This is a genomic window from Clostridium sp. UMB9555A (assembly GCF_030222355.1).
Lineage (GTDB): Bacteria > Bacillota > Clostridia > Clostridiales > Clostridiaceae > Sarcina > Sarcina perfringens.
Window position 1 is genome coordinate 519,045 of record NZ_JASORQ010000002.1, and the last position, 57,671, is coordinate 576,715.

Below are 57,671 nucleotides of genomic sequence, written 5' to 3' on the forward strand. Positions count from 1 at the left end.
ATCTAAAATATAAGAAAGATTAAAATCAGATTAAAATTTAACCTCTTTTATTAATTTCATCTGTTATTAATGATTTTGAGTTTAATATATGGTAATGTTTTAATTTCCATCAAATAATAATTTTTATATCTAAAGTTTTATTATATAGATGAATTTAATAAATTATTAAATTCATCATTGTCCTTTAAAAAATCTAATTCTTCACTCTTATCATTTTTTAGTATGTTTACAAAGTTAGAAAGAAGTTGCTCATTAAATCCCTCTTCGTCTCCTTTACTTTTTATATGCTTATATAATTTAGATTTTGATGGCTCCCACTTTTTGCCCATTACATCTAATATTTTCTTTAATACAAGTAAAAAGTTTTCTACATCTTTTTCTGCTTTGTATACTTCAAAATACCCACTATATGAATTATACTCCCATAAATCATATAATTTTGTTGTCTTATCTATAACTTCTGCAAAATACTTAGCATCCTCATTGCGCCCTTCTTTTAAGGCTATTTCAAGCATAGAAATTAAACTTATAAATATATCAGTAGTGGCTGAAAGTAACTTCTGTTCAAAAATTTCAGCAGCCTTTTGAAATTCACCAGATTTATTATAAATATTTCCTTGTAATACTTTTTTATCGTAAGTAATATCAGGTAATTTATCCACACACTCCTGTGCTTTCTCATACTCTTTTCTTCCTAAATATATGTTTATAAGCATAGAAACTGCTTGATTTCTAATCTCTATATCATCACTTCTTGTTAATTTAATATAAAACTCTTCTATCTGCTCTTCATACTTCTCCTTACTTTCAACTCCAAACATATACAGGCTTCCTTGCATTACTGTAGAAACTGTTAAAATCAATTTATCACAGGTAGGATACTCATAGATTTTGTCCATGGCTTTTTCAAAAGCTACATGAAATCCATCATTATTAGCTATCTTTACTAACTCATTAACAAAAACTCCTATTTCTTGCTCTGATAAATCTTCCTTAAATGAAAGTAAGGTATTTAAATCAACCTTTAAAAGCCTTGCTAAAGCTGGTAGTAATGTAATATCTGGATAGCAAGTTCCTTTTTCCCACTTATTCACTGCTGGTGTTGATAATCCAAGATACATGGCAACTTGTTCCTGAGTTAATCCTTGGGCATTTCTTTTTTCTTTTATAATCTCATTTATTCTCATATAATCTCTACTCCTTGATAAAATAATAATAACAAAAGCTTTTGATAGTATTATTTTATCAAGTGATATACTAAGCTACAATTGAATAGTAGTTAATTTAAAATTAAATAACTTAACTATAGGTTAAACTGTTAAAAGTTAGACTCAAATCTTTATTAAATTCAATTAATTTTTAATAATAAAAATATCCTTAGGCAACTTATCTAAATGCCTAAGGATATAAAGTTTATTAAAACGAACTTTTTTAAATAAATATTTAAAGTTATCTTTTTAAATAAACTATACTTTATACACCTTTAAAAATTTATGCTACTTTTTTCTTTCTAAAACATAATGAATAAATAAGAACAACTGCAAAACAAACTACAGGTATAAAGAATGCTGAACGAACTGCAGCTTCTGCACCTTGATATGAAGTAACTAAACTTGATAATTTTCCACTATCAATAAATAATCCCATTATAGGTGTTATAACTGCACCACCTAATATTGCCATTATAAGACCTGCTGCACCAACCTTTACTTCTTTTCCTAATCCTTCAAGCGCTATACCATAAATTGTTGGGAACATTAATGACATACATGATGAAATTAAAACTAAAGACCAAACTGATAAATTTGTAGGTAAATAAATTGCTCCTAAGCTACATAATATTCCAAGTACCGCAAACACTGCCATCATAATACCTGGTTCTATATATTTCATAAGTGCTGTACAAATCCAACGACATGCTATAAATCCAAACATAGCTATAAGATAATATTTAGCAGCAGATGCTTCATCTATACCTACAGTAACCATTACATATTTTATAGTCCAAGTCCAAACAGCTATTTGAACTCCAACATAGAAAAACTGTGTGATTACTCCAAAGGCATAACGTGGAATTTTTACTAACTTCTTTATTGATTCAATTATATTAAGTTCTCCCGAATCATCTTTTTCTGAACCTTTGCTTCGCTTAAAGAAACACCAGATTATTATGGCTATAACAACTAAACTAACATATGGTACACATACCCATATTAATTCATTGTTTTGTATTTTACTTAAGGCCTCTGATCCCATAGCAACTCTCTCTTCATAAGTTGCTGGATGTAAATTCCCTAATATTATATATTTAGCCATTATAATACCAGCTAGTGAACCAATAGGATTAAAGGCTTGTGCTAAGTTTAAACGACGAACACTTGTCTCTTCACTTCCTAAAGAGATTACATAGGGATTACAAGTAGTTTCTAATATTGAAAGTCCACCAGCTAAAACAAAAACTGATACTAAGAATAAATTAAAGTTTTGTAGCATTGCAGCTGGGATATATCCCATTGCTCCAATTATATATAATCCAAGTCCTACTAATACTCCATTTCTATAAGAATATTTTTTAATAAGTATTGCTGCCGGTAAGGCAAGTACTGCATATGATCCATAGAAAGCTACTTGTACTAAAGATGAGTCAGCAGCTTCTAACATAAATATCTTTCCAAAAGCAGGAACAAGATTATCAGTCATATTATTTAAAAGACCCCAAAGTACAAAACATGATATAAGCATTATAAAATGCATTCTATATTTTTTAGGTACAATAGCTGTTTTCTCAATAGTACTCATTTTTTCCACAATAAACACTCCCCCAATATCTAAACTTAATATTATTCTTCTGTTCTATAACGTTTAAATCCTGGATGTCTTCCACTTACTCCATAGTCTTTTCTCATGTTTATTAATCTATCAATATTTTTTCTTGATATTTCCTTTTCTCCCCCTAAAAGATGAGCTGTTAAACTTATTTTTGCATATAATTCTAATGTTTCCATTCTATAATAAGCTGTTATTAAATCTGCTCCAACTGTTAATGCTCCATGATTTTCTAATAATATAACATCATGTTCTTGAAGATATGGCGCTATTGAATCTGGAACTTCATAAGTTGAAGGAGTTCCATAAGGAGCTATTGGAATTGATCCAATTGCAATTACAGTTTCTATCATTGTATATCTATCTAAAGCAAGATGAGCAACTGCAAATCCTGTAGCAGTTGGTGGATGTGCATGAACAACTGATCCAACATCTTCTCTTTCCTTATAGCATCTTAAATGCATTTTTATTTCTGATGAAGGCTTTGCTCCTTCTGGTCCATCAAGTACTTCTCCATTTTCATCAATATGAACTAATTTTTCTGGTGTTATAAAACTTTTACTAATTCCAGTTGGTGTAGCTAAAAATGTACCATCCTCTAATTTCACTGATACATTTCCATCATTTGCTGCCACCCATCCTAATTGCCACATTTTATGACACACATCACATATCTGTTCTCTTATTTCCATGTATTTTAATTTATTTGTATTCTCCATAATAATTTCCTCCACTCTATATCTTTTACTAAATTACTACACCTTTTTGTAATATAACGTTTGCATATAATGCTTTTTCTCCTGTTGCAATTATTGCATAAGCCTTTTTTGCTTCTTCATAAAACTTAAATCTTTCTATAGTTGAAATAACATTACTTCCACGATTATCATGCTTTCCTATAATATTTTTATATTCATCCCAAATAGGTGTCTTAACATTGTCACCTTTCATAACTTCCATTAAATTCACTGGATTTTCAACATAAGTGTCAAGTGGAAATACTTCTAGTATTGCATCTAATAACTCTGGTATTCCATGACCATCACATCTAACTACTATACAGTCCTTTCCCATACTTTCTGTTGGAAAATTACCATCTGCAATTACTATTTTGTCACTATGTCCCATCTCACATAATACTTTAAGCAATTCTGGTGATAATATTTGTGGTACTCCTTTTAACATTTAATTACCTCCTCAGATTTAATTACATTTTTAAATCTTTCATATTCCTTATCCCATAATTCATAATTTTGAGGCTCATAATAACTCATATCATTAGAGTTCCTTATAATTTCACGTGCTTTATATAAATTCTCTATTTTATTTGTTGCCATAAGCTGTATTGCTATATTCCCATAAACTGTAGCTTCAATAGGTCCTGCTAAAACTTTAATATTACATGCATTTGCAGTCATCTGGCATAATAATTTACTTTGAGTTCCTCCACCAACCATGTAAATAACATCATAATTTTTATTAGTACAATCCTTTATTTCTCCTAAAGAATATCTATACTTCATAGCTAAGCTTTCATTTATACATCTAACAATTTCTCCACAATTTTCTGGCACTTCTTGATTAGTTTTTAAACAATACTCTCTTATTCTACTAGGAATATCTCCAGCTTGTACAAATATAGGATCATCTGGATCTATAAAGCATTTAAAAGGCTTCGCCTCTCTTGCCAATTCTTCTAAAGTTGAGAAATTATACTCTTTTCCTTCTCTTTCCCATTGCCTTTTACTTTCTTGAATTAACCATAACCCAATAATATTTTTAAGGAATGATGCTTTATTTTCATATCCACCTTCATTTGTAATATTATACTTACTTGATTTTTCGTTAATAATTGGTTCATCAATCTCTGTCCCAAGTAAAGACCATGTTCCACAACTTAAAAATACAAAATCTTTTTCTGTAGTTGGAACAGATACTAATGCACTTTGAGTATCATGTCCTGCAACCGCAATCACTTTACACTTTTCTATTTTAAGTTCATCACATATTTTTTCTGATATATCTCCTATTATTGTTCCACTTGGAACTATTTTAGTAAATATCTTTCTTGGAAGACCTAAAGCATTTATTACTTTATCTGACCAAGTTCTCTCTTTTGCGTCAAATAGCTGTGTTGTTGATGCTATAGAATTTTCGGTAACCATTTTTCCTGTTAGTAAATAATTAAATAAATCTGGCATTAAGAGCATCACATCTGCTCTTTCAAGCAGATGCGATCTCTTTTCTTTTAATGCTAATAGTTGAAATACAGTATTTATTTCCATAAATTGATTACCGGTTATACTATAAAATTCATCCTTTGATATTTTTTCAAAACTCTTTTCTACCATTCCAAGAGTTCTTTCATCCCTATAATGAACTGGATTTTCAATTAATTGTCCATCATTATCTAAAAGGGCAAAATCAACTCCCCAGGTATCTATTCCAATACTATCTATTTCACCAAATTGTTTTGCTTTTATAAGACTTTGCTTTATTTCAAAAAACAATCTTAAAACATCCCAATACATGGTTCCATTTATAAATACAGGATCATTAGAAAACCTATGAATTTCTTTTATATTAATTTTTTCTCCATCAAAACTCCCAAGAATGGCTCTACCACTTGATCCACCAAAATCAAAAGCTAATACTTTACTTTTTAAATTTATATCTTTCATAGTATCACCTACTAAGTTTTTTATTTATACATTGGTCCATAAGCCTTACAAGCTCTATAATCTTGTCCCTCTTTATCCATTCCAAAGGCATTCCAAGCTGCTGGTCTAAATATTTTTTCCTCTGGAACATTATGCATACTTACAGGTATTCTTAAGATAGAACATAAAGTAATTATATCTGCCCCTATATGTCCATGACTTATAGCTCCATGGTTAGCACCCCAATTATTCATTACATCATAAGCAGATTTAAATGCTCCTTTTCCTGTAAGTCTTGGTGCAAACCAAGTACAAGGCCAAGTATAATCTGTTCTTTTCCATAATTTATCTGATACTTCATCTGGAAGTTTTACTGAATATCCTTCAACTAATTGAACAACTGGACCAAGGCCTTTCACAAGATTTAAACGTATCATTGTTACTGGCATTTCAGCTTCTGTTAAGAATCTTGATGAATATCCACCACCTCTAAAGTATCCATTATCGGCAGCATTCCATGTAGTTGCAGCAAGGATTGCTTCTTGGTCTTCTTCTGTAACATCATACCAAGCTTTCATTGTTCCATTTCCATTTTCATCTTTAGCTTGTCCACATGCATCAAGACAAGCTGCGCCTGAATTTATTAAATGTATAAATCCATCTGATTCCTTTGCTACCCCTTCTAATTCATATCCTGTAGCTTTCTTAACGGCATCAGGACTCCAATAAGTTCTAACATCTGCAAATATTTGTGCTTTATTTGTAAGTAGCTTTCCAAAAAGCATACCTAATCCATTTAAAACATCATTTTCAGTAGCTAATATATAGGGCTCTCTAGCTCCATTCCAGTCAAATGAAGTATTAAGTAGTGCTTCTGGGAAATCACAATTTGGATAAAAATCAGTCCATTGTCTTTGTCCTTGGAAACCTGCCGCTATTGCATTATGTCCTAATTTTTCTTCTTCAAATCCATCTGGTAAATTTTCATTTCCATTCATTAAATCCTTTATAATGCACATCATTTTAACTACAAATTCCCAATCCTTATCCTTTTCTTCTCTTGTTTTTTGAACATTCTCAGGATTTTTATCAAAACCTTCCTTACATTTTTCCTTAGTCCATTTTAAAGCTCTTTCAAATTCATCTTTATCATATATTTCTTCTGTCATTCTTCTTATAATTTCTACTTCATCAACAGATTCTACTCTCATACCTAAATATTCTTCTATAAAGTTTGGATCTATAATAGATCCACCTATTCCCATACATATTGAACCAATTTGAAGATAAGATTTTCCCCTCATAGATGCTGCTGCAATTGCACTTCTTCCAAATCTTAATATCTTTTCTTTTACGTCTTCTGGTATTTCAGTATCATCTGCATTTTGAACATCATGTCCATATATTCCAAAGGCAGGAAGTCCCTTTTGAGCATGAGTTGCTAAAACTGATGCTAAATAAACAGCTCCTGGTCTTTCAGTTCCATTAAATCCCCATACCCCTTTTATAGTCATTGGATCCATATCCATTGTTTCTGCACCATAGCACCAACATGGAGTAACTGTAAGTGTTATATCTACACCTTCTCTTCTAAATTTATCTGCACAAGCTGCAGCTTCTGGAACTCTTCCAATTGTAGTGTCAGCTATTATAACCTTTACTTTTTCTCCATTTGAATATTTTAAATTTTCCTCTAAAAGCTTTGCTGCTGACTTTGCCATATTCATTGTTTGTTCTTCAAGAGAACCTCTTACATCTATTATTCCTCTTCTTCCATCAATAGTTGGTCTTATTCCTATTACAGGATACTTTCCTACTAATCTACTTTTTGCCATAATGATTACCTCCCAAACCAAATTCAAATTTATAACTTTTTTGTTTGATTGTTACTATATTTTGATTATATATATTTATATAAACGTTTTCTTGTGTTATAATAGTCAAAAAATATAATAATATTCACTTTTTTATATAGGAGGGAGTTTATGAAATATTTTGATTATAAAGAGAATAAACAACATGGAACTTTCGATTTTCCAATAGAGTTTTATCACGTTACTCCTAATCATTCTAGATACAACATGCCTTATCATTGGCATACTGAATGTGAAATAATTAGAATTTTAGAAGGAGAATTTATACTATTTATAGATAAAGAAAAGATACTAGCCAAAAAGAATGATATTATTTTTGTTCATAGTGGAATATTTCATGGTGGGTTACCTAATGATTGTATTTATGAATGTATAGTTTTTGATATGAAATTACTTTTAAAGGACAATAATGCTTGTACAAAGCAAATATATGATATTGTAAATCATAATAAAGTTATAGCCCATAAACTTCCTTCTAATGTACAAGCTTTAAATAATTGTTGTACATCATTGTTCGAAGCAATGAGAGTTAAAAGTACAGGCTATGAGTTTATAGCTCAAGGGGCTTTATATTATTTAATAGGAACTATATTAGAGAATCAATTATATGTAAAAAATAATAAATATACTAAAAAGACTAAAGAAAGGTTTCTTCAATTAAAAAATGTTATAACCTTAATAGAAAATGAATATCAAAACCCTTTAACTCTTGAGGATTTATCCAAAGCTTCTGGTATGTCTCCAAAATATTTTTGTAGATTTTTTCATGAAATGATTAATAAAACTCCCATAGAATATTTAAATTACTACCGTATTGAAATTTCTTGTGAAAAACTTCTTGCAACAGAGCTTTCCATTACTGAGATTGCTTTAAATTGTGGATTTAATGATGTAAGTTACTTTATTAAAACCTTTAAAAAACATAAAGGAGTAACACCAAAACAATATTTAAAATCCTTAAAAGCTTAGTAAATAAAAAATACCCTCTTAGTGAAATTGATTCACTAAGAGGGTATTTTTATTTTTACATTAAAGATTCATATAAAGCTATTATATCTTCAACAGATGTTTCCTTTGGATTACCTGGTCTACAAGCATCATTATAAGCAGACTCAGCTAGAAATCTTATATCTTCTTTTTTAACTATGTCTTTAAGATTAGCTGGTATTCCCACATCTTCTGAAAGCTTTTTAACTGCATCTACTGCTGCTTTTCTATATTCTTCAACTGTCATATTTTCTGTATTTTCAACGCCCATGGCAGCTGCAATATATTTATATTTATCTCCAGTTTCCTCTGCATTATATTCCATAACAGTTGGAAGAATAATTGCATTTGCAACCCCATGAGGTGTGTCATAAACAGCCCCTAAAGAATGTGCCATAGAGTGAACTATACCAAGTCCTACATTTGAGAATCCCATTCCTGCAATGTATTGTCCTAATGCCATTCCTTCTCTTCCTTCTGGTGTATTTTCTACTGCTCCTCTTAAATGTTTTGAAATTAATTCAATAGCTTTTAAGTGGAACATATCTGTCATTTCCCATGCAGCCCCTGTTATATAACCTTCTATGGCATGAGTTAATGCATCCATACCAGTTGCTGCAGTAAGTCCCTTTGGCATACTTTGCATCATTTCAGGATCTATAATTGCTACTACTGGAATGTCATGAGTATCTACACATACAAATTTTCTATTCTTTTCAACATCAGTGATAACATAATTTATAGTTACCTCTGCTGCCGTACCAGCTGTTGTTGGAACAGCAATAATAGGAACTGATTTGTTCTTAGTTGGTGCAACCCCTTCTAAGCTTACTACATCTTCAAATTCTTTATTATTTATTATAATTCCTATAGCTTTTGCAGTATCCATTGATGATCCACCACCAACTGCAATGATATAATCTGCACCTGATTTTTTATAAGCCTCTACACCACTTTTTACATTCTCTATAGTTGGATTTGCTTTAATATTTGTATATAATTCATAACTAAGATTAGCCTCATGTAATATAGAAGTAACCTTTCCTGTAACTCCAAACTTAACTAAATCTGGATCAGAACATAAGAAGGCTTTCTTAAAACCTCTTCCTTTTACTTCTGTAACAATTTCCTTGATAGCGCCTGCTCCATGATAAGAAGTTTCATTTAATACAATCCTATTGACCATGCTTGTACTCCCCCTTTTATTAATAAATATATTTATCTATATATTTATTTTAAGTTTATAAAACATACTATTCTATAAATATAATGTCTTAAAATATAATAATATTCACATTTATAAAGATTGTATTTAATTAATATTTTCTAATTCTAATACCTTTTTAATACAATAATCATTTTCAAAGTTACCAGTCTTTCCAGCATACTCAATTAAATAATCTGGCTCTGTTTTAAATTCTTCACTAGATGTTCCATCAGCAGTTGTTCCCATATCCTTAGAAAATCTGAATACATAACCACTATTAGGTAACATGTGAAGAAGTGGATCAGAACCTATACCATCGCCCCCAGTTCTTTCACCTATAAGTGTTGCAAATCCTGTTTGTTTTGCAAAAGAGGCAAATGCTTCTGATGATGAATATACTAATTTGTCAACTAACATATATATATTCCCCTTAAATTTTATGGAATCTTCACTTGGGCTTATTTCCATAGTATTTTTACTATAGTACTTGAAATCCTCCTTAACCTCTACTGGTAAGTTTACAAGTTTTGTAGTATCTAAATCTTTCACCTCTCCAAATCCTGTAGAATATTTTACTTTTGACTTTTTCAAATAATTATTTATAATTTCTCCATCTTTCCAAAAGCTATAATTTGTGTTTTCATATACTTTATCTATCAGCTTTGGAACTAAGTATGAAATCCAATAATAACTATCTCCTCCTCCATTGCCTCTTATGTCTATAATTAGAGCTTGATACTCCTTAATATTGTTTAAATACTCATCAATAAGTTCAATGTCATTTCCCATGTTGTAATAACTTATCATCTGAGGTATATAAATATATCCTATTTTCCCTTCAACTATATCTTTAGTGGAAGCATTCCTAATCCCTTCCGTATTTTCATTTTTCCCTTGATTCAAAACTTGTACTTTTTCATTTTTATCAATATTGTATCTTGCTAAAGCTTTTTTGTTATTCAATACAGGTAACTGTACCTTCTTTTGCCACCCTTTATTCATTGAATAAATTTCTCTAAAATCTCTGAATTGGCTAGAATTTGTAATCATATGAGTATGTCCATTATTTAACTCACTTAATATAGAATTTAAAGTCATCAAAAATTCAATATCACTCTTGGTATTTTTTACTCTTTGTAAATACTCTTCCTTTTTACTTAACCAATCTACATTATTCAGTCTTTTATTTGTCTCTAAAAAAGGATAGTTTTCTTCAATTGTATTATATAAGTAATTAAAATCCTCTATCTTTTGCTCTTCTGTTAATGGTGTACTTATATCTACCTTATTACCACAGGCAACCAAAGTACTTATAAGTATAAATAACATTGCTAATAAGAATCTTTTTAAACCTATAACTTTCTCCCCCTTTTAAATCTTATTTCATGGTTATATTTTTCATTAAACACTTTATAATTATATGAATTTATGGGAATTATTACACATAATTATATTTCACACAAACCCTTTGGTAAATAATTCAAATAAAAATATCCTTAGGCAAGCTATACTAATACCTAAGGATATAAAATTTATTATGTATTTTTTAATTATAAAACCTAATTATTAATACTAGAGTCCTCTATTAAAGAGAGTTTATTCTTTTTAAAACCTATTATTTTTATGATAACTTATAAACTTTAAAGTTGATTTAAATTCAAAAATAACATTTATTATCCTAATAAAATAAATAACTATTCAATCTTCATTATTTCCATCTGTGATTTTGTAATACCATTTCTTTTGCCATAGTTAATCCAATAATTTGTAGAGGCCTTAAGATACATGTTTTTTGATATAGGCATGGTAACCCTTAAGTTTTCAGGGGTGTTATTATAAATAGCCTTTGCTAACTTTTTTATTTTCCATTTTACAAAGATTTTAAAAGGTGTTCCTAAAATAGCTTCACCACCACCAATTGATAATACTGAATTAAACTCATATGTATTTTGTTTGCAAAATAATTTAACCATATCAATACAAACATTGTTTTGTTCAGGCTCTATAAACCCACAATTTATTATTACATTTACTTTAGGTTTGTTTTTTGGTGGATTTTCTTCAAGAACCTTTAAGAAGTTAAGCATTGTAACTGGAAGTCCATCTGCATAAAGTGGAAAAACAAGAAGCATATCTTTGTATTCTCCAATCTTACTACAAATCTCTTTATGATTATTCTTTGTAATATTAAAAGTATCAGCTTGTCCTTTGTAATAACTGCTAAAGATTTCTCCATACTCTTTAGAGTTAGATCTTGGTGCTCTTGGACTCCCATTTATAATAATTACTCTTCCCATTTTCTAACCTCCTTATCTACTACCTCTTCTAAATTCTCTTCATCTACAAAAATAACATTAAAACTTTTGAAATTCATATTGTGAGAATTACGCTCTATTAACCTTTTAAATATTTCTTTTTCCTCATCTTCTATATTTCCATATGCAATAATAATAGCATCCTTCATTGCAACATCACGCTGAACATGATGGGCCTCCCCATTTAAAAGACGAATAAAAGCTTGCTGAATTGGAATAGCTCTCTCAAGCGTAGTTTTCATCACTGTATCATAAGAACCATATTTAACTTTGCTTACATAAATCACCTTATCACTCTTTGCAATAATAGGATAAACCTTTACTGCATCATCACGAATAACACACTTTCCAGGAGTTTTAGTCCAACAACCAAAACATCCTATACAATTTGAAATTCTAAGCTTAGACAAATCAATATATTTATTTTCATCACTCTCTAAAAAATTAATATTTAACTCTTTATCACTTAGTAATAATCTCATTTTCTATTCCTCCTATAACACCTAAATAAACTGCTTCAAAGATTTAATTAACTTCTGCCTAATCTTTTTCTACAGTTTCTATAGCAATCATAGTTAAAATACTATGAAAATAATCTCTATTAAATTAATTACTCTTGTAACTTCACAGTTATCTTATAAACTTTGGTACAAGTATTTATATTTTTATTATATATCCTTCATGGATTATAAATTGAATAAAATGTAAAAAATACTAGAAATATTTTTTTATAAGGAATAAACTAATCTTAAAGTATAATTTTGAGAGGTTTAATATTATGGAATATGATTGTGGTTTTGTAAAGGAAAGTAACTGGTTTCGTTATCGTGCTGGTGCAATTATTATTGAAGATGGAGCTGTTCTTTTTGCTAGTAATGAAAGGGAAAATTACTACTATTCTATTGGTGGTGGAGTACATATGGGAGAATCAGCTGAGGAAGCTGTAAAGCGTGAAGTCCTTGAAGAAACAGGAGTGGAATATGAAGTTGATAGATTGGTATTTATACATGAAAACTTCTTTAAAGGTGATGGAAGTTTGGAAGGTAAAAACTGTCATGAAATATGTTTTTATTTTTTAATGAAACCTAGAGGAATACGTAATTTAAATAGTAATAGCTATACTGGTGGAGTTAAGGAAATAATGTATTGGATTCCAATAGAAGAACTAAGTAATTATCGAGCTTATCCTACATTCTTTAGAGAAAAGTTAACTAATCTTAAGAATGAAATTGAACACATAGTAACTTATGAATATTAATGTAAAAAATAAAACTGATAAAATACTATTTTAATATTTTATCAGTTTATTTTTGTATTATAAACTTTTGATTTTAAGATTATATTTTTTAAATTATATTGATTTGCTTTTGATTATATTACTAGCTTTTAACTCTATCATAATTCTTTAGTATATAAACAACTAATATAATAATAGAAAAAAATACTGAAATATTTTGAAATATATAAAATGTACTTCCTTTTACTTTATCCTTTTCATCAAATAAATATGAAACTGGCCAAAAAGACATGAAGCATAAAACTCCATAAATACTTATAAATAATCTTAATATAATATTCAAGCTTTCTCCATACATCCATGCTAAGAGACAAAAACTTAAAAATAAAGCCATTCCAAGATTCATAACCCTTATAAAAATATTAGAATTTTCTATATCTTGCCACCACCAGAATTTCAAAATATTTTTTATAATAAAAGCTAATCTTTTCATATTATACTCCATACTTAATTATAAAATCTATATTAAGATGCGTTAAGTAATTATACTTAAATACTTATAATGTTACGATCCACTCTACTTTGTAGTATATGTTAATAAACTGCAACTGAATTTAAATACATACCATGTTAAAGTTCAATGCTTGTAAAGTAGCCATTTCTTTTTCTTGATATTTATCTTTAAGTTAGTTATTTCAATTTCTCTCTTATTATTTTACCAGTATCTTACTTTAATTTAAAGTACTAATATAAAATCAACTTTTAATCTAGTTGTTTCAAGGTCTAAAGGGTAATTTCATATAATTTTAGGCTGGTAAAATTTTATTTGTGTATTTATAAAGTATTTCTAAGAATGCATTAATTAAATACTAAGATTTACCTATTCAGTAAGCTTCAAATTTTTATCAGTGAATTGATTTAGCACTTATACTATGCTAAAATTAACTTATAATTTTGAATTTGTTAATTAAAGTTTAATAATATAAAGTTTTCTAGGGTTCCGTAGCTTTTTAGTTAGTCTGGTCCAAGAGAAAACGCACAGATAAACTGTGAACACGGAAGGATAAAAGCCTGGGAGATATTTTTATAATATTTCTTTGGCTTTTTTATTTTAAAGGAGGTATATTGTTATGAAAAAGTTTATTATTGAGGATGATTTTTGGGAGCTATTCCCTAATGCAAAGATAGGTATTATCACTTGCAATGGCATAGATAATACTATAAAAGATGAGAACCAATACCAGGATATGCTTTCTCAAGTAGAAAAGGAAGCTTTAACTCACTTGCCTAATGAAGAATTTAGTAGCAATGAAGTTATTAAGGTATGGAGAGATGCATTTAAGAGATTTAAAACTAAAAAAGGGGCAAGGTCATCAATTGAAGCTTTGTTAAAAAGGGTTTCTACTGGTAAAGGATTAGGAACAATTAACCCTCTAGTTGATATTTACAACTCTATATCATTAAAGTATGCCATGCCTTGTGGTGGAGAGGATATGGATAAGTTTATTGGAGATATAAGATTAAGTAAGGCAACAGGAGATGAAAGTTTTATTACCTTAGGATCAGATAAAAGTGAGCCACCATATGAGGGAGAAATAGTTTATAAAGATGATGAAGGAGCTATTTGCAGATGTTGGAATTGGCGTGAGTCAGTAAGAACTATGTTAACAGAAGATACAAAAAATGCTTTCTTATGCATTGAGTTAGTTGATGAAAATAGAGAAAAAGAATTTGAAAATGCCTTAAAAGAGTTATCTCAATTAGTAGAGGAAAACTTAGGTGGAAAATCTGAGATTTCAATACTTCATATTAATAATAAGGAAGCTATAATCTAAGTATTTACGGAGGATAAGTTTATGAATAATTTTACCTATAAAGAGGTTTATATTGAGGATGGAAAGAGAGTTTTAGAGATTAATGTACTTCCAGAAAAGTACTGTAATTTTGATTGTATATTTTGTCCTATAGGAAGATCAAAGAATAAAATAGATACTCAAAAATCCTTTGATAATGTGGATGAGTCATTAATTGAACTAGAAAATATGATTAATGATACAAACCCCGATCTAATCTTTATTAATTCAAAAGGAGAAGCCTTAATAAATGATAAAATTGAGGATATTATAGATTTTATAAAATCAAAGGGAGTTCCTGTAAGACTACTTTCTAATGGGTATATCCTAGGAAAGGATGATTATATAAAGATTGCTAATAAATGTGATGAAGTTATTGGAGAAATAAAGGTAATAACAGAGGAAGATTTTAAGAAGGTTCAAAGACCAATTGAAGGCTATACCCTTCATGAATACATATCAAATATGGCTTCCTTTAATAAACAATATAATGGCAAATTCATATTTGAAATAACCATAGTTAAGGGATATAATGATGACCCTGAATCAGTTAATAAACTGAAGGAAGTTATAAAAACAATCTCACCTAATGAGGTTATTGTTGCTAGAATTGATGATGATATATTTAAGAAAAAACTTGGTATATCTGATGAAAGATTTGAGGAAATTTCAAGGGAGCTATTAGCTGTAAACTGCTAAATGCATAGATTATTAGATTTAAAGTTCTAAATTAAATTTAATAAGTATCTATTAATAATTAAGTAAAAATGGACAGATATCATGTCCATTTTTACTTTTAAATTCTTATTATAAAACTAAAATTACTCATCTTGTTTATTTTGTTGAGGTTTAAATTTAAGTACCTTATAACTTAATAAGCTTAGTGTTACCATATATGTTGGAAGTATTAAGTATGACAAACTCTCTATGTTATAGCCTACTAAAAGATTTATTACACTTTGAAATGGCAATGTTGTATATAAAGCAAGCAAAAACATTGTTGGAAATATATCTGCATTAGGTTCACTTGCTATTGAAACAAAAAATTCTAAGTTTAAAAGTATAAATAAAAGTAAAAACATAATTATTCCTAAAAAAATTAATACGGATTTAAATTTTACTCTAAATAATTTTATTAGCACTAAAAATAATAATGTAAATATAATTAACAAATCCATCCTCCTTTTATTTGCTATTTGTTTAAATCTTAGTAAAATATACATATAAATTACGGTAATAAAAGGTGGGATATTTATGATAATAATACATAGAGATAACTTACTTGATGTGATGAGATCTTATAAGATAATTATAGATGATACCTATTATGGAAAGATAAAATGTGGGGAAACAAAACAAATAAATTTAGAGAAAGGTGATCACACAATTTACCTAAAAATAGATTGGTGTAGAAGCCCTAAATTGAACTTTTCTATTTCAGATAATGAAACCATATTTTTTGATTGTGGTAATTATATAAATGGTTGGAAACAACTTTTATTCCCACTTTATTTAACTTTCCTTAAGAATAAATATTTATTTTTAAAGGAAACTAATAAAAAAATCTCCTAGTGTGAAGTTAATTTATAAAATAAAAAAATGATACCTATGTTGGTATCATTTTTATTATCTTTGTGCATTGATATTTTTAGAACTCTTATAACTTTATATTTAATTATTACCCTTAAATCTATTTTAGATTTAATAAGTTTACTATTTATAAATGCATTCCTAGGTTATTTACATTAATCCACATCTAAAATTTTGGAGAAATACTTCTTACTTCTTTTTGCTGCAATGGTTATTTTGAAGGGACTTTTGTCGTAGCCTTCTACAATGATGTTTCCTGATTTATCTCTGTATGATACTTGTATATTTTTAAAATAGAAAATGTAGTAGCCAAGTATAATTCCATCTTTAAAGGAGCCTGTTGATCTATTTAGTGCTTCATTTCCAAGGCCTACAGTGTTTTCACTAAGGTCAAAGAATTTTCTTCCTTTGCTAGTGGATTCTGTTACAATTGCTCCTGATAAATTAGTTATAAAGGCCCAAAGGCAAATTATTAAAAGTATGATAGATAGGAGTATATTGTTGGTTTGTCCACTCTCTCCAAGGGTTTTGGATATATCTATGATTCCAAGAGAATCTAAAAATAGGCTTGTATATGTAACTATTGAAAATAAAATCCCTAAAAGCACCATTGAAATATCCTTAAATTTTGGAAAATCCACATCTTCTAGTTTTCTTAGTTTTCTTAAAAGGTCTAAGGAATATTTTGCTCTATTTAAAAGGGCAATATTTAAAGCTCCTATTAAAATTAAATTCAAGAAAAATATTATACTAGTTCTATGCATTAAGATACTGATTACTAAAATAATTCCTATGATTATTAGATTTGCCACAATATATGAATTTAACTTCTTTGAACTATGCATTTAAGCACTCTTCCTTACATACTGAACTATTTCCTTAGCTAGCTCATCATTTAACCCATTGATACAGTTTAGTCCTACTTTGTGTCTTTTCTTGGTCATTGTAATGTGATACACATCCTTATTCTTTGTTTCATTAATGTTGAAATCATCTAAATCCTCAAAGCCTATTTCACTTAAGGTTTCAATGTGTTCTCCCTTTTCAAAATCATTTAACTTTACTTTTAAGTAAATCTTTCTATTTTCTATTTCAAAGATAACCTTTCCAGCAGGTATTCCACAGACTGGTAAAGTGTAATATGTAAAGGGAGCAATGTTGGTATAGAAAAATTGCTTTACTAACTCCTTGTTATCTAAATACACTATAAACTTAAATTTTTTATTGTTATTCATAATATTTACCTCTTTAATTTATACTTTATTAACATTATATAGCAATTTTGTTAATAAGTTAAGTTTATTCCTCTTTATAAACAAATATAGATTTTAAAATAGCACCTTATTATGTTTTATATACTTATTATAAAATTCTACTGAGCTTTATGTTTTTTTAATGAAGTTTACCTAAAGGTTTAAATAATATTTTTCAATGAATTTAGATAATATTCTTTGCTGAGTTTTATTGATACTTTTAACTAAATTTTGATAATACTCTTCACTTATCATAGAAAATTCTCCTTTTATAAAAGTAAAATTCCTTTGAATCACTTCTTTTAATAATATAAAAAAGAGGTCATATGAAAATAGTTATAAAACCTTTCATATGACCTGGAATTTTTAAATATTATTTTTTGTTTTTTATATAAGCTTTATTTTCTTCATATATACTATAAATTTAGTTTTCAGAGTGATTTTTTATCCTCTACTTATTTTTTCATTGATGTCTTCTAGGGAATCTTCCTCATATTCTCCAAACCAATCTCTTAGTTTGTTCTTGGCTTGTTCTTTTACTTCTTCATCAATGTAAAATGCTACTGCTCCAAGGGCAGGTATTAAAAGTCCTAAGTCATCTGTGTATCCCACAATTGGTGCAATATCTGGAAGGAAATCTATGGGAAAGATAAAGTATCCTAAGGCACCTATGATTATGCTTTTGGCCCACTTAGGGGTTGTATCCTTTTTCAAAGTGTAATATAGCAATAGGCATGTGTAAACTACCTTGATACCAGCCTTTTTAGCAAATTTTCTTAATTTATCAAAGAAGTCCTTATCAGAAAAGAATTTTGAGTATTTTTCTAAATTTATTTTACGCTTTTTACCCTTAATCTCAACTTCTTCAATAATTAGTTCCTTGTTCTCTTCACTCATACTAAATCCCTCCTTTGCAATATATAATACTCCTAATATTATGTTTATTTCAACATATAATAGATAATATTTTCTTAGCTACTATTTCTTATATCCTTGCAAGAAACTTAGTAAATATAAGATTAAAATTTACGTATTGGTCAACTGCTATTTCTTTTACTTTTGCAAGTAAAGATATTTCAACATACAATACTTATAATATCGAGTTCTAAAATTATAATCCTTGTCTATTTATCCTAACTTTATTCTTCTATATAATATATTTCTAGTTCTTATAATTTAATTCTTCTGCCTAGACTCCTGTAACTTTCTTTAAAACCTATTCCTTTATATAATATAATTCCCAAGTTAAATAAATCTTATTAAACTTACTTTAGTTAGCAAGTTTCTAAATTTATACTACTTTCTTTATCTTTGATTTTGAAATAGCATAACATAATAGTCCAAATAAAGTTCCACCAATTGGCCAAACAATTACTTGTTTTAATCCCACATTAAAATAGTTTTATAATATAATAAAAATTGTATAAAAAATATTATGGTATAAATTTAATTTTTAAGAGGTGTATTATGGACAAACGTTTTACCTTTAATGAGGATGTTATGAATTATGAGAAATGGAGACCTACCTATTGTGAGGAATTATTTCATGATATTATGGAATATTCAAAATTAGATATGCATAAAAAGGCTTTGGAAATTGGAATTGGTACTGGCCAAGCTACTCTTCCCTTTCTTAAAACTGGATGTGACTTAAAAGCTATTGAACTTGGAGAGAATCTTGCAGAGTTTTCTAAAAATAAGTTTAAAGCCTATAAAAACTTTAATATATTAAATGTTCCCTTTGAGGATTTTAATGGTGATGAAAATACCTTTGATCTTATATATTCTGCAACTGCCTTTCATTGGATTGATGAAAATATAGGATACCCCAAGGCCTTGAAACTCCTAAAACCTGGTGGAACCTTAGCATTATTTTGGAATAAACCCTTCATAGGTCGTAAGGATGACTTATTGCACCAAAAAATTCAAAGTATATATGAGAAGTATAAGCCCTCAAAGGCTAAACCTATAGAAAATAATGAAGAGCATTATAAAGAACTTTTAGAAAAGTTAAAGAAGTATGGATTTAAAGATGTTGAACTTAAACTATATCACAAAACTAGAATCTTTAATGCCTGTGATTATATATCATTATTAAACACCTATTCAGATCATAGAACCATGAACCTAGCCATAAAAGCAAAATTTGAAGAAGAAATTAAGGAAGCTATTTTAGAACATAATAATTTGCTAAAAATATATGACACCATGGAACTATATTTAGCTAGAAAATAAGTTCTAGGATAATCTAATATTAAATTATTTATCCAAATATAACCAACAAATTATTTATAAATTAATCTAAAGTTTGATCTCAATTGTAATTATGATAAAATAATCTTCGAGGTGAGAAAAAATCATGAAAAAAACAGTAAAAGTAGTTGGTGCTATAATTGAAAATGAAAAGAAAGAAATTCTTTGTGCCTTAAGATCAAAGGATATGACTCTTCCTAAGCAATGGGAATTCCCAGGTGGAAAGATTGAGGAAGGGGAAACTGTAGGACAAGCAATTGTTAGGGAAATTAAAGAAGAATTAGATTGTGATATAGAATACATATCTACATTTAATGATAATACTCATGAATATGAGAAAGTTATAGTTAACTTAATAACATTAAGATGTAAACTTGTTAATGGGACTCCAAAGGCTAGTGAACATGCAAAACTTATATGGCTTCCAGTAGATTACCTTGAAACTCTTTCATGGGCTCCTGCTGATGTTCCAGCCGTAAAGCAATTAGTAAGTGAGAAATAAAAAAACAGGAGAAATCTCCTGTTTTTCTTTTTTATATCTATAATATGGACTCATCTATTATTCCTCCAAAATAACTAAACTGCTCGTCTAATTTTAAGTTTCTATTTAGTCTTTCATTAACTCTTATATATTTTAAAACATTATGATTGAAATCGTACCATTTTTCTTCATTTAATATGTATTTCTTTTCGCTGTGTATTGCTATTTTTGCAAACTTATTATGAAAATCCTTAAATAAAAGGAAAGTTAAATGTATATTGGCACATTTAAGAAATTCAAAAATAATTTCTCAAATGTTCTATAAAATCCCTTAAGTGTTTCATCAAATTCCTGGGCTTATCCTTTGGTATTGTTGAAAGAGAAACAAAAGTTTAATATAATGTTCTTAATGAACCAAGGGATGGGAGGACAGACCATGAACAAAGAGGAACAGGTTATAAGTGGTTTTAGGGACTTGTTTAACAAGATGGCTTGGCTTAATAAGTCTAAGATGGAAAAGTGTCTTAAGGGGTATAAGCCTTCTGAAATACACTGTATTGAATATATTGCTAAGAATGTAGATTGTAATGTAACAAAACTTGCAGAGTCCTTTTATATGACTAGGGGTGCAATAAGTAAGTTAAGTAAGAAACTTATGGAAAAGGGCCTTATTGAAAGTTACCAAAAGCAAGACAACAAAAAGGAAATCTATTTTAGACTTACTGAGCAAGGAAAGGCAATTAATAAGATTCATGATGATCTCCATAAAGAGTTTCAAGAGCGTGATAAAGCTGTTTTTGAGCAGATAACTGAGGAACAATTTGATTATATGATTAACTTTGCCAAAAAATATAGTGATCATTTAGATGAAGAAATAAAGAAGATTGGGTTAAATATTAAGTCAGAATAAATTAAAATGGTTCATATCTAGCGTCTAATTCTGTGATAACATGGGTAAATATTAAGTCTGAATAATTTAAAATGAGTTTTACCTAAGGCAAACAAAACAAATATTAAAATAAATTTAAATAATAAAAATACAAGCAGTCCAACTCTATTGAGAAGGAACTGCTTTTTTGTTTTTGAAATTTTGTTGACAAAGAAACAAAATTAATTTATTATTGTTGACAAGGAAACAATACAAATTTTTGAAAGGAGATTTTAAATGACTAAATTAAAATCATATAATAAAGAAAAAAATGAAGAAACAGTGGATAAGAAGGCTTTCCTCTTTGGTCTTATGTCTGTATTCCTTTGTGGAATGGGCTTTAGTATTATCTCACCTGTTGTTCCATTTTTAGTGGAGCCTTATGTAAGCAATGCTGGTGAACAAGCTTTCTTCGTTACTCTACTAACCTCAGTTTATGCAATTTGTGTATTTTTTGTAGCTCCTGGACTTGGGGCTTTAAGTGATAGATATGGACGTCGCCCCATACTTTTAATATGCCTTTTAGGTTCCTCAATTGGGTACTTAATCTTTGGTATAGGTGGCTCTATATGGGTACTATTTCTTGGACGTATAATAGATGGTGTAACAGGTGGGAGCATAAGCACAATTTTTGCATATTTTGCAGATATAACTCCTAAGGAAGAAAGGACTAAATACTTTGGATGGATAAGTGCAAGTGCAGGTATAGGTGCTGCCATTGGCCCTACTCTAGGTGGAGCGCTTGCCAAATTTGGCTATGCTGTGCCAATGTATTTTGGAGCAATAATAACCTTATTAAACTTTATTTATGGAATCTTATATATGCCTGAAAGTCTTCATGAAAATAATAGACTTAAGAAAATCTCCCTTGTAAGACTTAATCCCTTTACACAGCTTATAAGTGTACTTTCTATGAAAAATTTAAAAAGACTACTTATTTCAGCTTTCTTAATTTGGATACCTAATGGATCTTTACAATCAATTTTTTCACTATTTACAATGGATACTTTCAATTGGACACCTACATTAATTGGACTTATGTTTTCAATTATGGGTATTCAAGATATTATTTCACAGGGCTTAATAATGCCAAAGCTTTTAATGAAACTTAGTGATGTAAAGATAGCAATCCTTGGAATGGTCTCTGAAATTATAGGATATGCTCTTATTGCAGCATCAGCTATTTTCACATTCTATCCTTTTTTCATAGTTGGAATGTTTATATTTGGTTTTGGAGATTCAATTTTTGGACCTTCATTTAATGGAATGCTATCTAAGTCTACTGATTCTAGTGAACAAGGAAGGATTCAAGGAGGGAGCCAAGCTCTTCAATCTCTAGCAAGAATAATTGGCCCTATTTTAGGAGGGCAAATATATGTATCTCTTGGTCATTCCTCCCCTACTTTTATGGGTATGATATTAATAGCATTGGCAATACCAATTCTTTATAAGAGTGTTAGTATAGATGTGTAGCATATTAATAATGGCTCAGAACTAAAGGTCAAGTTCTGAACCACTATTTTTCTATGCTCTAAGCCAATTCTCTCTATTTTTATGCAAAAGACTTTAATATTTTCTAAATTTTTGATTATTATTCTTCAACTTTATGCCAAAAGTTTTTTTAATATTACTCATAACAAAAATATCTTTTATGGGAATTCTAATAACCTTAATTATATTTAAGTTATCTCCCTTATAATCTGTTCTTTCAGTTTCTCCACTCTCTATCTTTAACATGTTAAACTGTGTAGAATCATCATAATAAAGAGAATATTGTCTTTTTACTGTGGTTGATTTAGGAAATATTCTAGTAAAATTATCTGGCTCATTAAGTTCTCCATTTATTAGTATGGCCTTGTCTGTCATTATAATCTCACCATTAGAATTTATATTAGTGAAGTAGAAAAACATTGTTTTTATAAAGTTGTAAATCAATACTACTATAGTTACTAAAAAACCTACTGCTATAAGCTTAATTATAACTGGCTTGGCAGTGTCAATAAATATATTTCCTTCTATAGCATCTAGTATTATTGGCTCCAAAATAATTAGAGCGTACACTATATACATTATATAAACATACTTCAATCCATTACCTAAGCATTTTAATCTTTCCTTTGTTTCATTATTTATATATCTTCTCCACTCTTCATTAGTAAAAGACCATCTTATTATTTTTTCATTTTGCAGATTCTTTCTCACTCTAATAAACTTTAAAATATTTATACATATAATAATAAAGGTAAACATAATTATACCTAAAAATAGCATTGTAACAAATATATTTCCTAACGCCCCATCTATTTGGGATATACTTTTCATTACTCCCATTGCTACAGCGAAAATTGCAATTGAAGTTATAATATATCTATAATATTTCATTTTACTTCTCCTTAATAAAATACCAGTAAATTACTTTTTAATATTATAGCATGGAAAGTAACTGAAATATGTAAATCTTCTATTACTAAATCTTAGTTTAAATGCAAATTAAGTTATAAAAATAGAAAGCTAAATTTATATATTATTGGGAAATAATTGAAAAATAATCTGTAATTCGTTACAATAAAGATATATAGAACATTTTGATAAGTATAATTTTTTAAGAAGGTGATTTTATGTTTGAGTTTATTATAGGAGCTGTAGGAATACTTTTCTCTGTTTTTGGATATTTAATAATGGTTAAGAAAAAAACAAGCTTAATACACGATTATCATCTAAGAGGAGTAAAGGACATTAAAAATTATTGTAGCTTTATAGGAGGATGCTTATTCCTTTTAGGCGTAGTATTTATAGGCTTTTCTATTTTAGGATTTACTGAAATTTTAACTTTTGCACAAATGCAACTTAGTATATTTATTCTTTGTATTTTAGATGTTGTAGCACTTTTTGTTATACAGAAAAAATTTGCAGGGCATATACTTTAGGAAGTATAAAATTACTTTCTCTAAAGTTATTGAAATTCTCACATTGTTATATGAGATAATAACCCCTTATTATATAATGTAGGAAAATCAAAAATAAAAATATTCATGAAAAGTATAATAAAGCTTCTTATGCTTGTTTAAGATAAAAGAACCTTATGATTTTAGCATAAATGATAAAGTTCTTTACTAAATGAATATATTAAAAAAACAAATAAACCTTATCATTTGTAAGTAAATGATAAGGTTTTTTATTATTTTCTATTAATATTATTTTATGATTATATTAAAATTTCTTTGCTCTATCTAAGAACTCTTGTTAAATTATTTTGAAAACTTGTAAAAAAGTTATAAATTATGTAGATTTCCTATAAGAACTCCTGTGAGGCTATTTTTTGATATAACAAATTTTATTAGCTCTTTTCATAATAAGCTTAGTGAAATGGTTATTCACTATTTAAATGTTTATTATCTCTTCCTAATTTATTATACACAATCTAAATTGTCTATGTATAATGGAAGTGGTAGCCAGCTATTTAAAAAACTTGGAGTATCTTTATTGAAATTAAAGTAGGATTTTATTGGTGAAAATAGAAATTCCATTACTTCTAGCTCATTTAATTCAATATGAAATTCCTCTTCACTGCTATTTAAAGCTTCCTTATCTTTATAGATTTCTTCTCCACTACTATGGAAATATTCCTTTTCTTCATAAATTACATCTTCACTATTGTTGAAATTTCCTTTAGCTTTATAGGTTTTCTCTTCAACTTTTTTCACTTCCACATTGTTTTATGAACTTTAATCTTTAAAACTCCATAGTTTATTATTTTTATATTACACTCCCCATCTTCTAGATTTGAGTAAGTGACTTTTAGTTTTAGCATTATTCTCACTATCTTTTCATAGTTAAATATTCTAAAATTATTATTTTTAGTAATTGAATAATTTTCACATATCTTTAAAAGCTGTGATATTTTCTCTCTTTCATATACTGGAACCCTTACATTTACTTCATTATGATTAAAAGTTTTTATGTATGAAGCTATGACAAAATTTAAATCATTGCTATTCTCTATAACTATTTCTTCAATAAACCCATTGTTTGAGGAAATATATCCAATAAATTCGCCATTTTTAAACACAGAGTAAATTCTGCAATTCCATGATTTTAATATATCTAAGAATTCTTCTTTTTTTCTTTCTATTTTTACATTTTTCTTACAATGAAGCTTATATGCCTTTTCTACTATATTAGGATCATTTTCATCTAATAAATGAATGCTTATTCCCTTATTAATTAATTCATCACGCTTATAGTTTATATTTACATGTAGAATATTAAAGTTTATATGTTGTCCACAAGGCTCATATCCAAAGTGTTCATACCTCTGCCTATACCCATTAAGAACACTCATATCCACATTCTTATTTTTCATCTCACAAAGGGCTTTATTCATAAGTTCTTTCATATAACCTTGTCCCTTTGAATAGGGATGAGCTGATACACTTCCAATTCCTACAACATTTACTTTTTCATCTAATAAGCTTAAGGTTAATGGAAAAGCCCCTACTACACCCTTTATCCTGTTATCTACTTTTATTATATGATGGTACTTAATTTTATCCTTATTCTTATATACCTTAGGCAATAAGGATGGAAAATCCGTTTTTCCACCTGAATGACTAAATACATAATTTATAAAGTCAACTAACTCCTCATAATCCTTTTCATCTGCTTTTAAATAATCTTTCCCCATAATTCTCTCTCCCTTATTATTAAAAATCTAAGTACTTCTCTTAATCCTATGTTTAATTATAAAAATAGTCTATACCATGGTTATTATAAAAATCAATGCTCCTATGAATTAAATTATAAAAAAATAGATAGACCTAAAAATGTAATCTACCTATTTTTCTTTTATTTTAAATTTATAATGTGCTAAAACTATGAAGATAAATTTTAGCAACTTTTTAATATAACTTTTTATTTGGAAATTTTTTAATATGCCTCTTTATTTTAATATGCTTCATACAAAAACTCTGTTTAATATGCATTTTTTATCTTAAGATAAATTAATCTTAGTCTATTTCCCTACAACTTAAAACCCAGCAGTTAAGCAGTCTAACAGTCTGATATGTCTTTTTAATCTCATATTTTCTTCCATCAATCATGGCAATTACAGGTGAAGTTCTTTTAATAAACTCAAAGGCCAAGCCATCTTTTCCACAGTATTTTGCAACTTCTAAGCAAATATCATCATCTGTTTTAGGTTCAACATCTAAATCAATTAAAAAGCCTTTTTTAAACATAAATTCTAATCCCCCTTAATAAAGTTAATTTTTAAGTTTATTATATTGGATAAATTGATTTTAAAATTAACTATTTTACACCATTTGAAAGTAGCTAGTACATGTGCTATTTTAAATTAGCTGTTTTACACTATTTAAAAGTAGCTATTTTCTATGCTATATAGTTATTATAAGTAGTTCACTACTCTTTTCATGAAGCATTTATGAATTCTGTTATATATACTATATAATTATTATCCATATTTTTCAATATATTGAGAATTTTAAATAAATTTATACTTTAATTTATTCTTTTGCCACTTAAAAAGGTAGAATCATTTTTTAAAAACCACTACACTTTAAACTTTAAGTTAATAATTTACAACTTAAAACAGTAAAATCATTTTCAAAAATCCACCACGCTTTATGCCTTAATTTACTGCCTTACAGCTTAAAATCCAACGATTAAGGAATCTTCCATTTTCATATTTCTTTGTAATTTCATAATTATTATCCTTAATTTTAGCAATTACAGGTGAAGTTTTTTTTACAAAGTTAAAGGGCAAATTATTCTTCCCACAATACCTTTCAACTTCTAAACAAATATCCTCATCAGTTTTTGGCATATCATCTAAATCAATAAAAAAACACTTTCTAGCCATAGTCTCTACACCCCTAAAAATTTATTTTTCTCTTTTTTCCTAAAAAAATTTTTATTATAAAAAAATTTACTTCATTTATTCAAATATATATAAATACCCATAGATTTTATTCCTTTATAGCCTATAATTTTCTGTAAAAGTATTTTTACTTAAATGTATTTTTTAACTTTAAAATATATTTGCTTGAAGAGATTTTTACTTGAAAGCATTTTTTCACTTGAAGATACTTTTTTGCCTTAGATATTTTAGGGTTTTCATAGTTTTTTACACTTTATATTTTTTCTTAGGGTTATTTTCCTTTGAAGGCATTATCAACTTAATAAAAGTTTTTACTTAGGGAGTTTTTTAACTTAGATATACTTTTTGATTTATAGATTTTTCTTAGATGGATGTTTTTTCACTTTATATTAAAAAGATTTGCAATAAGGTTTTTACTGCAAATCTTTTATGGATGTAAGTTTAATTTATTCTTACTTCTTCATTGGTTTCCTTGTTTATTAGATATATTTTTACATTGTCCTTATTTACTTCCTTTGGATTATAGAAGATTTTTCCCATGTAGAACTGATCATACTGGGAATTTGCATTGTAGCGTTGGTCAATATTACTGTATCTTTTTATTACTTGCTCATAAAATCCAACCCATTTTTCTAAGTCATAAATTGCATTTATATTTTCCCCTTCAATTCTAAGGGCATATTTATTTTCTATTTCTTTGCTTTTTTCATTGCTTATGTTTCCTACAAATATAGGTATAAAGGTTCCAAAGTCAAAGTTTCCTATACTTAAAACTTCAAAATCAATATCATCTAGTTTAAAAGTCTTTTTAATCTCCTTGTAGTTTTCCTTATCTGGATAAACTACCCCCTCCATTTTTATAGTTGTATCTACCCTTTTTTCCTCAAAGAGATTTTTACTGCTTCCCTTTTCTCTGGCATTTACTAAAAAATCAAAATTATTAACGTATTTATCATAGTCTTTTCTAGCCACAATTATTCCAGCATCAACAATTCTCATTTTATTGTTCTCTACCTTTGTTAAAACATTTTGTGATGATATAAAATATGCTATGTCTGGAAAGCTTGGACTACCTGTAATGTAGAAATCCTCCTTTTCTATAGGAGAATTATCCTTTGTAGAAATAGTGTAATCAAAGAGAATGTAGTGATTTACTACCTTAGGCTTCTTTATTTCTATATTATAATTATCAAATTCTGTATTGTAAGGGAATTGTGCCTCCACCACTTTTGGCTCTTCATTAATTTTTATCTCTAATCTCTTTACCAATACTTTAAGCCCTAAAAATATAAGAATTAAATTTAAAATTGTACCAAAAAAAATGATACTTAGAAAAAGTCTTTTTCTTTTTTTCATTCTCTATTCCTTTCAAATATATTGTATTTTTTAATTTAAGATATTTTAATAATTATAGCATAAAATACCTTTTTAAACTTTATTCTTATATTACACTTAACACAATTTAAGTATCTTATCTTAATCTTTTTCTCAGTTAAAAATTTTATTTTAGACTCTGTTTTAAATAATGGTTTATATATGATAATTTTACAAAAAATAGGTTATTATATGTATATAATCAATTTTTAGGAGGTATCACCATGAGCAAAGCAATCTAACATCATTATTGGCATAAGCAAAAGCCTTATCAGGGAAAGTACAACAAGAACTATTGACTCAATTAGAATTGAATGATTTTTCTATAAGAAAATCAGTAGAAGAAGTAGAAATTAATATTGCAACTTCTTTTTACTGGCCACATAAGATACTTAATTGTATCAGTGAGTTTCTTGGTGTAGGTTCTGTTGATGGTGTGGTTGAAGCAGATGAAGTTTTCTTTGCTTATTCTTATAAGTGAACTAAACCTACTAATATGCCAAGACCTTCTCGTAAGAGAGGTAAGCAATTCAAAAAGCGAGGTATTAGCAAAGATAAAGTTTTGAACAATCGTATTAAATTATTAATTAATCAGGAGGGATATATGCATAAAATTACAGATATATTTATTAGTTTTATATTATTTATTTGGGGTACTTTAAATTGGATATATGCAACAAGAATTACTATTGATATAAACGCATTCTCTTCATTAAAAGAAGTAATAATTTATATTATAGTAACAATTTTATATCTAATTATTCAAGTTCTTTATATTAATAAAAGTAAGATTCATATTCTTAATATTTTATTATTAAGCTTACCAACAATAATTTGGTTTATTATTTTAAAAAATTCATTGAGCATTGATGGATTTTTTAAATATGATGGAATAGCTTATACATTTGGATTCTTTGTTATGATTGTTGTATTATTTTATAATTTTTATAAAATAGTTCTTAAATATAATGTGCACTCTTAATATATTGCGATTTAAAATAAAAGTGGACAAGATTACTATTTGTCCACTTTTATACTATCTATTATCAATCTTGATTTAAAATAGAGCCTTATTTTAATATAATTAGTAGCTTGTCCATAATATTTCCCACACTAGAAATAAATCTCTACTTAACCTTTATTAATCTATAATTAAGCATTTTATTAAATTTTTCCACAATATTTCTAACCCACTAGCTCCCCCTTACTTTACCTTTATTCCCTTCTTCTTAAGAGCTTTTTGAATCTTATCCATTATCTTTTTCTTTTTATATCTAACAGCATTAAAGGTCATTTCACTCTTATGTTCCTCATAATACTTTTGCATATTTCCTCTCTCCTCATTAATATAAAGAATAAATTCCCTTTCCTCATCATCCAAGTTACTAATAGCATTTAATAGTGCCTCCATTTCCTCTCTATGCTCAAAGTCATTTTCCATGGAAAAATCATCCTCTAATGTATCCTTCATTGTTATATCCTCCCCAATTGGTGTGTCTAGGCTTGAAAATTTCATGTCAATCTCCTTTCTTTTTAGCATGCAGCCATATTTATTTCTCAAAAGAATGGTTATAAAAGCTACAAAATCTATTCCAAAGCTTCCATCATACTTCTTAACCCCATTCATAAACTCAATCCACCCTATCTGCTCTAAGTCCTCCCTATCATATCCCTTTATGAAATACTTAGTTGAATACTTATAAATCAATCCTTTGTGAATTTCAAAAAGCTTTTCCATGGCTTCCTTATTTCCCTTTTTCCCCTCTATTAATAAAAGATCAACCATTTCCTTATTCATAAACCCTATACCCCTAATAAATATATTTTTATTTACTATATTTCAATTAAATTTTAGTCCTTTTAAAGCTTGTCCACTTTTATTTAAAACACCTAAAATTTATTAAATCTAATATCATAACAATCCCAAGGTTTGTCCACCTTTATTAAAAACTTCTAAAGCATATTATTCTTATCCCAGAGCATGTCCATTTTTATTTAAAAAGCACTATTTTTTCACCTAATTTCATAATAAATACTTAAAAACCTCAATAAAAACATCTACTGTGACGGACTTTTAAAAAGTCCGTCACACTCTAAACCCTTGATATAACTAACTTCAGACAGACTTTACCAGACTTTTGCTATTTTTCACTCACTATATATAGGGTATTTAATAAATGTCTTTTTTTTATACTATTTTTTATTTTTCCCTATTATATAGGAGTAAAAAAAGTCCGTCACTTCCGTCAAAACCCTTGGTATCACTAAGAAAGCTCTGGCTCAAAGTCCGTCACAAGTCCGTCACAACTCCGTCATACTACCTAATTATTAAATCATCTAACTTAATTCTTACTCCATTCCATGATCTTAATTTTCCACTTCTAGATCTAGTTATATTAAAATTACCTTCTAGCTCCTTATTAAACTTTATTTGAGAAAGTGCTTTTAAACCTGCTTCCACGCAAAACTCCTTATAAGCTTCATAAATCTCTATCCTACTACATGAAAATAAACTATCAATTTCACAGCACTCCTCTACAAAGGAAATAACATTATTATTCTCACGCTTATATTCTTTCTTAACACCATCAGTCAGCTCATTTTCACTAAACTCAAAGTTATTTTCATAAAGCCTTTTTAATCCTTCTAAGGCCCAATTTAATATGCCTTCCTTTTCTCTTTGAAACTTGTACTTTAAGGCTTTATCTATCTTACTTTTCTCTATTTGCCTATTAAAAGGCACAATTATAAGTCTTCTATAAAATCCTTCTGTTCTATCCACATAGTTTCTAGGTAGTTCATTACAACTAAAGACAAGCCTTGCAAAGGGCTTAAATTTAAATGGATTCTTATTTTTCTTTTCTGCCATTAAATAATCCTCTCCTGTTACAACCTTGAATATGCCTGTATCATCTATGGATTTACTTGGAAGATCTGAAAATACATTTGCTAATTTCCCTAAAAGCTCTGCTGTTTTAAACTTATCTCCAATCTCTTGCCAGGGTATATTACTTACATTTTTCTTCCCAAGAATTAAATATTCCACCACCCATAAAAGTGTACTTTTTCCTGTTCTAGCTGGTCCCCAGAATACAAAGGCCTTTTGAGAGGCAGTATTTGTGGTAAGTAAATACCCTACTATCTCCTGAACTAAGGGAATTAGCTTACAATCAAGTACTTCATTTAAGAATTTTTTAAATTGTGGACAATCAACTTGCGGATTATACTCTACATTAAGCTGAACTGTACTTAAATAATTAGGGGTATGCTCCTTAAAGCTCATATCCCTAATATCTAAAAGTCCATTTCTTACATTAACCAAATAAGGATTTCTATTAAAATCATCAAAATCCTTAGAAACAAGTATGTCCCACTGATCTCTACAATCCCTAATAGAGGCCATAATGCAATAATTAGGTAGCATATAATCCATGATGATTCTTCCAGCCTCCTTCTCTCCACTAATGTTATAAACTCCATTTTCATATATCAAAAAGGATTCCCCACCATAGTAAACATCTCTAGTCTCACTTAAATGCTTTGCCAAAACAAAGGGCAAGAACTTAATTCCCTTTTCCTGCTCCTCATACCATGGAAGATTCCCTGAATTCTTAGGTTTACTCTTATTTTTACTCTTAGCCTTATTGCCCCTTTCCTTCTTAAAATTCCTAATAACCTCCCTATAAAATGAAATAATATCCTTTGGATTCTTAATCTTTAAATGATTAGCCAAATCCTCCTCAATAAGACTCTTACCTAAAGCTACTCCAATGTTATACATATAATTCTCTATGAACCTAAGGGCAGTATCTACATTGGTGGCATTAGAAACTTCACTAACCTTCAAAGTTTTTATGCACTCTCTAATATCCTTAACAGTTAAAGGCTTAAAAGCTAAAGAGGCTGGACTTTTGCCATAACAAGTCTTACCGTACCTTGGACAAGTGTACCCTCTATCTCTAAGGGTTTCACAAGTCATAGGACCTGCACCAGACTTTAGAAAATTACTAATCTTCCCCTCAGTTTCTTTCTCACTATAGGTCTTATACCCCTTACTAAGTTCATGGATTCTTTCAATTCCTCCATTAAAAAGAGCAAGGTTAGTAATCATTCCATGCCATAAAGGCTCAGAAAGAGTTTTTGAGTTCTTCTTACAGTGCTTTATAAAATCACATTTAAAACACACAACCTCTAATCCATTTTCACTCTTTACTTCTTCATCCACAGTATTTTCTATGTTAAGTTGATTATTCTTTGAAATATTATCCTCTGACATGCTATGCAAGTTTTCTTCACTCTCATATAAAACTTGCTCTTTAGATTTGTTATTTCTACCTTCACTTTTCTTTTCTGAAATGCTTTTTCTATAATTCTCTGAAATGTTTTCTTTATTTAATAAGGTACTCTCTTGTAAATCACTATGATAATTTGAAATGTAACTCTCTAAGTTCTTACTATTGTTTTCAATGCCTATATCACTAATTTCACTTAATAAATTGCTTGTACACTCTGACTCCCCTAAATTCTCCTCATTTAAACTTCTTGTATCCTCTCTCCTTTCTAAATTCCCCTTACTTAAACTACTTGCAGGCTCTCCCTTTTCTAATTTGCCCTCATTTAAATTTCTTGTTGGCTCTAACCATTTTAAATTCTCTTTATTTGAATTCCTTGTATTATCTAATCTTTCTAAATTACCCCTACTTAAATTCTTTCCTGCTTTATTTGTTTCTTCTTTTCTTATATAATTATCATCATTTACGATGAACTCACTTTCGCTATAACTAAGTTCTTTCTCTAAATCCTCTTGAGTATAAAATAGATTTGGATTAAACTTTATGCATTTTACCCTTACTTGCTCCTGCTTACAATGATAGAAACCTGGCACTCTCATGACTCTGCTCTCATTTATACAGCTTCCATCCCCATTAAAATGCTTGGCTAGTTTCTTTTGTATATCCCTAAACTTCTCCACCTTTCCATTCTTTATTAGAAAATATACATGTAGGGACTTCTTAGTTTGTACTATAATACTAGGCTCTAGTGGAAACTTGCTTATATTCTCTAGCTGATCCTCTAAGGAAAGAGTATCACACTCAAAAAACTGAGCATTAATTTTATTTATCTTCCTATCACTGTTTCCTCCAGAGTTAACCACAAAGAATATGCCTCTATTAGCCTCATTATGAGCCATTAAAACCTTGCTTTTAGACTGAAAATCATTTATATTAAAGCTTAGGTTCTTTCCCTTAAAGCCTATACCCTTCTTATCAGAAAAAATTCTAATATTAATCCTTCCACAAGAATTTTCAGAGCCTTCGCCCTTGCAAAAACATTCTAAAAACCTTCTTGCCTCCCTTAAATCCCACTTTCCAAATTCCTCTTTATTCAATTTTCAAACACCCTTTCATCTCTAAAAATTCCAACTACCACCTTTAACTAAACCTCATCAAAGTTATATCCTACAGAATACTCCACCTTTATAGGTATATTAAAATCCTTAAAGGGAGTTCTCTCCATACAATCCTTTATGAATACTATAGACTCATTAACCTTGTCTTCCCTAACTTCAAACAAAAGTTCATCATGTATTTGAAGTAGGGGTTTTATATAGTCCCTTTCTGGTAACTCCCTTAGTATCCTTGCCATGGCTATTTTTATTATGTCTGCTGCTGTTCCCTGTATTGGAGTGTTTAGTGCACACCTTTCAGATACAGCCCTCTTATTCCAGTCCTTAGATTTTATATCCTTTAAATAACGTCTTCTACCAGTTCTACTCCTTGTATATCCCCTATACGCTGCAACCTTCACAGTATCTTTTTGCCAAGTTGAAAGCCTTGGATATCCGTCCTTTATATTTCTTATAATCCTTTCACAGTCCTTTTCACTTATATTAATTCCACCCTTATACATAAGTGTTTTTTGAAGTCCCTTAGGAAATAGTCCAAAGAAAACACCAAAGTTACAGTTTTTAGCTATGGTTCTTCTCTTCTTAAAATCCTCATGATTCCTGTCTGTAGCCTCCTCTAAGGGGATATTGTATATAATAGAAGTTGTTATTCCATGAATATCAAAATCCTTCATAAAAGCATTAATCATCTTCCTATCTCTGCAATAATAAGCTCCAACCCTAAGCTCAATCTGAGAAAAGTCAAAATCCAAAAACACATGGTTAGGTGAAGGAATAAAAAGTTTTCTAATGCCTAAATGGTCATTATCCTTTCTAGGAAGATTCTGAAGATTTGGATTCCTGCTAGAAAATCTCCCAGTTTCAGTTCCCATGGAGAAAAAATCTGTATGAATCTTCCCTGTTTCGCAGTTTAAAAGTTTCCCCAAAGCCTCTATATAAGTAGATTTAAGCTTACTAACCCTCTTATGCCTCTTTATGCATTCTATAAGATAAGCCCCCTTCTTAAAATTTCTAAGACACCACTCTTCAAGGAGAATCAAGCTCTCATCATCTAAGGAAGGATCACCCTTTTCACATATCTTAAGAACAGGTAGCCTCAAATCCTTAAAGAGAAAATCCTTAAAATCCTGAGTTTGAAGATTGCTCCCAAGGTTAACATCCCTATCTGCAAAGCTCAAAATCTCCCTTTTACAAAATTCAAGCTCTTCCTCTGCTCTCCTGTTAAACTCCTGTAAAAGCTCCTTATTAAGGGTAATACCGTTCTTTTTCATAATACCAGTATAAACAGCTGCTGGACTTTCAACCCTTTCACATACAAGCCTATGCTCTGGTATATAAGTCTCAAACCACTCCATACACCAGTTATAAATCCTTAAGGCATAATCACTATCTGCACAGGCATACCTTACAGTCTCCTTATGCTCAGAATGCAAATTATCAAAGTGTGTTCCATTAACCACATGGGAAAAACTAGGCAATTCCTCATTAAATATCTCCTTTGCAAGAAGTTTAAGACCACTATCCCTTAAAGTTCTAAACTCTCCAAAACTCTTAAAAGTAAGCATACTACCTAGCATAGTATCAAAAACAGGTTCCTTAATAACAATTCCGTACTCATAAAGGAAGATTCAAAGGCTATATTGTGAGCAACCTTTATAAGACTCTCATTGTGAAAAACAAAGCCCTTAAGCCAAGCTATCATTCTATGAACATCATCAACAATTTTCCCGTTTCTATGCCTTAAAGGGATGTAAATACCAGTACCCTCCTTAACAGAAAGGGATATACCCACAATATGTCCCTTATCTGGATCTAAAGCAGCCTTCTTCTCATTTAATCTAAACCACTCATTCTTTGGTGCACATTCAATATCAAAAGCCACAACCTTCTTATCATGAATGTTTAAATACTTCATAACCTCACTAATAGTAAAAACAGCCCTGTAATTTCCCATAACTTCTTCTCTCCTTATATAAAAAATTTCAATTATTTCACTTAAGATTTTTATCCCCTGACTATTACCCTTTAAACCTTTTATAAGAATATTTTAAAAATATCCATTGGATTTTTATCCTATGAATCTTAACTTTTAAATCCTTAAAAATAAGTTTCTCTCCGCATTTTCCATAGTAAATAATCAAAATAAGCTTAAGTATTTTTAATTTAAATTCTTTAGTTTATATAAAAAGATTCTTCCTGGCTAGTTCATTTAAATCTTTACATAAATCATAAATTTTCCAAATTCCCAATCAATTAAAACCTTTACTTCAAAACCTATAAAAGAGATTTTTAATATTTACTTATTAAACACTAATATCCAAATAAGGATTTCTACAAAATTTGTATCACTGTCACAAATTAGTGTACAGTATTACAAACACTCCTAGTATTCTCCTTACCAATTCCTACAATGGCATTATAATACCTTTTTCTTCCAATTCCAAAATTCAAATTATCCTATTATTAGAAATTAATCTACTTTATTTTCATATTTCTTTCATTTGCTCCTTCATTCTTACAAAGTCTGTATTATTTTACTTTTATATACACAAAACTATTGATTGTTCGGAATTACCCTGTTAAAATAATATTATAACAATATTTTACATTTAACCTAGTAAAATACAATTAGATTGAACTATTAAAACTTATAGTGACTTAAGTAACACTACTTTCTAAAAATACAGGTGTTACCCTACATAAATTTTAATATTTTCAAAATTCCAAACAAAATATATAAACTTAGAATAAGATCTAAATATCTTTATATATTCTAAATTCAAAGTTTAGTTAAACCATAATCAATTTTAAAATAAAATTCTGTTTTTAGTGGATATTGATTTTAAGATATATATGAAAATCAAAACCACTCTAAATCAGAGTAAAACTTTAAAACAAAAGGGGGAATTTAACTTATGTTTATTGGTTATAGGCTACAAAAATTGCGAAAGAATAGAAAATTAACTCAAAAGGCTTTAGCTGAAATGACAGGTATATCTCGTTCTTATCTATCAGATATAGAACATAACAGGTATAACCCTAGCTTTGATACTATTGAGGCATTAGCTACAGCTCTAAAGCTTGATTTAAAATCATTTTTTGATGATACTCTCTTAGAAGAAGATTATTATTTAAAACCTCTAAATGAAGAGCTAGAAGATGAAAGATTTGAAGAAATTGAGGAGCTTTCTGAAAATGAAATTGTTGAAAAGCAAATAATTAATAATGATTTAAATATTACTTATGCAACTGGCTCCCTTTCAAAAAAGGAAACCTTAAATATTAAAGCAGATTTAGAGAAAACTCTAAATAACTTAGATAACTTTGAAAAGAATATAGCCTTTGAGGGGTTCCTACTAGATAGTGAAACAAGAAAGGCTTTTAAGGAAAGCTTAGAACATTCAATGAAAATGGCAAAACTAATTGCCAAAAACAAATTTTCTTCTAAAGCAAATTAGCCAATTAAAATCAATTAAACCTGCTTAAAACACCAATATCCTTTCATTATAAAATATTTGAAAGGTAGGTGAAGGACTTGCATCAAAACTCATAAAATTTAATCAGGAGTTTCATTGGTGCAATCCAAAATATATATGAATATAAAAAATTTAGCAAACCAATTAGTAAAAAAATATGGATTAAGGGATCCATTAGAAATTGTATTAGCAAAGGGAATCATACTGTTAGAAGAAGACTTAGGAGAAGTATATGGCTATTGCCATACCTATAAAAGACAAAGTTTAATACACTTAAACAAGAATTGTTCATTAAAAACAAAAAGGCTTGTATGTGCCCATGAATTAGGATACCTTCTAATTCATCCAAAAGAAGAAATACATGTTGTAACTGATTCCTCATTAGAACCAAAGGATGACTTTGAAAGGTATGCCAAAATCTTTGCAGCACACTTACTTATATCAGATGAGATGGTAAAAGAGTATAAAGGAAAAAGTGCTGAGGAAATGGCTAAATCCTTAAATCTGCCTTTGAATTTAGTTTTGATTAAACTTAATTCTTAACATATTTCTTATAAAAATAAAAACTCTTTATCCTAAATAGTCTACTTTATGATAAAGAGTCTTTTTATAAATTTCTAAAAATACTATTAATATCACAACAGCTTTTCACGATATTGTAAATCATTAGGGATACTATTATTTACAATACATTCATTTTCTAAGCAATGTAAATATAATGCTACTTTAAATAATGCATAATGTTCAAAATCTCCTTTAGCTCCTTCAAATGAAATATATCTCTCCAAAAATTCAGATGCTTTATTTAACATTACATACGCCCAATTTTTATTATTATCTCCTGAGTCATAATTCAAATACCCTATTTTTTCAAAGTTATAGTGATATCTTATTTGTTCATCACTTTTACTATTTAAACTACATAATTCACTTAATAATGATGTTTCATAATTCTCTTTTTCATTAACTATTCCATTGTTATCAAACCCCAAATAGCTCATATTCTGTAAAGCATTATGCTCATATTCAACCGAATATTTTAATGCATTTATATATAAATCAGCTTTACTTTTATTCTTTTCATTAGATATTTTAAGAGTTAGTAATTTTATAATATAATCAAATTTACTCCAATATTCAGATCCAAATCTTTCTTTTGCTTCTTCATCTAAATTTTTTAGATAACCTATATAATTATCAAATTCATAAACTTTTTTTATATGCTTATTCTTAAAAAATGATATTACTTCATTATGATATTTTTCTATTTCTTCTACAATATTATTAATAAAACTCACTCTTGTTTTAAGATATTCAAATACTTGTGATATGTATATACCTATCTTCTTACTCCATTCATCATCTCTACTTGTATAAACTATAGCAAACAAATCACAATCATTATTAAAACTCATTATTCCATTATTCCAAGCTACATATGGACTACACTCAAAATCATTATCTTGATATCTTCTATGACGACTTGTTTCTATAGGATGTACTGAACATAAAGAACGTAAATATTCAAAATACTTTTCATCCGTTCCTTTACCATCTTTCCCTAATTGATTAAAAATATTTGTTGATTTTTTTAAATAATTATCATCAACATCAAAAATTTTTGTAAGTTCTTTTATACAATCGACAACTACAGATGCATTATTCATAAAGTCATAAAAATCAAAAGCAGATTTTCTATATTTACCCGTATTTAATTCAAGATTGTTTAAGTAATCTACAGTATCATCTAGTCTATCCATAATTGCGCATATTTTATCCCAAGCACGAAACTCTTTTGTTTTCTTTCTTTTCTTATCAACTACATAATAATATTCTTTATTATATGAAATGTTCACTTCATCATTTATCTTCTCTCTTAATTTTATAAGAATTTCTGTATCAATTTTTATTTGAAACACTACATTCACTCTAACCTTTCTGTTTTATAATCCTAGTTTATATATTGATAGTTAGCTTTATTTTTCTTAATTTTATAGTAATCAGATTATCTTTTAAACATACTTTTACTAAAACTATTAATTTTATTAAGCTTATTTTTAAACTACTCTTCACAAATTAGTTAAACACTTACAGCCTCCTTAAAGTTACTTTTTAGTTGACTACTAATTTCACTTTCATCCATATTAAAAATATTTGCTAACTTTTTAATTAAATTATTTACAAATTCAAAAGAATAATTTTCTTTATCATTATTTGTAAATGGTGCATCAGTTTCCAAAAGAATTTTCTTTATAGGTATTTTCTTTATCAACTCTTTTTTATTAATCATCCTTTCATTTATTGAAAAATAATAACCATTACCTACACTTTCTTTAAGTTCAGATATACTACCTGTAAACCAATGCATTATTATAGTACCATTAAAATTATCACCAATAATTTCATTAATATCTTTAGCTGCATTTCTACTATGTACAGTTAAAACTTTCCCTCCCAACTTGTTACATTCAGAAATAATCTTAGAAAATATTATTCTTTGACAACTCCTATTACTTGAATTTTTTATTTTGTAATCTAACCCTACTTCTCCAATATACTTAGCCCTTTTAACATTTTCTAAAAATATATCTAATTGATTACTATATTCATAAACTAGTTCCGGATGAAATCCTAGTGCAAATTTAATATACTTTAAATCACCATAAATTTTTACATACTTTTCATATAAAATAGGCAAATTAGTAACTGCAATAGTGTACGATTTATTATTTTCTATCTCTTTAATTATTTTATTTCTATCTCTAAATAAGTCTAAGTGTAAGTGAGTATCAAATTTAAAATTATTCATTTAGTCCCTCCAAAAACTCCTTCAACTCATAAATCCCTCTTACATATAACTTAGTATATTTGTCTATATTTTTTGTAATTGGACCTGATTTTTGAATTGTTAAAAAAGCAAATTTCTCATTGAACTTAGCAAGTCCTAATTTATATGAGTTTAAATTTAATCTAGCAGTTGGACCACTATCATATAATGTATCCCTATATCTAGTATTATCTATGATATTAGCTTTTTTAAACGCTGCTCTCCTTATAGTACAAGGCAAGCAATTTCCACAGTGACAAGACTCTTTTTCTCCATTCATCCTGCCGCTGTCAGGGTGTGAACAAGACATTGTATTCCATATATTATCATTAAAGAACTCTTTATCTTTACAATTTTGAGCCATTTCTCCTTTTGTCATAAATTGATAAGGATTTTTTATTTTAATATTAATTCCTAAATTATTTAATAAGTTTTGCAGTAATTCAAAATAATAAGGATGTGTTGTTCTTGTACTGCTTGTACCTAGTCTTGAATTAGTTAGCGGAATATTTAATGATATAACTCCATTTTCAGGAATTATAAGTTCTACTTCTTTATCTATTACTGTGCTTAATGCTATTGCATTTGCAAAAAACATTAAAGATCTCGTTCTAGTTGTATCTTCTACTCCACTTTTAGCAACAGCATAAAAACTATAAAAATTCTCTTTACTTAAATCATATTTCTCAATAAATTTATCTCGTAATATGTCTTGATATTCTTTTGTGCCTTTTCCTCCACCATAATGACTTATAAATATAATATTTTTTCCTTCTTCAGAAGATAATAAATCTATTGCTCCTATAAAAGAGTCCATTCCTCCTGAAAACATACAAAATTTATTACAATTTTCCAAAATGCAGTTTTCTTGTATTATATTATTCTTTAAATCAACTTCTTTATCTGTATAATCTCTTTTTCTAAATTCAATATTCCAATTATCTCCGCTTAGAAAAGATAACATTTCTTCTACTAATTTTTTATTTTCATTCCAAACCTCTAAATTTAAAACAGGTATATATACCTGAAAATCTCTACTCCAAGAATCATTAGCAGATTCTCTATATACTAATCTATCTATTCCAAAAACAAATAACGAAATATATAAAAAGTCTAATCCTTCATTACTTATAAATTTAGGTAAGCTCTTAATATTATCCCAGAATGTATAACTAAATATTTTATTATCATTTATATTTAAACTTATACCTATATCTTCTAAAGAACTCTTTTCTTTTTCATCCAAACTGCAATATATTTTCATTTTAACTCGCCTCCTAAAACCTCATAACAGTCCTTATATATTTCCTTCACAAATTTCTCTGTATCCTTATTAGAAAATTGAGTACTTTTTATATTTTTGCTTTTGTAAGTAGCTTCCACTTTATTTTCTATATATTCCTTAAAATCATTCTCTATTTCCAATGTTTTTTTAGCATCATCTAGATATTTTTCAAATCTGCTTTCTAAATCATTCAACATTTTTTCCCAAATATATTCTGAAATATATCTACACATTATAACTTCAAACATATCATCATTCATGATTTCTAAACTGTTGAAATCTAAATTATTTTCCTCAATAAATTCATATATTTTCTCTAAAGCATTATTTGTAGCATTTTTAGCAACAATATTTTCTTTTGTATTAGAATCTTTAGCAATTATATTAACAATATCAGATAAAACTTCTTCAATATCTCTTCCTTGAAACTCTATGTTAAATTCGTTTAATGTTTTATTTAATCCTTTTTGTCTTATACTATCTAAAAAATTACCTAAAGCAACTGTAGATTTAACTCCACTTTTAGATGTTTTGACTAAATTACTCGCTCCACCTGATGCTCTTACATAATTTTTAATTACGCCTGATAGATTTTTACTATGTCCTGTTATATATTTAGACATTAATGTTTTAGTATTTTTCCAAGGCATTTCATTTTCTTTTTTCTCTTCATTTGTTATTTCCTCAAAATCACTTGGTAATAAACCATTTTTATCTTTTTGTCCTTCATAAATACTCGATGTTCCCATATTATTCTCCTTTTTCTTTATCAATTAACTTAGTTAAATTGCTATTTTCTGATTTCCATTTATCTAATATATCATCTAAAGCTTGTTTATTTTCTAATTTATCTCTAAATGATTTTATCCATGGTATATGCGATGCTTTTAATTGTTCGCCACTAATACTAGCTAAATAACTTGTTACTTCTGTAACCATAATGTCTTTTGTCAATCCCCATTGGATAAATGCCTTTAAAAACTTAATTTCAATTTTAGGTTCTTGCACCATAATTTCAAATACACTTTTTAATATTTCTGAACTTTCACTATCATTTATATCATTTGAATCTTTAAGTGCACTCTTTAAACCAGTATCAGATTTGCTTAACAACTTTGTTAATATCTCCTGTGCTTTTGGTGACAATTTTTTAGAAGATAAATCAAACTTATCTTCTAAGGATGTTCTTGTAAAATAAAAATAAGGTGTTAAATCTGTATCTGCTAACTTTGGTTCAATTTTACACCAATTTTTAACCCATACATCTTCTCCCCATGGATTAAGCTTATTTTCGCTACTAATAGTATCATCTTCTTCTAATTCTTTTAAGTCTTTATTTTCCCCTGATTCCATTTCTAATTCTGCTATTTTTTTAAACAAAGTTTCTTTAAAATACTCTAATAACATTAGCTTAGCAAGAATTTTTCTATCTAAATCTATTTTCTTATATTTAGCCATCTCAATTCTCATATAAAGTGAATTCAAAAATCTTTTGCATTGTCTTGGATTTCCATTTAATCCTCTGGCTAATACTTGTCCTAATTGTTTTGCTATTATTAAACTTTCTTTTACTTTTTCAGCAATTTCAGGAAATTCATTGGCTAACAAAGTATAATCAACTGAGAAATTAAAAAAATCCTCCTTTTTTTTACTATTAAAAAATTCTATAGTTTTATCAAATTCATTCTTATTTAAATCTTTTTGTAGTAATAAACATGTTATGTAAAACTCAACTTCTTTAGCATTTAATCTTGGTATTTTTATTGGATATTGTATGATTTTTTCTAAATATTCTTTACCTATATTTATCTGTAAACCATCAATATTATCAAACTTTTGCTTTATAGCATAAGCTATATGCCTTTCATCCGCTCCAATTATAAATGCAACATTTCCAACAAATAAAAATAATCTAATAGCTTCTAATGTTTCTAAAATCGTATCAGGACTGCATCTATCAAGCTCGTCCACAAAAACAACTAACCTTTCAATTTTCGTTTCCTTTAATAATTCTTCAAAATTTTTTTGAAACTCTTTTATACTATTTCTTATCTCTTTATTACTAAGTTCACTTTGTATATTTTCCTTAATTTTTTCTAAATCTAATCCGTCTATAATATTTGAAGCATTTTCAGCAGTTAATTTTTCCTTAGTTGAATCTAATAAATTACTTAATCCTATACTAAGTAAAGTACCAATTCCTCCAGTAAAAATCATATCAGTACCAAACTTTAACCCACCTTTTAACAACTTTAATTTATCTATACTATTATATAATCCTTTTATACATTTCTTAGCCTTATCAGTAGGTTTTCTTTCTTCTTCTATAACATCCAAAATACTTCCCATTAAAGCAGTTTTTGCATCTTCATATCCTTCAAACAACCATCCATTAAATTTTAAACATACTGTTCCTATTTCACTTTGAAGTTCATCCATGCTCATTTTTATCAAGCTTGATTTACCACTTCCCCAGTCTCCATAAACTCCTATACTTGCTGGTAATAATTCTGTGTTATTAATTGTAAACTTTAAAATTCCTTTTAAATAATCAAAATCTAAGAAATCTAATTCTGTTTCACTGTCTTTCCACATTTAAAATCACCTCATTAAATCAAATCAGTATTTATTGCTTTAATATAATTTTTACAAAAAGTCAAATTATTATAACCATTATTAAATATATAATTACTAACCACAACAACAAAAGCTTTTACATTTTTAAAACTATATATCTCATATAAAGTCGCCTAATTTTACCATATTATATAATTATTAATTAATTTACTTTTATAAAAAAATCTCCTTACCTAAATATCCTATAAGTAAAGAGATTTTTATTAAAACTAAAATGATATCTTTTATATTACTTTAAAGGCGCTATAAATTCCTTGTAATTCTTATTAGCACAATAGTTAATCTATTGATAATTATCTAATACAATTACAATAACAAATTTTAATATAATTATTAATTAAAACTTTATATTTTATATTATTAATAATTATTCTATCATGGTCTTACAAATCGCTTTACAATAGTTTTTAAATAAAAATTTATACTTCCACTTTTATTTAAATTACACTCTTCACATAATAATTGTAAATTTTCGTCTAATTCATCACCCACCATTTTAAAAGGTATTATGTGATCTACATGTGAATTTTTATTATTTATTTCTCGTTTACATATATTGCATTTATTTTCTTGTTCAAAAAGTAATCTTTTCTTTTCTTCTTTATCATATTTCTGCCTTTTTTCCTTTTTCCTTAAATATGCAATAATCAATTTTATCAAAAATTTATATTCTTTTTCTCCTAAATTCATATAAATATGATTATTAATCATCTGTTTAATGGTATAACTACTATCCCCTTTTCTTAATTGATTCTTTAAAATTTGTTTATTATTATCTTTTTCAAGATAATTGTATATCTCTTCAAATACTGATAGTAATATCATATTTAAGACTATATTTTTAACCTCGTACTCGTCAATATTGTTATTTTTAATTAAATTCTCTAAATCCATTCATTATCTCCTATTATATACATAGAGGATCAAATATATCATTTTCCTTTATACACTCTTCCTTCAATAGATTACCATTATTTTTAGCTAAAGCTATCGTTGCACTTTCACCTCTAAATGCTAATTTTATTTTGTCATCGTCAAACATATCTTCTCCATGAGTTAAATCCGATAACTTCTTTATTACTTCTTGAACACTTTCAATACTCATAGGTTTTCTGAGTTCCTTAAGAACCTCACGAATGTATGGAAACATATATATCATATATCTAAAACCAGCTATTTTACTAAGCGTATGCTTATTATCATTAACTGCTTCTGTATAAACATTTTGCCATGCCTTTAAATAATTACTTATTATCTGTATTTGTACACTTTCCTCTTGTTTTGATAATAATTCAAATGTTTTTGATTTATCTAGTATCTTACTTACTTGAGTTAACTTAAATCCATTAGGAACCTTGTTACCTCCAACTATTATTTTTTCTTTTAATGGTGATATACTTTCCTCATTTAAACTTATTACTAAATCATAAAGTTTATCTTGTTTAGAACTTAATAAATTTAATGACTTTTTCATCTCTCTAAGAACATTTTGTTCCATTTTTTCCTGTTTATCATTAGTTATCATAAATAATTCTCTTATTTCATTTATTGTTAAATCTATAAATAAATTGAATGACATTTCATAAACTTCATCATCCATTAAATCTATATCTCTGTATTTATCCATAAATGCTATTAGTCTATGTTGTCCATCTATAATTTCTATACAGCCATGATATTTATCAAATTCTTGTTTGGTTTCTGGAAATAAAATATATTTATCTCCTCCATCCACTACTAACTTCATCGGACTTTTTATATTTAATATAGGAGAATTTGGGATTATCCCCTTGGCCTTAACTTCTTGTTCTTTATCCTCAGAAATGTTTGCTCTTCCTGCAACATATTCTGAAATTTCTACAACTTTTTTTTCTAGCCATGGTCTCTGAGCCTTTTGACCTGTTTTAGGTTCTGGAACATCAACAAGCTTAATTATATTTCTAGGATCTCCTATTAAATTATAAAATTCTTTACCTTTTTGTCTAATAGTATTAACTTTAATTTTCTTCATAAATATTTCCTCCATATACCTTATTGCATAATTATATATCTTTCATTTTTCACATAATTATCATATTAATTTGTTCTAAACTTAATTCAAGCTCTCTTAGTAAACTTTCTTAGTAAACTCCACATACCAATTCTCTGGAACCCTATTATGTAGTTCTATCTCAACTTTTATTGGTTTCTCCCCTTCATACTTTACTACATCACCTTTTCCTATATAGATATAAGGCTGTACTTTTCTGTCTATCTCCTTATATTTTCTAAGAAAAAGGTGCAGATTAATTCCTCTTTCTTTATTGAATATTATGTTTTTTCCTCTTTCAGAGCTTTGTGCTGTACTGTTTGGTGTTTCCCATTGAAACAAGCTTCTACTTAGGAATTCATCTTTATAGTTAATGCTTTCCTTTATATCTTCATCCTTATTTAGGTCCACAAAAAGGAAATATTCCTTTCCATTTGCCATTAGTCCACTTCCTCTAAAAGAGCTATGTATCTTTTCATAATTAGATAGAAGTGCAGCATCCACCATTTGATATTGTTCATATAGTTTAAAAAATGGCACTCCAAAGTTTTCACTACCAAACCTCTTCTCATAGGTTATAAGTCCATAGTTTAACAAGTCCACTATGATTTCCTTATACCTTTTATCTGCCAATATCTTTTCAAAGCTTATTAGCTTTACTAATCTCTCTCCAATTAAATCAAATAATTTAATACAATTACTCTTTTCCCTTGAATCATAATAATCTTGGTTTAGTGTTCTAAAAGCATGTTTAACTGTTTCTTCATCTACATATTGAATATACTTTCTTATTCCCTTTGAAGCTTCATCTACATTTAACTCACTTTTATTTATTAATTCCTTTATTATGGCAAATTCATGAGGTCTCTTTAGAGGTAATTTATCTGATAATTCCTTTAAAACCTTATAAAAATCCTCATCTAAAAGCTCTAAAGCCTCATAAGTCTTTTCAACCTTCTTAAGAAATCCCTGATATGTCTTTCCATAATTAATAAACTTAAGTGGATCTGGTGCTCCATCAAACTTAACATAGTCCATTAACTGATAAGGAATCTTTCCACCTAAAAGAGATTTAAACTCATTATATTCTTCCTTTAAATACTTTAAGCTATTAAAATTCTCTGTGTTAAGCTGATTTAATATTCTCTCCTTAGAAATTCTATCCATCTGAATATTAGAGCATCCTGGAATATCAGAAAAATCTGTAGCAACTGAAACCTTTAAACTATCCTTATCATAATATCTTCCACCCTTTAAGGCTAAGGCTATTAAAAAGGCCTTGTTATGATTTCCTATAAAATCTAAAACAGTTAAGAATTCTTTGCTCCTATGTTTTCTTAATCCTCTTCCAAGCTGTTGTATAAATATGATTGGTGAATTAGTTGGTCTAAGCATTAAGACCTGATTAATTGAAGGAATATCAACCCCCTCATTAAATATATCCACTGTAAATATAACCTTTAATTCATGGTTTTCATTTTCAAGATTTTTTATTTCCTCTGTTCTCTTATCTATTGAATGATCCCCAGTTAAAGCTATGCTAGGAATACCAGCCTCATTAAACTTACAAGCCATGTAATAAGCATGTTCCTTATTTATGCAAAATCCCACTGTTTTTTGCTTACTTCCATCAAAGCCATAGAAATTCATCTTATCTATAATAAAATCAACCCTTGAGTTAATCATTAATCTCTTAGAAATCTCAGAAATATTATCCAAATCAACATTGCTATAATCAACTGCATCTATATCAGTTATTCCAAAATAATGAAATGGTACAATAAGTTCATGCTCCAAAGCCTCATTTAACCTAATCTCTAAGGCCACATTATTATCAAAAACCTGAAAAATATCTCCAGTATCGCATCTTTCAGGGGTTGCAGTTATTCCAAGTAAAAACTTAGGAGTAAAATGATTTAATATCCTCTCATAAGTAGGGCTTGTACTATGATGTGCCTCATCTATAACTATGTAGTCAAAATCATCCCTATTAAAATCCTCTAAATTTCTACACATGGTTTGAACAGTAGAGAATAAATAATCAGATTCCTTCTCCTTTGAGTTCCCTGTGTAAAATCCCATGGTGATATTTTTATTCTTACATAAGCTTTTATAAGTTTTCTCTGCACTTCTTAAAACATCTTCCCTATGAACTAAAAATAATAACCTTTTAGGATTAAAGGCCATAACATCAAAGGCTGACATATAAGTCTTTCCTGTTCCAGTTGCTGCAATAACTAAAGCCTTATCCTCTCCAGCACTTCTTAATCTTTCAAGGTTTTCCATAGCCTCTTTTTGCATGAAATTAGGTTTTATAACTTCATACTCACTAAAATCAATAGCTATTTCCCTTTGCTTTTCCTTAATACTTTTAATAAACTCATTGTATTTCTCTAAAAATTCATCATCAACAATTCCAGTTGAGCTCCATATTCCCTCATATTCCTCTAAAACTTCCTTAACAAAGTCAGTGTCCTTCTTAGAAATAATCATAACATTCCACTCAACATTGCTCTTTAATGCCCTTTGAGTTATGTTAGATGAACCAATTATAATCTTAAAATTATCCTCATTCTCAAATATGTAAGCCTTAGTATGAAACCCCTTTTCACTATCAGCAATAAAAATCTTTAAATCTATATTCTCAAAACTCTTTACCTTCTCCAAAGCCTTTGGCTCAGTAAAGTTTAAATATGTAGAAGTTATTATCTTCCCTTTAACTCCCCTTTCCTCTAAATCCCTAAAAGAATCCAAAAGAAGTTGAAGCCCACTAAAATTAATAAAGGCAACACTAAAATAAAAACTCTTACACTCCTTTAGACTCTCCTTAAGTTCCGCCAAAAGATTTCCTCTTTGGGAATTAACAATAAGTCTGTTCTTAATAAGATATTTATCTTCAATGATGCCTTTAGATCCTATCTCTTCAATTTTATCCTTTATAACTTTTTCCTTTATATTCTGTAATACACTCATTCTAATGCTCCTAATTTTACAATATACAAATATATAAAGATAGTAGTTTCCTTACTTTAATAATAACTATAAAGCTTCAAACCCATCTTTATATATTTGTATTTACTGTTTTATTTTAACATTAAAACAATTTTATTTCCATTTTTAAAAATAAAAACTTATATCCCTTTTTCCTCACCAAGCCCATCAATATACTCTTTAGCTTCCTTTAAACCAAGGCCAGTAATCTCTCTGCATCTCCTTACAGCTTCAACATTCTTCCCTTCTGAAACAAGCCTCATTAATTCCTCTTTTTCTTCCTTTGTTATAATTTCAATTGCTCCAAACTTTTCAGCAATCTTATCTAAAGTAATCCTCATATGCTTAAGATCATTTCTCATTTGACTAATAACACTAACTAAAATCATTAGCATACAAGCCCCTATAATTATCCATATACTATTTATATTAAACTCCATATTTCACCCCTCCTAAATTTTAAACCTTCTTCATATTAATAGAGCCATAGGCATTTTCAGCCTCTCTATATAACTTCTTATAGCCTGAACCCACCTCATTTTTCTGCAATATATTTGAAAGTAGCCATGTATTCTCAATATACACAAACTTCCAATACTCAAAGTCACTTCTGCTATAATTATCATTTCCCTCTATTACTCTTCTTTTCCCCTTTGTATTAACTATGTAATCCTTCATGGAAAAATTAACCTCAACCCAAATAAATCCCCATTGCTTTTCATCCCCCTCAAAGAGACTTATTATTCTACACCCATTAAACTGAATATCCTCTAAAACATTTTTCTTATTTTCACTTTTAAGCTCCTCTAAAACCTTAAGATGCTTATTATATAATGAAGTTGTAAGTAAACTCTCAACCCTTTCATATTCCTCATCATTCCAAGCATACTGAATACTATAAAAGGTATCTTCCACAACAGATTTTATATAATTAATATTCCAGTAAGGATCCTTTAAAGCTAACTCCTTTAGCTTATTACTTTTGCGCTTAACCACTTTACTATACCTATCCATCTCCACAAACATTAAAACTCCCCCTCCAGACAGCAATAAAAAAGCTACTGATCCAAAAAGAAGTTTATGTTTCATAATAAATTTAAAATCAAAGGCACTGGCCCCATCTTTTCCACCACCATTTTCACTTGATGAGATAAAGCCACCACCTCCAGCTCCACCTCCTCCACCGCCTCCTCCTGCTCTTGCATAAATAGGCTGTGAAGGTACTATTAGTAATAATATAAATAAAATCTCTATAATTCTTCTACACTTTTTATTCCTCATTAAACTCTTCCCACCTTAATATTATCCTTTACCATGGCCATAAACCTTTGAACATTTCCAGACATTATATTGCATATCTTAACAACTTCTCCATTTACATTCATAACTATAGATTTCCTCAGTATTCCTTCCCTTTCTTCAATAGAATAAATATCCTCATATAAAAAGCTTTCTGTATGCCAAAAACCTAAATTTAGCTCATAAAAAAACACTCTTTTATTTGTTGCAATGAGTATCCCTTATCTATATCCTCTTCTGCATACAAAAGTTAAAAGAGAACACTTCAAATAACATACTGGTCTTTCATCATAATCAAGTTTCTTAATTGCTTCATCATAAAATTTACTCATTTAAAATCACCCATAAAACCCCAGAATGTTACTAATATTATATAACAAAACTGTTAATAATTTAAATTTATTACTCTTTATTCTTCTAACCATTTCCTATAAAATTTTTATAACTTTTTCAATTATATACTCATTTAAGGCAAGAAAATAACTCATGTATTTAAGATAAAGCTTTATAACATTTTTTCAATTATACACTTACTTTAAAAATTTTAACTAAAATCCCCTTAATCTTAAAGCATAGTCTCCTAACGCCTTATTAATCCACATATACAATCCATCTCAATCCTACCTAAAGTTTCAATCACACTAAATCATTATTCATCATAGTTTATTATATATGGACAGTACTGTTAATTAATAAAAACCCTAAACTTCTTTCATAAAAAATAATCTTAGATTAAGCCTTAGGAGGGAATAAAGGTGAAATTACATGAAGCTAAAATATTATCAACTGTTAAGGTCATTGACATAAAGGCACAGGGAGAACTAAGGAGAAGATTTTTTGACTTAGGAATAATAGAAGGAACAGAGATAAAAGTTTTATATGCTGGTCCCTTTGGAGACCCTAGAGCCTATTTAATAAGAGGCACTGTAATAGCCATAAGGGAAGAAGAAAGTGAAGAGATAGAAGTAATTTATTAGTAGGAGAAGATGATATGAGTTTAAACAAAAATTCTACTGGAATTAACTTATTATCTAAAGACAAATCAAAAGGAAACACCAAGGAAGACTATGTTGTAGCATTAGCTGGTAACCCCAATGTAGGTAAAAGTACAGTTTTTAATGCTCTAACTGGTTTAAATCAACATACTGGAAACTGGCCTGGAAAAACAGTAGCTAAAGCAGAAGGATACTATGAATTTAAGGATTCAACCATAAAGATAGTAGATTTACCTGGAACATACTCATTGCTATCAAATTCAGAGGAAGAAGAAATCGCAAGGGATTATATATGTTTTAATGATCCAGATATAGTTGTTGTGGTGGCTGATGCAACTTCCCTAGAAAGGAATCTAAACCTTTTTATACAAATATCTGAAATAACAGACAAGGCAATCCTCTGCGTAAACTTAACTGATGAAGCTGAAAAAAGAAACATAAAAATAGATTTAGATTTATTGTCAAAAGAACTAAACGCAAACCTTGTTTCCTCCTCTGCCAGAAATGGAATTGGCATAGAAGAATTAAAAGAAGCCATCTTTAGAGAAATCACCCTAAAAGATTCCAAAAAAAATGCAATAAATTATGATTCCCCTATAGAAAAAGCAATAGAAGAAATAGAAATCATACTAGATGAAGCCCTTGAAGTTCCTAAAAGAAAGAAAAGATGGATAGCCCTTAGAATTCTAGAAGGAAATACAAGCATCTTAAAATCCTTATACAATAAATATAATATTCAAGAAAAGTATATAAATATGATAAGTAAAATAAAAGCTGAGCTTAATAAAAATTATAAGGATCAATCAGTAGAAGATATAATCATAAAAACCATAATAAAAGAAGCTGAAAGAATAGGAAATAAGGTTGTTAAGGGTGGAGAAGAATATACTGACACCCAGAGAAAAATAGATAAAATACTTGTGTCAAAATCAACAGGAATACCTATTATGATAATGACCCTATTAGTTGTCTTATGGATAACCATAACCTTAGCAAATTACCCATCTGAAATGCTTGCTAATATGTTCGCCCATGGAGAAATTTACATTAGAGACTTCTTCTCTGGACTAAACTTACCTTCTTGGATATCAGGAATATTAATAGACGGCATTTATGTTACTTTAGCTTGGGTAATTTCAGTAATGCTACCTCCTATGGCAATTTTCTTCCCTATGTTTACTCTCTTAGAGGACTTAGGATATTTGCCAAGAATAGCATTTAACCTAGACAAATGTTTTAAGAAATGCTGTGCCTGTGGTAAACAAGCCCTTACCATGTGTATGGGACTTGGATGTAATGCAGCAGGAATCATAGGATGTAGAATAATTAACTCTCCTAGAGAAAGGATTATAGCTATATTAACCAATGCCTTTATGCCTTGTAATGGAAGATTCCCTATGCTAATTTCCATAGCAGCCATATTCATAGGTGGAATATCTGTAGGAATAAAAGAAAGCTTCATATCAGCCATTACAGTAACTGTAGTTATAATTTTAGGGGTTTTAATGACATTACTAGTATCAAAAATCCTATCAAAGACAATACTAAAAGGAATGCCTTCAAACTTTATATTAGAACTACCTCCATACAGAAAACCTCAAGTAGGAAAGGTCATAGTAAGATCAATATTTGATAGAACTCTCTATGTTTTAGGTAGAGCCATTGTAATTGCAGCTCCAGCAGGGGCAGTTATATGGATATTCTCTAATATAATGATTGGTGATTCTTCAATACTAACAATATGTGCTGACTATTTAAGCCCTCTTGCCAATGCCATAGGTGTAGATGGATATATATTAATGGCCTTTATCTTAGGATTACCAGCTAACGAAATTGTAATGCCTATAATAATAATGAGCTATTTAAAAGCCACCACAATGTTAGAATTAGATAACCTTTATGAGCTTAAAGAATTATTAGTTGCTAATGGATGGACAATCCTAACTGCAATTAATGTTATGATACTGTGCCTAATGCACTATCCTTGTGGTACAACTCTCTGGACAATTAAGCAGGAAACTAAGAGCTTTAAATGGACAGCCCTAAGTTTCCTAATCCCAACAGTGGCAGGAATAGTTATTTGCTTTATCACCACCCAGCTTTGGAGGCTCTTTGCTTAAAAACCTAAAAAAGCCAAATTTAATAAAAAAAACTTAAAACTAAAGAATTAAAAAGCCATAAAAAAATAAAACCATAAAACCTCAAATGGTTAGAATTCCAAAAACTTACTTTTAAATTAGAGCTTTGCTTGAAAAGGAAACCCATATTTTCTTTCAAGTAAATGCTCTATTTTAAATTAAAGCTAAGAAATTAACACAAAAGTGGACAATTAACTTGTCCACTTTATTTTTTTACACTCTCTGCAACAAATTGCTCTACCTCCTCAAAAGTAACCTGTCCACTTTCTTTAATTTCTCCAAACTTTTAATTTCTATATTTAATTGACATTATTTAAAATCAATAGCCTAAAATTATTATTTTTATAATTTATTTTTATTTTGTTAACTTCTTGGAAATAAGCGAAAGTTAAACTTTAATTAAATAAGTTCTCTCCTTTAAGTGAGGTTAATGATTTATTACTTTTTCTTAATTAGATTATTATGTAGAAATAAATTTTTTATGGAGGTATAAATGAAAGAAATAATAAATATTAAGGACAGATATAAAATATTAATAATATACTTTATTACTACAATTATTAGTATGATCATAGCTGGATTTCTTGTTGAGTATGATTATATTCAAAGTTGCTTAAGAAATTACTTATGGCCTTTAATTGCATTTACAATATCATTTTTAATACTAATAAGACTATTTAAGGTTAAATTTAAATCAGTATTAATTTTTTTAGGAATAATTATATTTCTACTTTTATTTATACTTCTAAACTTAGATTTTTTCGCTCTAGGTAGTGGAAATACACCTGATGGTGGGATATTTCCTAAAATGACTTTTATTGCTCTTTATACAACATTGCCATTTCAAGCTGTAATAAAAGTTTTAGATGGATACGATATATATAAATTCTCATATATAATGGTTCCAATATATATGTCATCATTAATTTTTCTTAGTTATATTACACTTAAATTCAAGGTTAAAAAACAAAGCAAATAAAATGCCAACTAAAAAGTAAAATAGATAGATAACTTATCCACTTTCATATAGAATCATGCCTCCTATATCTTATATAATAGAAATATGTAGGATTAAGGTATTTTGCTGTTTTAGGAGGTGAAAATATTGAAATCATTATTACAAATATTAGTACCAATATTCATGGCCTTATTCATTATGGGTTTCTTTGATAAAAAGAAAAAGAACAAAAAACATTAAGATTATTTATTTTTACTATTTAAATAAAAAAACTATCTAAGTAGAATTATTATTCTAGTTTTATATTATATTTAATTATAAACCTTATTTTTAAAAAAACTTATTTTAAAGGTGGTATATACTATGAATGTAGGTATGATAGCATGTTTAACCTTAGGCATATTTTTCTTAATCTTTTCAATCTGTTTTGCTATTTTAAAGGAAAAAGGTGCAATCCTTGTTAGTGGCTTCAACTCATTTTCCAAAGCTGAAAGGGAAAAATATGATCAAAAAAGAATAAGCCTAGATATGAGAAACTCTTTTTTCCTATGGGCAATGATTTTATTTATAGGGGCACTCTTATCCTATTTTGTAAGCCAATATTGTGCAATTATAGCCTTTATTATCTGGCTAATTCTCTTCTTCAAAGATGCTCACATTAGCGCAACAAAGGCCTTCGAAAAATATAAATTATAAATTTTACTTTTAAGTGTATAAAATTCTTATTTCTGTCTATAATCAAAATATAAAACACCAAGAAACTTTTTAAAGTTATAAATTAACTTTTATAAAACCACAATTTAACCTTATTTAGGTTGGTTTTATTACTCCTAAAATGACCAAAGACTAGTTAGTAAAAACTAACTAGTCTTTTTTATTGGTATCTATACTTTTCAATCCACTTTAAGAATTTAACTAAATATTTTCTATTAAAGCTCTAAATGCATTTCTCTCTTTTTAATTTACTTTAATCCTTAATCTTTTCTATTGTTTAATTTATTCTCTTATAGGATAGCATAAAAAACATTCAATATAGTTGACTAATTATTGTTTAGCCTTAGATCTATTTATAAAAAACCTTAAAATATAAAATCCTAAAATACAAGCTAATACTCTTAATACAGTTAAATCAAAATTAAAATGTCTAGGATAGAATATTAAACTAAAAAACAAAATAAATACTATAAATATCTTTAAGTTTGCTTTTAATGAATTGCATTTGTTTATTACTATAGGAATTAATATACCAAAAGGAATAAATAACATTAATATAAAAGACTGATCTAATATGTAAAGTTCTTCGTATATAGGCCCCTTATAGTTTATAATATGTTTTACCAAATTAATTGAAAATCTAAAAGGAATATAGCTTGATTCCAAAAGATCACTACCCATACCAGCTGTGTGAGAAATACACTTTATTAAAAATCCAGAATAAATTACTACAAATATAATAGCTAGTATTCTATTAAGAGTCAAATACTTCTTAACTGAACTTTCTTTTATTGATGTAATAAGCTCATCTAATTCTATTGAATCCAATGCTTTTTTCTGCGCCTCTTCCTCTGAAAATCCTTCCTCTAAGAAGTCTTTTTTCATCTCTTCAGCATTATCAAGTAGTTGCATTTTTAACTCTTCCAATTCCTTTTGTGACATATCAAGTTTATTTAACTTATAGTCCAAAACCTCATTTAACCTCATCCTTCTCTCCTCCTAAAAACTTTTAATCAATTTTTCAATGAGCGAAAAATCTTTAAGCTTTAAGTCTAATTCTCTTTTTCCCTCTTCAGTAATCTCATAATATTTTCGCTTTTTCTTTGAATTTTCAAATTCAACAAAATAATGCTTAATTAATTCTTTCTCTTCTAATCTCTTCAAAGCTGGATATAATGTTCCTTCCCCAATTATCAAGGCATCTTCACTCAAATTTTTTATTGTCTTAGAAATTTCATATCCATACATAGCATTATTCTTTAATAAAGATAATAAAATTATTTCTAAAGATCCCTTTAATATCTCTCTGTCCAAGCCATCACTCCTTTTAGCATAAAATTAATAAATCTTAAGTTTATACTCTTTAAAAATTTCCAATCATCAAATGAGCTTTTAATAAAGATTTATTAAACTGCCTCTTTAAATCTCTTACCCTAAGAAAATTATTCTACAGTAAAATATTCTCAAGTTAATTTTATCCAAATATACATCGCTTTACAAGGTATTTTCCAAGATTATTTCTCTTAAATTTTCCTTATGACTAAATAAATTTTATTCAATTTATATATTATTGAAATTATAAGCCATAAATTCTGTATAATAAAAACATAAACTATTGGACAAGTTTATTTAATTTTACAAAAAATATAATCTTCACAAAGGAGGAATTTTAATGTCTAAAAATCAAATTGAACTTATAACAGCATTAATTTTATTATTATTATATTTAATCGCTCTTATAGTATTAAGGTTTGGATTTAAAATCAAAAGAAATCTAAAACTAGAAGGTAAGATAAGAAAAACCTTACCAAAGGCCTACAGCTATATCTACATATTTTTATTAATTGTAGGCTTTGCAGAATATGTATTTTTAAAAGGGAAAATAAACTTACTCTTAATAGTACTTTTAGGTGATCAACTAATATTATCAAGTAGACTTTTAAAAGAAACTAAAAATTCAAAGGAAAAATACTATGACTATTTTTCCATAGGCTTTAGCTCAATAGCTATAGTTTTATTAATAATAAATATGATATTTTTTTAGGAAATAAAAGACCTTTATAAGATTTATAAATATTTATAAATTTTATGTTTTTCTAAGCTTAATTGGGTTAATTTTATTTTGGAAGGTATAATTTATGAAGAAAAAAACAGCAGAATATATTAATGTACTAGGAAAGT

General features: G+C 28.1%; 57 protein-coding genes, 1 pseudogene and 1 riboswitch (1 of these 59 only partly in view). Of the genes and pseudogenes, 20 read left to right on the top strand and 38 right to left on the bottom strand.

The annotated features are described in order from the left end of the window. Positions 1-140: 140 nt before the first annotated feature. The 6 genes from QP548_RS07595 to QP548_RS07620 all read right to left on the bottom strand — a co-directional run bounded on the left by QP548_RS07595 (position 141) and on the right by QP548_RS07620 (position 7,321). On the bottom strand, positions 141-1,187 hold the full coding sequence (locus QP548_RS07595) for a helix-turn-helix domain-containing protein (RefSeq protein WP_061427211.1): 1,047 nt from the start codon (positions 1,185-1,187) through the stop codon (positions 141-143). A 304-nt stretch (positions 1,188-1,491) separates the two neighbouring features. Continuing rightward, a complete protein-coding gene (gene fucP / locus QP548_RS07600) occupies positions 1,492-2,799 on the bottom strand; it encodes an L-fucose:H+ symporter permease (RefSeq protein ID WP_061429426.1) in 1,308 nt (435 codons plus the stop codon). Between the two features lie 41 nt (positions 2,800-2,840). Continuing rightward, positions 2,841-3,545 carry a class II aldolase/adducin family protein gene (locus tag QP548_RS07605; RefSeq protein ID WP_061427210.1) on the bottom strand — a complete coding sequence of 235 codons (705 nt, stop codon included), beginning with the start codon at positions 3,543-3,545 and terminating at the stop codon, positions 2,841-2,843. Positions 3,546-3,573: 28 nt separating this feature from the next. Further along, on the bottom strand, positions 3,574-4,011 hold the full coding sequence (locus QP548_RS07610; RefSeq protein ID WP_061427209.1) for an RbsD/FucU family protein: 438 nt from the start codon (positions 4,009-4,011) through the stop codon (positions 3,574-3,576). Beyond that, the gene (locus QP548_RS07615; RefSeq protein ID WP_061427207.1) at positions 4,005-5,507 is read right to left on the bottom strand and encodes a rhamnulokinase; all 1,503 of its coding nucleotides are present in this window, start codon (positions 5,505-5,507) and stop codon (positions 4,005-4,007) included. The genes QP548_RS07610 and QP548_RS07615 overlap by 7 nt, the downstream gene beginning before the upstream one ends. Positions 5,508-5,527: 20 nt before the next feature. Further along, entirely contained in the window at positions 5,528-7,321 is a 1,794-nt protein-coding gene (locus QP548_RS07620; protein ID WP_003477484.1) for an L-fucose isomerase, read from the bottom strand. Between the two features lie 150 nt (positions 7,322-7,471). On the opposite strand from QP548_RS07620, the gene QP548_RS07625 reads away from it, so the two are divergent. Continuing rightward, complete coding sequence (locus tag QP548_RS07625) at positions 7,472-8,329, top strand: AraC family transcriptional regulator (protein ID WP_003459136.1); 858 nt, start codon at positions 7,472-7,474, stop codon at positions 8,327-8,329. 55 nt (positions 8,330-8,384) lie between these two features. Here QP548_RS07625 and fucO read toward each other — a convergent pair whose 3' ends face one another. From fucO to QP548_RS07645, 4 genes are all read right to left on the bottom strand, one after another. Further along, positions 8,385-9,533 carry a lactaldehyde reductase gene (gene fucO, locus QP548_RS07630; RefSeq protein WP_061427205.1) on the bottom strand — a complete coding sequence of 383 codons (1,149 nt, stop codon included), beginning with the start codon at positions 9,531-9,533 and terminating at the stop codon, positions 8,385-8,387. A 126-nt stretch (positions 9,534-9,659) separates the two neighbouring features. Beyond that, positions 9,660-10,883, bottom strand: coding sequence for a S41 family peptidase (locus tag QP548_RS07635; protein WP_061427203.1), 1,224 nt, complete (start codon positions 10,881-10,883; stop codon positions 9,660-9,662). A gap of 365 nt (positions 10,884-11,248) precedes the next feature. Further along, the gene (locus tag QP548_RS07640) at positions 11,249-11,851 is read right to left on the bottom strand and encodes a hypothetical protein (protein WP_061427202.1); all 603 of its coding nucleotides are present in this window, start codon (positions 11,849-11,851) and stop codon (positions 11,249-11,251) included. Then, complete coding sequence (locus QP548_RS07645) at positions 11,839-12,351, bottom strand: flavodoxin family protein (protein ID WP_061427201.1); 513 nt, start codon at positions 12,349-12,351, stop codon at positions 11,839-11,841. Before QP548_RS07645 ends, QP548_RS07640 begins: the two co-directional genes overlap by 13 nt. 296 nt (positions 12,352-12,647) lie before the next feature. Between QP548_RS07645 and QP548_RS07650 the strand changes: the two genes are divergently transcribed. Continuing rightward, on the top strand, positions 12,648-13,127 hold the full coding sequence (locus tag QP548_RS07650) for an NUDIX hydrolase (RefSeq protein ID WP_061427200.1): 480 nt from the start codon (positions 12,648-12,650) through the stop codon (positions 13,125-13,127). A gap of 121 nt (positions 13,128-13,248) precedes the next feature. On the opposite strand, the gene QP548_RS07655 is transcribed toward QP548_RS07650, so the two are convergent. After that, the gene (locus QP548_RS07655) at positions 13,249-13,599 is read right to left on the bottom strand and encodes a hypothetical protein (protein WP_061427198.1); all 351 of its coding nucleotides are present in this window, start codon (positions 13,597-13,599) and stop codon (positions 13,249-13,251) included. Between the two features lie 488 nt (positions 13,600-14,087). Continuing rightward, positions 14,088-14,186: riboswitch (guanidine-I (ykkC/yxkD leader) on the top strand. A 50-nt stretch (positions 14,187-14,236) separates the two neighbouring features. On the opposite strand from QP548_RS07655, the gene QP548_RS07660 reads away from it, so the two are divergent. Further along, a complete protein-coding gene (locus tag QP548_RS07660) occupies positions 14,237-14,941 on the top strand; it encodes a B3/4 domain-containing protein (RefSeq protein WP_061427185.1) in 705 nt (234 codons plus the stop codon). A 21-nt stretch (positions 14,942-14,962) separates the two neighbouring features. Then, positions 14,963-15,658 carry a radical SAM protein gene (locus QP548_RS07665; RefSeq protein ID WP_061427183.1) on the top strand — a complete coding sequence of 232 codons (696 nt, stop codon included), beginning with the start codon at positions 14,963-14,965 and terminating at the stop codon, positions 15,656-15,658. Positions 15,659-15,780: 122 nt separating this feature from the next. On the opposite strand, the gene QP548_RS07670 is transcribed toward QP548_RS07665, so the two are convergent. Further along, the gene (locus tag QP548_RS07670; protein WP_175582438.1) at positions 15,781-16,041 is read right to left on the bottom strand and encodes a hypothetical protein; all 261 of its coding nucleotides are present in this window, start codon (positions 16,039-16,041) and stop codon (positions 15,781-15,783) included. Positions 16,042-16,213: 172 nt separating this feature from the next. Here QP548_RS07670 and QP548_RS07675 point away from each other — a divergent pair, with 172 nt between their 5' ends. Beyond that, positions 16,214-16,531, top strand: coding sequence for a hypothetical protein (locus tag QP548_RS07675; RefSeq protein ID WP_061427179.1), 318 nt, complete (start codon positions 16,214-16,216; stop codon positions 16,529-16,531). A gap of 173 nt (positions 16,532-16,704) precedes the next feature. Here QP548_RS07675 and QP548_RS07680 read toward each other — a convergent pair whose 3' ends face one another. The 3 genes from QP548_RS07680 to QP548_RS07690 all read right to left on the bottom strand — a co-directional run bounded on the left by QP548_RS07680 (position 16,705) and on the right by QP548_RS07690 (position 18,699). After that, the gene (locus tag QP548_RS07680; RefSeq protein WP_061427177.1) at positions 16,705-17,394 is read right to left on the bottom strand and encodes a hypothetical protein; all 690 of its coding nucleotides are present in this window, start codon (positions 17,392-17,394) and stop codon (positions 16,705-16,707) included. After that, the gene (locus tag QP548_RS07685; protein WP_061427169.1) at positions 17,395-17,784 is read right to left on the bottom strand and encodes a hypothetical protein; all 390 of its coding nucleotides are present in this window, start codon (positions 17,782-17,784) and stop codon (positions 17,395-17,397) included. A gap of 462 nt (positions 17,785-18,246) precedes the next feature. After that, on the bottom strand, positions 18,247-18,699 hold the full coding sequence (locus QP548_RS07690) for a YkvA family protein (RefSeq protein ID WP_061427167.1): 453 nt from the start codon (positions 18,697-18,699) through the stop codon (positions 18,247-18,249). 570 nt (positions 18,700-19,269) lie between these two features. On the opposite strand from QP548_RS07690, the gene QP548_RS07695 reads away from it, so the two are divergent. The 4 genes from QP548_RS07695 to QP548_RS07710 all read left to right on the top strand — a co-directional run bounded on the left by QP548_RS07695 (position 19,270) and on the right by QP548_RS07710 (position 22,937). Beyond that, positions 19,270-20,037 (top strand): class I SAM-dependent methyltransferase, encoded by a 768-nt coding sequence (locus tag QP548_RS07695; protein ID WP_061427165.1) that lies wholly within the window; start codon positions 19,270-19,272, stop codon positions 20,035-20,037. Between the two features lie 124 nt (positions 20,038-20,161). After that, positions 20,162-20,557 (top strand): (deoxy)nucleoside triphosphate pyrophosphohydrolase, encoded by a 396-nt coding sequence (locus QP548_RS07700; RefSeq protein WP_003453973.1) that lies wholly within the window; start codon positions 20,162-20,164, stop codon positions 20,555-20,557. A gap of 415 nt (positions 20,558-20,972) precedes the next feature. Then, positions 20,973-21,446 (top strand): MarR family transcriptional regulator, encoded by a 474-nt coding sequence (locus tag QP548_RS07705; RefSeq protein ID WP_061427163.1) that lies wholly within the window; start codon positions 20,973-20,975, stop codon positions 21,444-21,446. Positions 21,447-21,701: 255 nt separating this feature from the next. Continuing rightward, positions 21,702-22,937 carry an MFS transporter gene (locus QP548_RS07710; RefSeq protein ID WP_061427161.1) on the top strand — a complete coding sequence of 412 codons (1,236 nt, stop codon included), beginning with the start codon at positions 21,702-21,704 and terminating at the stop codon, positions 22,935-22,937. A 93-nt stretch (positions 22,938-23,030) separates the two neighbouring features. Here the strand turns inward: QP548_RS07710 and QP548_RS07715 are convergent, their stop codons facing one another. Further along, positions 23,031-23,846, bottom strand: coding sequence for a hypothetical protein (locus tag QP548_RS07715; protein ID WP_061427159.1), 816 nt, complete (start codon positions 23,844-23,846; stop codon positions 23,031-23,033). Positions 23,847-24,082: 236 nt separating this feature from the next. Here QP548_RS07715 and QP548_RS07720 point away from each other — a divergent pair, with 236 nt between their 5' ends. Beyond that, positions 24,083-24,391 carry a DUF3784 domain-containing protein gene (locus tag QP548_RS07720; protein ID WP_061427157.1) on the top strand — a complete coding sequence of 103 codons (309 nt, stop codon included), beginning with the start codon at positions 24,083-24,085 and terminating at the stop codon, positions 24,389-24,391. Between the two features lie 483 nt (positions 24,392-24,874). Here QP548_RS07720 and QP548_RS07725 read toward each other — a convergent pair whose 3' ends face one another. From QP548_RS07725 to QP548_RS07745, 5 genes are all read right to left on the bottom strand, one after another. Then, positions 24,875-25,168: a hypothetical protein gene (locus tag QP548_RS07725; RefSeq protein ID WP_236907350.1), complete on the bottom strand. Its 294-nt coding sequence runs from the start codon at positions 25,166-25,168 to the stop codon at positions 24,875-24,877. Continuing rightward, positions 25,165-26,148, bottom strand: coding sequence for a GNAT family N-acetyltransferase (locus tag QP548_RS07730; protein WP_236907349.1), 984 nt, complete (start codon positions 26,146-26,148; stop codon positions 25,165-25,167). The genes QP548_RS07725 and QP548_RS07730 overlap by 4 nt, the downstream gene beginning before the upstream one ends. A 322-nt stretch (positions 26,149-26,470) precedes the next feature. Further along, positions 26,471-26,701, bottom strand: coding sequence for a DUF4318 domain-containing protein (locus tag QP548_RS07735; protein WP_061427155.1), 231 nt, complete (start codon positions 26,699-26,701; stop codon positions 26,471-26,473). Positions 26,702-27,111: 410 nt separating this feature from the next. Continuing rightward, positions 27,112-27,342: a DUF4318 domain-containing protein gene (locus QP548_RS07740; RefSeq protein WP_061427148.1), complete on the bottom strand. Its 231-nt coding sequence runs from the start codon at positions 27,340-27,342 to the stop codon at positions 27,112-27,114. A gap of 459 nt (positions 27,343-27,801) precedes the next feature. Further along, a complete protein-coding gene (locus QP548_RS07745) occupies positions 27,802-28,629 on the bottom strand; it encodes a hypothetical protein (RefSeq protein ID WP_061429425.1) in 828 nt (275 codons plus the stop codon). A gap of 415 nt (positions 28,630-29,044) precedes the next feature. Here QP548_RS07745 and QP548_RS07750 point away from each other — a divergent pair. Then, a pseudogene (locus QP548_RS07750) lies at positions 29,045-29,296 on the top strand (IS1595 family transposase); the annotation flags it as partial. Positions 29,297-29,338: 42 nt separating this feature from the next. Beyond that, on the top strand, positions 29,339-29,716 hold the full coding sequence (locus tag QP548_RS07755; RefSeq protein WP_061427145.1) for a hypothetical protein: 378 nt from the start codon (positions 29,339-29,341) through the stop codon (positions 29,714-29,716). A 222-nt stretch (positions 29,717-29,938) separates the two neighbouring features. Here the strand turns inward: QP548_RS07755 and QP548_RS07760 are convergent, their stop codons facing one another. The 4 genes from QP548_RS07760 to QP548_RS07775 all read right to left on the bottom strand — a co-directional run bounded on the left by QP548_RS07760 (position 29,939) and on the right by QP548_RS07775 (position 36,095). Further along, positions 29,939-30,532: a sigma-70 family RNA polymerase sigma factor gene (locus QP548_RS07760; RefSeq protein ID WP_061427143.1), complete on the bottom strand. Its 594-nt coding sequence runs from the start codon at positions 30,530-30,532 to the stop codon at positions 29,939-29,941. 519 nt (positions 30,533-31,051) lie between these two features. After that, the gene (locus QP548_RS07765; protein ID WP_061427141.1) at positions 31,052-34,123 is read right to left on the bottom strand and encodes a DNA primase family protein; all 3,072 of its coding nucleotides are present in this window, start codon (positions 34,121-34,123) and stop codon (positions 31,052-31,054) included. Between the two features lie 47 nt (positions 34,124-34,170). Beyond that, the gene (locus QP548_RS07770; RefSeq protein WP_242944993.1) at positions 34,171-35,706 is read right to left on the bottom strand and encodes a DNA polymerase; all 1,536 of its coding nucleotides are present in this window, start codon (positions 35,704-35,706) and stop codon (positions 34,171-34,173) included. A gap of 5 nt (positions 35,707-35,711) precedes the next feature. Next, complete coding sequence (locus tag QP548_RS07775) at positions 35,712-36,095, bottom strand: hypothetical protein (protein WP_236907346.1); 384 nt, start codon at positions 36,093-36,095, stop codon at positions 35,712-35,714. Positions 36,096-37,056: 961 nt separating this feature from the next. Here QP548_RS07775 and QP548_RS07780 point away from each other — a divergent pair. After that, complete coding sequence (locus QP548_RS07780; protein WP_061427138.1) at positions 37,057-37,599, top strand: helix-turn-helix domain-containing protein; 543 nt, start codon at positions 37,057-37,059, stop codon at positions 37,597-37,599. A 117-nt stretch (positions 37,600-37,716) separates the two neighbouring features. After that, positions 37,717-38,160, top strand: coding sequence for an ImmA/IrrE family metallo-endopeptidase (locus QP548_RS07785; protein WP_061427136.1), 444 nt, complete (start codon positions 37,717-37,719; stop codon positions 38,158-38,160). A gap of 92 nt (positions 38,161-38,252) precedes the next feature. Here the strand turns inward: QP548_RS07785 and QP548_RS07790 are convergent, their stop codons facing one another. From QP548_RS07790 to QP548_RS07840, 11 genes are all read right to left on the bottom strand, one after another. Then, on the bottom strand, positions 38,253-39,536 hold the full coding sequence (locus QP548_RS07790; RefSeq protein ID WP_199408696.1) for a hypothetical protein: 1,284 nt from the start codon (positions 39,534-39,536) through the stop codon (positions 38,253-38,255). Positions 39,537-39,697: 161 nt separating this feature from the next. Next, the gene (qatD, locus tag QP548_RS07795; protein WP_061427132.1) at positions 39,698-40,426 is read right to left on the bottom strand and encodes a Qat anti-phage system TatD family nuclease QatD; all 729 of its coding nucleotides are present in this window, start codon (positions 40,424-40,426) and stop codon (positions 39,698-39,700) included. After that, complete coding sequence (gene qatC / locus QP548_RS07800) at positions 40,419-41,708, bottom strand: Qat anti-phage system QueC-like protein QatC (RefSeq protein WP_061427130.1); 1,290 nt, start codon at positions 41,706-41,708, stop codon at positions 40,419-40,421. Before qatC ends, qatD begins: the two co-directional genes overlap by 8 nt. After that, positions 41,705-42,478, bottom strand: coding sequence for a Qat anti-phage system associated protein QatB (gene qatB / locus QP548_RS07805; protein WP_061427128.1), 774 nt, complete (start codon positions 42,476-42,478; stop codon positions 41,705-41,707). Before qatB ends, qatC begins: the two co-directional genes overlap by 4 nt. 1 nt (position 42,479) lies before the next feature. Further along, entirely contained in the window at positions 42,480-44,324 is a 1,845-nt protein-coding gene (locus QP548_RS07810; RefSeq protein ID WP_061427126.1) for a KAP family P-loop NTPase fold protein, read from the bottom strand. 417 nt (positions 44,325-44,741) lie between these two features. Then, positions 44,742-45,260, bottom strand: coding sequence for an HNH endonuclease (locus QP548_RS07815; protein WP_061427124.1), 519 nt, complete (start codon positions 45,258-45,260; stop codon positions 44,742-44,744). Between the two features lie 13 nt (positions 45,261-45,273). Further along, positions 45,274-46,377 carry a DGQHR domain-containing protein gene (locus QP548_RS07820; RefSeq protein ID WP_061427122.1) on the bottom strand — a complete coding sequence of 368 codons (1,104 nt, stop codon included), beginning with the start codon at positions 46,375-46,377 and terminating at the stop codon, positions 45,274-45,276. A 96-nt stretch (positions 46,378-46,473) separates the two neighbouring features. Continuing rightward, complete coding sequence (locus QP548_RS07825; RefSeq protein WP_061427120.1) at positions 46,474-49,368, bottom strand: DEAD/DEAH box helicase; 2,895 nt, start codon at positions 49,366-49,368, stop codon at positions 46,474-46,476. Positions 49,369-49,526: 158 nt separating this feature from the next. Continuing rightward, positions 49,527-49,826: a ribosomal protein L7/L12 gene (locus QP548_RS07830; RefSeq protein WP_061427118.1), complete on the bottom strand. Its 300-nt coding sequence runs from the start codon at positions 49,824-49,826 to the stop codon at positions 49,527-49,529. A 19-nt stretch (positions 49,827-49,845) separates the two neighbouring features. Next, positions 49,846-50,667 carry a hypothetical protein gene (locus tag QP548_RS07835; protein WP_061427116.1) on the bottom strand — a complete coding sequence of 274 codons (822 nt, stop codon included), beginning with the start codon at positions 50,665-50,667 and terminating at the stop codon, positions 49,846-49,848. Continuing rightward, the gene (locus QP548_RS07840) at positions 50,667-50,903 is read right to left on the bottom strand and encodes a PH domain-containing protein (protein ID WP_320410368.1); all 237 of its coding nucleotides are present in this window, start codon (positions 50,901-50,903) and stop codon (positions 50,667-50,669) included. The genes QP548_RS07835 and QP548_RS07840 overlap by 1 nt, the downstream gene beginning before the upstream one ends. A 537-nt stretch (positions 50,904-51,440) precedes the next feature. Between QP548_RS07840 and QP548_RS07845 the strand changes: the two genes are divergently transcribed. The 4 genes from QP548_RS07845 to QP548_RS07860 all read left to right on the top strand — a co-directional run bounded on the left by QP548_RS07845 (position 51,441) and on the right by QP548_RS07860 (position 55,472). Then, complete coding sequence (locus tag QP548_RS07845; RefSeq protein WP_061427114.1) at positions 51,441-51,662, top strand: FeoA family protein; 222 nt, start codon at positions 51,441-51,443, stop codon at positions 51,660-51,662. 14 nt (positions 51,663-51,676) lie between these two features. Continuing rightward, positions 51,677-53,800: a ferrous iron transport protein B gene (gene feoB / locus QP548_RS07850; RefSeq protein ID WP_061427112.1), complete on the top strand. Its 2,124-nt coding sequence runs from the start codon at positions 51,677-51,679 to the stop codon at positions 53,798-53,800. A gap of 511 nt (positions 53,801-54,311) precedes the next feature. Continuing rightward, positions 54,312-54,797, top strand: coding sequence for a hypothetical protein (locus QP548_RS07855; RefSeq protein WP_061427110.1), 486 nt, complete (start codon positions 54,312-54,314; stop codon positions 54,795-54,797). Between the two features lie 342 nt (positions 54,798-55,139). Further along, entirely contained in the window at positions 55,140-55,472 is a 333-nt protein-coding gene (locus QP548_RS07860; protein ID WP_061427108.1) for a DUF3784 domain-containing protein, read from the top strand. Positions 55,473-55,820: 348 nt separating this feature from the next. On the opposite strand, the gene QP548_RS07865 is transcribed toward QP548_RS07860, so the two are convergent. Further along, positions 55,821-56,477 carry a hypothetical protein gene (locus QP548_RS07865; RefSeq protein ID WP_061427106.1) on the bottom strand — a complete coding sequence of 219 codons (657 nt, stop codon included), beginning with the start codon at positions 56,475-56,477 and terminating at the stop codon, positions 55,821-55,823. A 12-nt stretch (positions 56,478-56,489) separates the two neighbouring features. Continuing rightward, on the bottom strand, positions 56,490-56,804 hold the full coding sequence (locus QP548_RS07870) for a PadR family transcriptional regulator (RefSeq protein WP_003462151.1): 315 nt from the start codon (positions 56,802-56,804) through the stop codon (positions 56,490-56,492). Between the two features lie 358 nt (positions 56,805-57,162). Here QP548_RS07870 and QP548_RS07875 point away from each other — a divergent pair, with 358 nt between their 5' ends. After that, entirely contained in the window at positions 57,163-57,534 is a 372-nt protein-coding gene (locus QP548_RS07875; protein ID WP_061427104.1) for a hypothetical protein, read from the top strand. Between the two features lie 94 nt (positions 57,535-57,628). Further along, positions 57,629-57,671, top strand: partial view of a hypothetical protein gene (locus tag QP548_RS07880; RefSeq protein WP_061427102.1) — the 5' portion only. Its footprint extends 785 nt past the window's final position; only the first 43 of its 828 coding nucleotides appear in the window; the start codon lies at positions 57,629-57,631; its stop codon lies off the right edge, out of view.

Excerpts from the sequence above, each read along its gene's own strand:
- fucO (WP_061427205.1), bottom strand. The coding sequence starts at position 9,533 with ATGGTCAATAGGATTGTATTAAATGAAACTTCTTATCATGGAGCAGGC.
- QP548_RS07645 (WP_061427201.1), bottom strand. The coding sequence starts at position 12,351 with ATGAGATTATTACTAAGTGATAAAGAGTTAAATATTAATTTTTTAGAG.
- qatC (WP_061427130.1), bottom strand. The coding sequence starts at position 41,708 with ATGAAAATATATTGCAGTTTGGATGAAAAAGAAAAGAGTTCTTTAGAA.
- QP548_RS07625 (WP_003459136.1), top strand. The coding sequence starts at position 7,472 with ATGAAATATTTTGATTATAAAGAGAATAAACAACATGGAACTTTCGAT.
- QP548_RS07620 (WP_003477484.1), bottom strand. The coding sequence starts at position 7,321 with ATGGCAAAAAGTAGATTAGTAGGAAAGTATCCTGTAATAGGAATAAGA.
- QP548_RS07825 (WP_061427120.1), bottom strand. The coding sequence starts at position 49,368 with ATGAGTGTATTACAGAATATAAAGGAAAAAGTTATAAAGGATAAAATT.
- QP548_RS07860 (WP_061427108.1), top strand. The coding sequence starts at position 55,140 with ATGAATGTAGGTATGATAGCATGTTTAACCTTAGGCATATTTTTCTTA.
- QP548_RS07730 (WP_236907349.1), bottom strand. The coding sequence starts at position 26,148 with ATGGGGAAAGATTATTTAAAAGCAGATGAAAAGGATTATGAGGAGTTA.
- QP548_RS07655 (WP_061427198.1), bottom strand. The coding sequence starts at position 13,599 with ATGAAAAGATTAGCTTTTATTATAAAAAATATTTTGAAATTCTGGTGG.
- QP548_RS07650 (WP_061427200.1), top strand. The coding sequence starts at position 12,648 with ATGGAATATGATTGTGGTTTTGTAAAGGAAAGTAACTGGTTTCGTTAT.
- QP548_RS07675 (WP_061427179.1), top strand. The coding sequence starts at position 16,214 with ATGATAATAATACATAGAGATAACTTACTTGATGTGATGAGATCTTAT.
- QP548_RS07690 (WP_061427167.1), bottom strand. The coding sequence starts at position 18,699 with ATGAGTGAAGAGAACAAGGAACTAATTATTGAAGAAGTTGAGATTAAG.
- QP548_RS07855 (WP_061427110.1), top strand. The coding sequence starts at position 54,312 with ATGAAAGAAATAATAAATATTAAGGACAGATATAAAATATTAATAATA.
- QP548_RS07875 (WP_061427104.1), top strand. The coding sequence starts at position 57,163 with ATGTCTAAAAATCAAATTGAACTTATAACAGCATTAATTTTATTATTA.
- QP548_RS07820 (WP_061427122.1), bottom strand. The coding sequence starts at position 46,377 with ATGAAGAAAATTAAAGTTAATACTATTAGACAAAAAGGTAAAGAATTT.
- QP548_RS07735 (WP_061427155.1), bottom strand. The coding sequence starts at position 26,701 with ATGTTTAAAAAAGGCTTTTTAATTGATTTAGATGTTGAACCTAAAACA.
- QP548_RS07670 (WP_175582438.1), bottom strand. The coding sequence starts at position 16,041 with ATGTTTTTACTTTTATTTATACTTTTAAACTTAGAATTTTTTGTTTCA.
- QP548_RS07685 (WP_061427169.1), bottom strand. The coding sequence starts at position 17,784 with ATGAATAACAATAAAAAATTTAAGTTTATAGTGTATTTAGATAACAAG.
- QP548_RS07610 (WP_061427209.1), bottom strand. The coding sequence starts at position 4,011 with ATGTTAAAAGGAGTACCACAAATATTATCACCAGAATTGCTTAAAGTA.
- QP548_RS07740 (WP_061427148.1), bottom strand. The coding sequence starts at position 27,342 with ATGGCTAGAAAGTGTTTTTTTATTGATTTAGATGATATGCCAAAAACT.
- QP548_RS07640 (WP_061427202.1), bottom strand. The coding sequence starts at position 11,851 with ATGGGAAGAGTAATTATTATAAATGGGAGTCCAAGAGCACCAAGATCT.
- QP548_RS07865 (WP_061427106.1), bottom strand. The coding sequence starts at position 56,477 with ATGAGGTTAAATGAGGTTTTGGACTATAAGTTAAATAAACTTGATATG.
- qatB (WP_061427128.1), bottom strand. The coding sequence starts at position 42,478 with ATGGGAACATCGAGTATTTATGAAGGACAAAAAGATAAAAATGGTTTA.
- QP548_RS07760 (WP_061427143.1), bottom strand. The coding sequence starts at position 30,532 with ATGAATAAGGAAATGGTTGATCTTTTATTAATAGAGGGGAAAAAGGGA.
- QP548_RS07605 (WP_061427210.1), bottom strand. The coding sequence starts at position 3,545 with ATGGAGAATACAAATAAATTAAAATACATGGAAATAAGAGAACAGATA.
- QP548_RS07835 (WP_061427116.1), bottom strand. The coding sequence starts at position 50,667 with ATGAGGAATAAAAAGTGTAGAAGAATTATAGAGATTTTATTTATATTA.
- QP548_RS07615 (WP_061427207.1), bottom strand. The coding sequence starts at position 5,507 with ATGAAAGATATAAATTTAAAAAGTAAAGTATTAGCTTTTGATTTTGGT.
- QP548_RS07660 (WP_061427185.1), top strand. The coding sequence starts at position 14,237 with ATGAAAAAGTTTATTATTGAGGATGATTTTTGGGAGCTATTCCCTAAT.
- feoB (WP_061427112.1), top strand. The coding sequence starts at position 51,677 with ATGAGTTTAAACAAAAATTCTACTGGAATTAACTTATTATCTAAAGAC.
- QP548_RS07715 (WP_061427159.1), bottom strand. The coding sequence starts at position 23,846 with ATGAAATATTATAGATATATTATAACTTCAATTGCAATTTTCGCTGTA.
- QP548_RS07780 (WP_061427138.1), top strand. The coding sequence starts at position 37,057 with ATGTTTATTGGTTATAGGCTACAAAAATTGCGAAAGAATAGAAAATTA.
- QP548_RS07705 (WP_061427163.1), top strand. The coding sequence starts at position 20,973 with ATGAACAAAGAGGAACAGGTTATAAGTGGTTTTAGGGACTTGTTTAAC.
- QP548_RS07680 (WP_061427177.1), bottom strand. The coding sequence starts at position 17,394 with ATGCATAGTTCAAAGAAGTTAAATTCATATATTGTGGCAAATCTAATA.
- QP548_RS07810 (WP_061427126.1), bottom strand. The coding sequence starts at position 44,324 with ATGTGGAAAGACAGTGAAACAGAATTAGATTTCTTAGATTTTGATTAT.
- QP548_RS07770 (WP_242944993.1), bottom strand. The coding sequence starts at position 35,706 with ATGCTTACTTTTAAGAGTTTTGGAGAGTTTAGAACTTTAAGGGATAGT.
- QP548_RS07665 (WP_061427183.1), top strand. The coding sequence starts at position 14,963 with ATGAATAATTTTACCTATAAAGAGGTTTATATTGAGGATGGAAAGAGA.
- QP548_RS07775 (WP_236907346.1), bottom strand. The coding sequence starts at position 36,095 with ATGGGAAATTACAGGGCTGTTTTTACTATTAGTGAGGTTATGAAGTAT.
- QP548_RS07720 (WP_061427157.1), top strand. The coding sequence starts at position 24,083 with ATGTTTGAGTTTATTATAGGAGCTGTAGGAATACTTTTCTCTGTTTTT.
- QP548_RS07700 (WP_003453973.1), top strand. The coding sequence starts at position 20,162 with ATGAAAAAAACAGTAAAAGTAGTTGGTGCTATAATTGAAAATGAAAAG.
- QP548_RS07830 (WP_061427118.1), bottom strand. The coding sequence starts at position 49,826 with ATGGAGTTTAATATAAATAGTATATGGATAATTATAGGGGCTTGTATG.
- QP548_RS07695 (WP_061427165.1), top strand. The coding sequence starts at position 19,270 with ATGGACAAACGTTTTACCTTTAATGAGGATGTTATGAATTATGAGAAA.
- QP548_RS07635 (WP_061427203.1), bottom strand. The coding sequence starts at position 10,883 with ATGTTATTTATACTTATAAGTACTTTGGTTGCCTGTGGTAATAAGGTA.
- qatD (WP_061427132.1), bottom strand. The coding sequence starts at position 40,426 with ATGAATAATTTTAAATTTGATACTCACTTACACTTAGACTTATTTAGA.
- QP548_RS07710 (WP_061427161.1), top strand. The coding sequence starts at position 21,702 with ATGACTAAATTAAAATCATATAATAAAGAAAAAAATGAAGAAACAGTG.
- QP548_RS07595 (WP_061427211.1), bottom strand. The coding sequence starts at position 1,187 with ATGAGAATAAATGAGATTATAAAAGAAAAAAGAAATGCCCAAGGATTA.
- fucP (WP_061429426.1), bottom strand. The coding sequence starts at position 2,799 with ATGAGTACTATTGAGAAAACAGCTATTGTACCTAAAAAATATAGAATG.
- QP548_RS07815 (WP_061427124.1), bottom strand. The coding sequence starts at position 45,260 with ATGGATTTAGAGAATTTAATTAAAAATAACAATATTGACGAGTACGAG.
- QP548_RS07755 (WP_061427145.1), top strand. The coding sequence starts at position 29,339 with ATGCATAAAATTACAGATATATTTATTAGTTTTATATTATTTATTTGG.